The organism is Enterococcus sp. DIV0756, from assembly GCF_051710745.1.
Lineage (GTDB): Bacteria > Bacillota > Bacilli > Lactobacillales > Enterococcaceae > Enterococcus_A.
The window spans coordinates 1,210,862-1,267,168 of sequence record NZ_JBIOLF010000002.1 but is presented as its reverse complement, the minus strand read 5'-3'; the positions used below and the strand labels follow the sequence as shown (position 1 = coordinate 1,267,168).

The window sequence follows — 56,307 nt, the reverse complement described above, 5'->3', positions numbered from 1 at the left end:
AAAATCAGACGCCGCACAAAACGCACTTGATTGGATCAAACAGTATCAAGTGTTTGATCGTCAGCAGAAAACACCTTGGCCCCACAAAGGCATCTGTAAATTTGGCGGTTGTATGAGGACTGTTCCCTGTTACATCGGTATTGGAAAGACCGTGAGAGCGCTACTGACATACCAAGAAAAAGTTGATCAGCAAGATGAAAAAGTCAATGCTCTAATTCATCAGGGTGTGGAGTACATGCTGCAGCACAATCTCTATCGTCGATTATCCAATGGCCAGCCGATCAACCCGCATATTACAGAAAGTATGTTTCCGCAAAGCTACGTTCTTTCTTTAACGGACTTAGTGTATATTCTTCAAAAAAGTCAGTGTTCTACAGACCCACGTACCCAAGATTTATTACAGCTAATTCAGCAAAAACAAACCAAAACAGGTGGTTGGAAAATTGAATATATTTACAAATATGCTGGCTATTTGCCGTTCAATAATCGTCGGAAAGACTCCGAATGGTTAACCCATCTCTATTCTTCAATCGAAAAAGCTTGAGAAACGAATAAAATCGTTTCTCAAGCTTTTAGTCTGTTAATACTTATTATCGAAGTATTTGTAGATCTCTTCCCAGCTGCTCATCTTCAGTTCATAAGATTCATTAACATTGTGATGCGCAGCAAAAAGAATTCCTTGACCTTTAAAGGACTTTAAATGACGAGAATGATCGTCTATCAGGTAATCCGCAGAGATGATCGATTTATCGCCACAAAATACATAATGCGTATCTGGAATGAATGGAAAATGTTCCTGCAACCATTCATATTTTGCATTGAAGGAGGTCGGAAAATCCATCGCCGCCGTGGTAATGAACAGTTCATGCTTCTCTGATAATTTTTTCAGCGCTTCTTGGGCCCCTTCAATCACAGGCAGATCAGAAAAATAATCCTTCTCCCGGATCATCGCCCGAATAGCTTCGGCATGTTCAGGGCGAACATCCCGTAAATTTATCCCTTCTAAATCAGCTTTCGTATAACTGGCCTCGTATTTTTCATTGTACTGTCTCAAAAGCTTTGCCGTAAAATCGGCAATAACTTCATCCATATCGATTGCGATTCGAACCATTGCGTATTCCTCCTATATGAACCTTTTATCATGCTATTTTCTAAAAGTATCATATCATAATTTGACCTAATAAACGAAAACGTAAAAAAGTTTGGAAAACTACCCTTTCAAACAGTTTCCCAAACTTTTCTTTTAGATCACACAATATCCCAAATTCCTAGAGCCTATCCAAAATATCTTTAATATACTGAGGCTCCACACCAACTCGCTCCGCTGTTTCTTCAACCGTCAAGCCAGAATCAATGAAGCGTTTAACCACCATCGTAATTTTTTCGGCTACTTCAATAATGTGCTTATCTAAGTCATAAAAACGTACTGCTCGTTGCCCCCAGCTATGCTCAATGACCGGATGAAGGTAAATAATATCCTTCCGATCCTCCAACGTTTTAACAAAGCTGTCCATGTCTTCGCTTTCAAAATACAACTCACTGGCATTATTCTCGAGAATAATGTCTGATTCCTGCTTATAAATAAAGTCTGCCCAACTACCTGTCGTCTGTAAAGATACTCCGCCGGTGAGCTGAACATGTACGCCAGCATCCACCATCACTTTCAAACCAAAAACAGAAAGATAAAATGCCTTCGCCTTTTCAATATCCTTCACTGCAATCAGCGTTCCTTGACAGTCCATAATCTTCCTCCTAAACTTCTTTAATAAAAAACAGTTCCATCGGCTGTTGATATTCAGGAACTGAAAGTAATAGGATTCCCGCATCTTGATAACCTAATTTGCGGTAAAAATGCTGTGCGCTCTCATCCTCCTGCGTCGATGTCATCAACATTTTATAGCCTAACTGCCGCATTTCATTTTCCCAAAACTCCATCAAAGCTTTTCCGAATCCTAGCCCCTGATACTTCTCGGCCACATGAAGCATCGTACAAAATGGATGCTCATCCCAAAATAGATTATATCGTAACAGCCCTACCGCTCTATCCTCTACGAATAGAACATATCCCTGTTGATCCCTAACCTTTTGGACGAATTGCTTTTCTGACAGATAGTGGTCCAGCTTAAACCAAAAGGCCCTGTCAGATTCTTGAACGTAACGAATCTTCATGAACATCTGCCCTTCTTTATTTTCCTTCAGTATAACATTTCAATAGTGAAAAAAGAGCTGCTAACCTTGACTATCTGATTATTCTTCAATCACTTGAGCTCTTTCTATCTGGTATAATTAAACGAAAAACAATAAGCGTTTTAAAAACGTAAAGGAGTGGCTAAAATGCTTGGAAAAGCAGCAAAAGTGGGGACTGGTTTGTTAGTTGGCGAGATGGATGCGATGGTTCGTTTCTACCGTGATACTTTGGGCTTTGCGACTGAATGGGATGGCGGTGACTTCGCAGAATTTACTACCGCTAGCGGTGCGTTGTCTTTATTTATGTACAGTAGAAAAGAATTTGTCAAAGCCATCGATGAAACCTATTTTCCTCCGAAAGGAATCAATCAGACTTTTGAACTCGCTCTTTGGTTGCCTAGCTACGCTGATATGGATGCAGAGTATGAGCGTCTCTCAAAGTTAGGGCTTACCTTTCCTACTGGCGAACCGATTACCTACCCATTCGGTATCCGCAACTTCTATGTACTTGATCCAGAAGGCAATCTGATAGAAATCGGCAGCACAAATAAAATTTAAAGCCGAATAAAGTAAAAGGGATTCCAGATCTTCATAGGGCGAATGGCAAAGCCCCGCAATGATAACCCACCTCCGATCAATCGATTTAATTGATCGGAGGTTTTTTTGAGAGATATTTCTCAACCGCAGCTGCTGCATCCGAGCTTTTCATACTGAGCTGCAACTTCTTTTGAATAACTAAACACTGTTTTTGGATTTCATCATCGCTCAAAATCCCAAAAGCTTCAGCTGACAGCTCTTTCGCTGATACTCGTAAGAAATTCAACCGTTTTCCGATTTTTAAGGCCGTAACCTGAGCGGCATTAATCGGCTGATCATTCAATACAGGTAAAACAAGCATTGGTACGCCATAGGTCATCGCCTCACAAACGCTATTCATACCGCCGTGAGTGATGAACAAAGCGCTTTTTTTCAACACCTCTAATTGAGGAACAAAGGGATAGGCATAAATGTTCGCCGGCAATTTGCCTAATGTCTGCGGATCGACTTTTCCAGTGGAAAGGATCACCGAAACGGCTTTATTTTTGAAGGCTGCGATACATTTTCGATAAAATCTCTTGCTGCTGATGATCGTTCCTAGAGAAATATAAATGATCGGGCCGGTCATTTGATCAAAAGGAATAGAAACATCACTTGGCTGATGTGAAACAACCGCTGGCGATACAAAGATAAAACGCTGATCAAAGGTCGAGCGCATAGGCTGAAAAAAATCGGGCAAGTAAACAATATTAAGTTCTGGCACATCATTTATGACAGAATCAACCATTTTTAATTCTTCCATCTTCATTGCTCGTGCGGCGGAAGAATTCATTAGCTGTTTACCAATCAATCGGCTTGAAAGCAGGAACATTTTTGACGAGCCAGATAAGCTCTGAAAGGCTTCATGGTTCCAGGCTGGTTGCGAAAATTGGCGAATACTGGGAATCCCTAGACGATCTGCTAGTCGCTTGGCTGGAAAAAACAGCATCTCATAAATCAAGAGATCATAGTTTTTTCCGACAGCCATCACTGTTTGAAAAGCAGCTAGAAAACACCTGCGTTTCTTTTGCTGCTCAGACAAACCGACTGGGTAGTCAGGATAAGGAATAAAGTTCGCTCCGGTTTTCTCAATTTTATCGCGCCACTCTGGTGCGTGAATATAACCGACTTCATGTCCGCGTTCCACCAAACACTTGGTCAACGGCAGTGTTGGATTCGTATGTCCCGCGTACGGTAGATTGACCATCAAAATTTTTGACATAGAGCTTTTCCTCCTATTCTCTTAAAATTGTCGAGTCGGATGAACGATTTTTTTCTAATCTTCTAGATGCAGAAATTTTCAGTTCCACATTCCGATCATAATCCAAAGCGAAAACACAAGAATAAATCACATTCAAAAGATAATTGATCGCCGCATCTGTAGAAAAAGTGGATATTTTTGAATACAGTTTTTCCCGTGTACATAATCTCAGGACCACATCTGCTTGACGCGAGGTGGAATTCTCGCCAATGCTGGTGATGGTGATCAGCGGGATTCTTTTTTCCGTCAACAACTCGGTGACTCGCAGAAGGCTCTCATTTTCACCTGAATAAGTAATGATTAGCGCGCAGGAATCGGATTTTGCCAGAAAAGCATTAAAGAAGATTTCATCGTGAAGTGCATGGATCTGTACGGTTTTCCCAATGCGACTCATTTGATGGGAAAATTCTTGGGCAACCAGCAGATTGTTGCTAGCGGCAAAAAGATGAACGGAAGAAGTCTTCGAAATGATGTTTACTACTTTGCGCAAATCATCATGAGTAATTAGAGAAAGCGTATCCTCTATCGATTCCATTTCTAAGCGAGCAATTTTATTGGCGATCGACAGCAGCGAATCTTTTTCAGTGAACGGATAATTCGCATCAATACAAGAAATCTTTCTGTCTAAATAGTCCAGCTCCTTGATGTAGGCAGTTTTAAAAGCTGTCCAGCCGGAATAATTCAACTTTTTTGCGATTCGGACAAGCGTGGATTTCGAGGAATACGTCGCAGCCGCAATCTCGGCAGTCGTTTGATGTTGAATATTGCGCTGTTGTTCAACTAAATATTTGATTACAGGTTGCTCACTATTGGTAAAGGGGTACGTTTCTAGCTTTTCTTGTAAAAGGATTGTCATTCCCTCCTTCTTCTGTGAAACAGCATTTCAAAATTGTTTACATAGATTTGCTCATTTTTGGAACGCTGTTTCCGTTTGTTCCAGATGTATTTAAAGTCATTGTATCAGCTGCTATGATGAATTCAAAGAACACAGATAGCTTTATTGTTCGCAGTCGGCTTCAAAACTCAGTAGAATGTTGAGCAAATAAAATTTTCTCCTGCGTTTTGATTGACTTCCAGTGGACTCGAGGTATTATGGTAAATTCGTGGTGAAATTGTCTGACACAAATTTTTCATTCCATCGGAAAGGATGAACGAAAATGGCCAAACTAAATAAGCTGACGATCCTTAAAGAAAAAAGCAGCAATAGTATTACCGATAGACTCGTCTCGCGATTGAACGAACGCATAGAAAAAGAAGGTCTCGCCATCCAAGTGGAGGTCGTGACCTTTGACGAAGAAGTGATTCAAGAGCTGTCTGGGGATATTCTGCTACTAAGTCTCCCGCTCATGCATCAACTTCAATACTTAAATCGCTTAAAACTAAGATTTTATTTTGTTTCATTTATCGATCCCTACGCCTATGCACAGTTAGATGAGCGAAGATTGTTGAAACAGCTGCAAATGATCGAACAAATGGATGCCGAAAAAATAGTCAAATTCCAACCTCGAAACGGCTGGACCTATCCCGATTATTTCTTAGCTTTGAATCAGATGAAACAAGAACAATCTGCGAGTTAGAAAAAAATCCTTTCAATCAGCATCCGTTGATTGAAGGGATTTTTAATTAGAAACTATAGTGCCTCGATTGGTAAATTCATACCCTTCCAGCCTTCAAGCGCTCCTGCTAATTCATACGCTTCAAATCCGTTTGATAGAAGGATTAACAGAGCGGTTTTTCCTAAAGTTGTACCGCTTGTCCAATCGTAAACTACATAAGTTTTTTCCTTATCTAATTCGGCTAAATGATTAGCTAAATCTTTAGCAGGCATGGCGATTGCGCCTTTGATTTGATCCTTTTTGACCTGTGCAGGCGCATTGCGAACATCTAAAACCACATATTTAGAGTCTTCCTTATCCATATTTTCTAGGACGACGAAGTGGTTGATGTATAAGCTTAAATAGGTTTCCAATAATTCAATTTTCTTTTCATTCATGTTCAATTACTCCATTTCTTTGTTTAAATTGGCAGTTCCCTGCTTGATCTTATCCAATAGATAAAAAAATTGTTCAATTTCATCTTGCTTCAATTGATCCAGCAAGGTTTTCGTCACTTCGAAATTTCTCGGCAGAAATTTCGCTAACAACTTCTCTCCTGCTTCTGTCATCTGGACTTGGACTGCGCGCTTATCTAATGCAGACGGAACTTTACGAATCAGCTGATCCCGCTCCATATTATTGACCAGTTTGGTGATCGTTGCTCTAGAGGCTCCCAGTTTTTCTGCCAATTCCGATGGCATCAGCGAATGTTTTTCGGCGCGCTCCAAAAACATCAAAATAATGAATTTTGATTCTGAAAGTCCATACTGCTCCAAAACGGCATCATAAGCCTTTTGCATTTCACGATACGTCCACTGAAAATCCAAAAACAATGAAGCAATGATCGAATCCGATTGTTTCGCATATTGATCAATCGTTAATTGAATCCGTTGATTATCTGGACGATCATTGAAAGTAAAATTCTCCATAAGCATCTCCTTGAAATATAATTAGCCGGCTAACTAAATTAAGTATATCGCTTTTTCCGCAAATGTAAAAAACTCAGTTTCATTTATTTTCGTTTTCCTATTGACTTACAGTGCACTCGAAGTACTAAGCTGAATCTATACAAAAGAAAAAGGAGTGTTTTCAATGGACCTATCTTTGCATCACCCACAAACCGAAGAAGATTCTTTAAGAAAAACTTTTACTATTAACTCTATCAATAGTGCGAAGGAACATTTCCTTTCAAATAATGTCCAGCTTATTTTACAGTTGACGACTGTTTATCTGACAAGTAATCAACATACTGCGATCACTGACCGACTAACTGAAGCGTTACTTCGCGAGCTGATGGACACGACTTTAAAGGTACGGCTTAATCAGGTAAGCCAATTAGACCCCCTGTCCGTTTTGGATATGGTCGGATACTCACCTCAATTACGATCTGTTCACAACGCCCCTCTTCAAAAAATGACGCATGAGCTTAGTCAGTCTTTGGGTCTTTCTAAAACAGCCGCTTTAAGCATCGCTTGGCCAACTTGGGCACGCTCTATTTATCGGGATCAGCTTGATCGTTTTGCCTTATTCGCTGAGAATGTCCTAGCTGTCGATCCCAGCAGCTGTCAAAAAGAAACGGCTTTGAAGGGAATTCATGCAATGGAACATTTTTTCCATGCACTCCACTCACCAACGTCTCTCGAAGATTTGGACATTTGCCCAACGGATGTTGAATTTGACAGGCTAATACAAAAAATCGCGAATCCAGAAATTCAAGCGCTTCTGAAATGTTGGCGCTCGTAATTGGTGCTCATCTGGTAAAATAAGAAAAGAACGACTCAAGTAGGAGGATAAAGATGGGCTACAAAATCAGTGATATTTCAAAAAAGACCGGACTCAGTACCTATACGCTACGATTTTATGATCAAAAGGGATTGTTGCCATTTGTGGCTCGCGATAAAAATGGTCGCCGCCACTTTAAAGAGGAGGATTTGGCATTTCTATCAATTATCACTTGTTTAAAAAATACCGGGATGCAATTAAGCGAGATCAAAAAATTTGTCGAATGGTCAATGGATGGCGATCCAACCTATGAAAAACGACTTGATTTTTTTACTGAGCATAAAAAAGAAGTTGAGAAACAATTGGCACAAACCCAAGCCTATTTGGATAAGATCGACCGTAAAATTGATAAATATACCCAACAACATGAAACAGCAGTAAAGAAAACTTTTGAATAATACAAGCGAGATTTCGGCTCTTCCTATTTCAAAGGAGTCGAAATCTCGTTTGTCATTTGTAGTGCCCTTTTTAGTTTGCTCTTGATTCTATCATCAGATATTTAAACCAATGATGATTTTGCTATTTCTTGATATAGCTCAAATCATTAACTGATTCTATCCTCCATTTGCCACCTTTGTAAACATCTTTAGAAATACTCGCATTTTCAAGACCAGATGCCAGATTCTTCTCCGCAGCTTTGGCAACGATATCCTCGATGCTCTCGGTTATTTCAATACCTACTGGAGTCAGGGAATCTCTCTCCATCACAGGCAGCAGAGATTATCCGATCTTCTAAAACAAATGCGCCCTTGCTCATCAATTTTCACCTGAAAACCTCATAGTGTATCAACCAACCAAAAAATCCATGACAGATCCTGTACTCTCTCCCTTACAACCAACAAGCAAATTAATCATTTTGTCTTTTCATTTGATAATTAGTTTTAAATCAGATATAATTTCCAAATAGAAACTATTCGAGGTGATCATCATGTCCGATTTAGAATCTGCGTTGATCCAGTTGCAATGTGAGCTGGTTGCTGAACGAAATCTAGTCAATCCCAACGGACTTTCCTGGCTGCAATACGATATTTTGAATTTGCTGCGGCAAAAAGGGCCTGCCTCCCCTTCCCAATTGTCCGAACAGTTGCACATTCGTCCGTCAAAGTTTTCCAAGGCCATTAAGGAATTAAAGCAAAAAAACTACGTTGCACAAGCAATCAGTCAAGAAGATGGACGGGGGTTATTAACCAGCCTGACTGAAACAGGTCTGGAATTTCTTCGAACGATTGACGCTGGTCACACATTCCTCAGCAAAACTGCCGCTCAGAATTTCTCTTCAAAAGAACAGCAGCTTTTTACCCAATTAGCAAATAAACTGATCCTTGCTCTTGAAGAAGAAAGGATGCGAAGGTAATGACGAAGACGATAACGATTCACGGTGCTAGAAGTAATAACCTGAAAAATATCTCTGTCGCTATCCCAAAAGGAAAAATCACGGTCGTGACGGGTCTGTCTGGCTCAGGAAAGTCTTCTTTGGTTTTCGATACGTTGGCCGCCGAGTCTCAACGCCTACTGAACGAAACCTACTCAAGCTATATTCAGCAGATGCTTCCCCACTATGAACGCCCACTCGTAGATAAAATAGAAAATCTTCCGGTCTCGATCGTGATCGATCAGAAAAAGATCGGCGGAAATATCCGCTCTACGGTAGGCACGGTTTCGGATATTTACACTTCTTTACGCCTGCTCTATTCACGGATTGCTCAGCCCTTCATCGGCTACTCGATGACCTATTCATTTAATCATCCGGCAGGTATGTGCCCTAATTGTCAGGGAACTGGCGAAAGCCTGACCTTTGATCTTCATCAGTTGATCGATTTTGATCGTTCGCTCGCAGAAGGTGCCATCCTCTTTCCTACCTTTCAACCCGGTGGCTGGCGCTTGACGCGTTATACGGAATCCGGATATTTCGACAATCAGAAGAAGATTAGGGACTACTCTCAAGCTGAACTGGATAAGCTGCTCTATGATAAGGGCAGCCGCCCGGAAAACCCAACGGAAAAATTCCCAAAAACCGGTCTCTATACCGGTATCATCGAACGCATTCAAAAGACAGTGATCGAAAAAGGCGCGAAGCACTATCAAAAAGACAGTGCGCGTGTGACTACTACGATCCCCTGTCCAGAATGCCAAGGCTCGCGCGTCAATCCCCTCGTGCGCTCAGCGAAGATCAACGATTTATCCATCGCGGATTGTGTTAACATGCCGATCCAAGATTTACTTGCCTTTTTAGATACGATCACCAATAGGCAAGTAGAAACGATTTTAATTGATCTGAAGAATCGATTGAGAACAATGATAGCTGTGGGCTTAGACTATTTAACACTTGGAAGAACCACCAGTACTCTTTCCGGTGGCGAATCCCAAAGACTAAAAATGACGAAGCACCTAAATAGTTCACTCGCCAATGTGTTATATATTTTCGATGAACCCAGTGTTGGTCTACATCCTGAAGATATTATTGGAATTAACAAGATTTTTTCACGTTTAAAAGAAAAAGGTAATACTGTCGTCTTGGTCGATCATGATCCAGATATTATCAAGCTAGCCGATTTCATTATTGATTTAGGGCCTGGCGCAGGTGCAAGAGGCGGTCAAATTACCTATCAAGGAAGCTACGCCGACTTTTTAACTAGCGACACATTGACTGCAAAATCTTTAAATGAACCTCACCAGCTTAACTTGCAAGAGAAAGAGTATTCAGCGTTTTATACCTTGGAAAATGTCAGTGCCTTCAACATTAAGAAACAATCAGTCCGGCTTCCTAAAGGTGCATTAACGGTAGTTTCTGGTTTAGCAGGCTCTGGCAAAAGTACCTTGATTCGAAAACTTTTTATGGAAAAATATCCAGAAGCAATTGCTTTCGATCAGACGCCTATCCGTGGAAGCAATCGTTCAAATTTATTGACTTACCTTGGAATGCTTGATGTTATCCGGCAAAAATATGCCAAAATTTCGGGAAAACCAGCTTCTCTATTTACCTTCAACGGCGCCGGTGCTTGTCCTGAATGCAAGGGCAAAGGGTATATCAACTATGACTTAGCTTACATGGGGGATGTTCGACAAGAATGCGAAAAATGTCATGGAAAGAGATATAATGAAGAAGCGTTGTCCTATAGCTGGAAGGGCTTTAGGATTAATGAACTTTTTCAACTGACGGTCGCGCAAGCCCATCAACTACTCGCTCTTCCAGAAATCAGGAATAAGCTAATGGTCTTAATTGAAGCAAATTTGGCCTATCTTACCTTAGGACAAAGTCTAGATACTTTATCAGGTGGGGAACGACAACGTTTAAAACTCGCATCGATGCTACTGCATAAGGATTCGCTAGACTCAGCAATTTTTATCTTGGACGAACCTAGTACTGGCTTGCATGAAAGTGATATTAAAAGTTTACTCAAGCTGTTAGACAAGTTAAAAGAAAATGGCAAGACCCTGATCGTCTTGGAACATAATTTATCGATGATTAGTCAAGCAGATTGGGTTATTGATCTGGGACCACATGGAGGCATGAACGGCGGTGAAATTCTGTTTCAGGGCTATTTATCAGCGCTTTTAAAGTGTAAGAAATCTTATACCGCCAAGCATTTAAAAAAATTTATTGAAAACTAAAAACAAGCGATGATTGAACTCACTCAACCATCGCTTGTTTTATTTTTCTAATGAGTAGTAGATTATGTGGATATTCTTAGTACCTTCGATTACTAGCTCCCTCTGATTCTCGACTGGATAATAATTCGCAGTCAAAACTTTCTCCCCTTGGTTAATAAAAATTTCGCAGGTCGATTGGTCTATGAAAATAGAGAGCTTCACCGCTTCACCCAGAGCTATCAGACTTTCTCGGATTTCCCCGAAGGCTGGATTCAACGGATAGTGAGTTTTACTGCGATTCAACTGAATCATTCCTTTTTCAGTATCGTAGCTCAAAGTTAACGCATAGCTGCTTGTCTTATCTGAAAACAGCTGAATCTGACCACGACAATTTTCAGGAATTGTTAGCTGTAGTTCATAACAATTATTGGTCGACTTTCGCAGCTGTTTCGTCGGTTCTAAAACAAAATCTTCTCTGGCTTTTCTTAATAGTTTCGTCTCACAAACAGGATATTGATAAAGCTTTCCCTTTTTTAGGGTAAGCTCTTTGACTAAACTCAAACTGTGTGCCCAGCCCTCATCAAATGTGGGATAGTCCATTTCCGGTAATCCGATCCAGCCGACACTTAAGCAGCGACCATCAGGCGCCATGATTGCTTGAGTGGCATAGAGGTCAAAGCCCTCGTCTAATAATTGCTGCTGAGTGGAATTCTTCAGGTAATTTCCTTCTATTAGATAGTCCTCTGCCAAAACGTAAGTGTTCGGATAAACATTTTGATATTCGAGTACACTCTTATCTAAGCCCTGTGGACATAGCAGCAGGACTACCTTGCCATTAATGAAAAGCAAATTAGGACATTCCACCATAAAGCCAAGATTTTGATTAAGCTCTAGTGGTCCGAGGTAAGTCCAATCGACTAAGTTTTTACTTCGATAAACGAGTACGTGTCCTCGTTCATCGATTGTTTTTCCCCCGATCACCATGAGATATACATCTCTGTAACGGATGATTTGCGGGTCGCGAAAATGTGCGGTGTAGCCGCTTGGTGGTTCTGGGATCATCGGTATTTCTACTTTATCAATAGTTCCTTCGCGGTTCATCCAAGCGCTCAATTGATAGCTATGCCGCTCCCAAGCCTCATCTCTGACATTTCCGGTATAGGCTAAAAAGAGTTTCTCCTCTACTGGCAACGCACTTCCGGAATAAACACCATGAGAATCATAGTCAGAATCCGGTTCTAACGCGAGCCCTTCCGATTCCCAGTGAATCAAGTCCTTTGAGCTGATGTGGAACCAGGATTTTAGACCGTGAGTGGCGCCAAAGGGAAACGACTGATAAAATAAATGCCATTTCCCATTAAAATAGCTGAATCCATTGGGATCATTTAGTAATCCGGTTTCTGGTTGAATGTGATAGTTTAATCGCCAACACGAAGCGACAACCTTTGTTTTTAATTCCTTCACCTGTTCGTCTGACCATTCATGATACGGGCGATAGCGGTTTTCTTGGGTCCATTCCATCGCCTTCACCTATGATCCTAAAATCGGCGAGACATAATCCTGATTGTATTCCAAGCCTGAGATCGCCTCTTTTGAATCAGTGATGATCACCATGACAGTTGCGTCTTTGCCTTTGGCTTCGATCAAGTCTAGATCAATCGTGCCAATGACCTGTCCTTGTTGCAGCGATTGTCCTTCCTTAATCTTCAAGCTGAAAGGTTCCCCATTTAGCTCTACCGTATCGATGCCTAAATGCAGCAGGAGCTCCAAACCGTCATCCGTTACGATGCCAATCGCATGTTTTGTAGGAGCAATCATTTTCACCACACCAGATATTGGGGCTTTGATTGTGCCGTTACTTGGCAATACAGCAAAACCTTCGCCCATCATTTTGCTGGCAAAAACCTGATCGTTTACCTCCGAAATCGGAATAATTTCGCCTTCAATCGGTGAGTAGACTTTATCAGTTGTCTTTTTTCCTTGTGCTTTTGCAGAAATAGTGTTCGTTTCTTTTTTGATCACGAAGAAGTTCGTTAAAGCAAAAGCCAGAATGAAGGTTCCGATGCCTACTATTACATACGTGATGACTTGATACGGCTCATAGATATACATCAACGGAGACAACAGAACTGCTAATCCATAGCTATTGGCTTGAATTCCTAACAAGGAAAGCACCATGCCGCCGACTGCGGAACTTCCTAACATGACTAAGATCGCTTTCATTCCTGTCCGCATCACCACACCGAACAATGCCGGTTCACTGACACCCAAGAGTTGCGTGACTGTGGCCGAAATTCCAGCCGTTTTCACAGAAGCATTACGCGTTCTTAACGCAATTGCCAAACAAACTGCCGCATTGGCAAAACCATACATCGCACAAACGGTGATTAAAGGATTAAAGCCCGTGGTGGCGATCAAGGAGGTTTCGATCATGATGAACATATGATGCATCCCTGTCATGACCGCAATCGGATATAAGAAACCAATGATCAGGCCGCCAAGCCCCAATGGCAAGTGCAGGAACATTTCGATGACTTTTATCGCTTGTCCTTCAAACGCATGTACAATCGGACCTAATACGAACAAGGCAACAAAGACAGACACAAGGATTACGACAAACGGTGTAAAAATCAAATCCATCGCATTGGGCATGATTTTCCGTAATTTCTTCTCAAGCGTGGCCCCGATCATCCCAGTGATCAGCGCAGTCAGGATTGAACCTTGGTAACCGACTAACGGAATTATTCCGAAAGCCATAATTGGTTCAGCGGTTCCACCTGCTACTGCATAAGCATTTGGTAGAGCCGGAGAAACCAGCATCAACCCGATCAAAAAGCCGATGATTGGTAATCCGCCTAATTTCTTAAACGCAGACCAGCAGATAAAAGCGGTTAAAAAGCCGAAAGCCGTATCGGTTAAAACCGTCACTGACGCACTCAACCATTCGGGAATACTATTCGGCGTCAGTCCCATTGCACGAAGAACGGTTTCATTGAAGAGCACGCCCTTTAGCCCTAAGAAGAGACCTGTCGCTCCCAGAATCGGGATGATTGGAACAAAGATATCGGCAATATTCCGAACAGCTCGTTGCAACGGCGAAGCTTCGTCTTTTGCCATCTGATCCTTTGATACTTCATTGAAAGCGTAGGTTTTTTGCAGCGCAGCATAGACCTTATTGACAATCCCTGTACCTAAAATAATTTGATATTGGCCCGCATTATAGAAAACTCCTTTGACCTCTTCCGCCTGCTCTACTTGACTGTCATCAATGGCTTTACGATCCTTTACTTGCAGGCGTAGTCGGGTCGCGCAGTGCGTCGCGGAGACGATATTATCTTCTCCTACGACTGCGACAAGTTTTTCAGCGATTTCTTGATAGTTTGTTTTAGTCATGATTACCACCCTTTCTGATTACAACGGCTTGGTAAGGTTTTAAGATTTGTGCGTCATGTTGTTTTGTCAATTCATGATAATTGTTCAATAGTACTTCACCTGCGGCCTCGATTTTCTGCTCTTGATTGCTTAGATTGACAAAAATCTGAAGCGTTTCTTCTCCTGATCGCTCGTAACCAATAACAGCATCGGCGGTTTCCAATGGAGTAAATTGGCCATAGATCAATGTATTACGATAGACTGAACGGTTTCGCAATTGAATCATTTGTTGATAAAAGGAAAAGATTGACTCGGGGCGCTGTACCTGATCCGCCGCATTCACTTCGGTTTGATCGCCGGTCAGCTTCAACCACGCGTTGTTCGATGGACTAAAGCCAGCATTTTCTGAAGCGTCCCACTGAAACGGCGTACGCGTATTATCTCTAGAACGATGATTCACAAAATTCATGGCCTCCTCTTCGGAAAAACCCTCCATAATCGAACGATGGTAATTATCGATACTAGACACATCGTTGAAATCATCGATTGTTGTTCGTTGAAAATTCTTCATTCCGATTTCCTGTCCTTGATAGATAAAAGGGGTGCCTCGCAGAAAGAAAAACAAGGTCGCCAAAGCTTTTGCCCCAATCTCATTTTGATACGTTTCATCAGTAATGTATTTTGATAATGAACGGGGCTGGTCATGGTTTTCTAAAAAGTTTGCTCCCCATCCACTATTTTGAATCGCTGTTTGACTTTTGAACAATAATTCCTTCAAATCCTGCGGCTGCCAGTTGGTCTGACGGAACCATTCACTGCCGTTTTCCACATCAATATCCGCATAATGGAAATCAAAGATCATATTGAAATAGCCGTCCTTACCAATATATTGATCATATTGATCATAAGGGACACCCGGCGCTTCACCGACACTGACACAGTCATATTTTTGAAAAGTTTCACGATTTAATTCTGCTAGGAATTTTTCAATTCCAGGACGATTTCTTGTTTTGTGTTTTACGCTGCCTAAGCCATCGCTGCCGTCTGGTTCGACATTGCCATAATCCTGATCTTTTTTAATAAATGTAATAGAATCGATCCGAAAACCTGCGATTCCCTGCTCTAACCACCAATTGATCATTTCATAGATTTCTTGTCTCAGCGCCGGATTTTCCCAGTTTAAGTCCGGTTGCTTCTTATCAAAAGTATGGAAATAATACATATCGGTTTCATTTGGCACTGGCTCCCAAACACTGCCGCCGAAGATCGATCGCCAATTATTCGGCGGATTCCCCGCCTCACCTGACTTGAAAATATAGTAGTTGCGATAAGGACTTTCAGTATCTGCCAAAGCGGCTTGGAACCATGCGTGCTCATCAGAAGAATGATTCACAACCAAATCAAGGATTATCTTGATGCCTTTGGCTTTTGCTGCTTCGATCAGCTCAGTCAGATCCTCCATCGTACCGAATTCTGCTTGTATACCTTTATAATCGGCTATATCGTACCCATTATCAACCATTGGCGAGGTAAAAATTGGACAAATCCATAGCATCGTCACTCCCAGTTCCGCTAGATAGTCCAGCTTCTGGGTGATTCCCTTAATGTCACCAATCCCATCGCCGTCACAATCGTAAAAGCTTTTAGGATACACCTGATAAACGACTTCCTCTTTCCAAAAATTCTGTTCCTCCTCCAATAACTGTTTTTCCTTTAAAATCATTTCCATAATAAGTTCTCCTTTTGTGGTATCGATACCACATTTCTTTTAAGAAAAATCCGCTTAAGCAGATTTTCGTTTAATCAATTGTAGTTCTAACTCAGAAGTATCTAGTTGATAATCCTTTTCTTCCATTCGAGCAATCAACCAATTCGTTGACTCTCGCCCTAACGCTTCAACTGGCTGTGCGATAGTCGTTAACGGAACCGCCAACATACTCGTAAACGGCTGATTATCAAAGCCCATAATCGCTAAGTCCTCGGGTATTTTCTTGCCAGCTGCTAAATAGCTTTCCAATATACCGCTAGCAACTTCATCACTGCTGGTAAATACCGCATCAGGCCGATTTTCCTGCGGCAGCGAGAGCAGCTTGTCGGCTACCTGCCTGCCATCGTCGATCGTATGCACTTGCTTAAAGATCCAATCAATTTTCATTGGCAGCCGGTGCGTATTCAGCGCCCGTTCAAACCCTTCAGTTCGAGAATTTCCGTGTCCGCCGCGGGTCAACGTCCCACCTGTGCAATAGGCGATTTTCTGATAGCCCTGATTGATCAAGTATTCAGTCGCGTCAAAGCTCGCCGCTTCTTGGTTCGTAAAGACTTGCGGCAAATCCGATCCCGGAATTTGTTCATTACATAGAACGATCGGACCGTATTCACGATAGGCTTCAACAATTTTCGGATCCCCTTCGATCGAGCACATAATCAAACCAGCGATGACCTGCTGCTTCAGCATCTCCAACATATTGGTCTCCGCCTTCTTATCGTCGTAGGTCTGCATGACCAAAACGTTATAGCCATGGGATCTGGCATTCTTTTCAATCGCGTCAACTAAGTGTGAAAAGAATGGATTGGCGATCCGTGAAACTAAGATCCCGATCATCGTTCCTTTTTTTGAGCGTAGTTGAGTAGCTACCGAGCTGGGCGTATAATCCAATTCTGCCATCGCCGCTTGAATCCGTTTGCGTTTATCCTCAGAGATATAGGGATGGTGATTCAAATAGCGAGAAACGGTTGAGACGGATAAGCCTGCTTTTTTTGCGACATCTTTAATTGTTGCCAATATTTCACCGCCTTATGATATCGATTTCATATACAGCATACGATGATTCCCATGCTTTGTCAACATGAATTTGTTAAGAAACAAGATAGATGACTGTCTTTCCTTATATGTTTATGGTATTCATTGACTTTACCTAGAATAAAATAACTGCATAAAAGAACCGTTGAAATAATCAACGGTTCTCTGCCATTCGTTCAGCTAGTTCTTTTAAAAATGGTTGATAATCGACTTTTGAAAAATCGGTTACATCAAACTCAATAAGGCTACCTAATTGAAACTTGTTATAATTTCGTGTTTCGATAATCTCTCGAAATGCTTCTTTCGTAATCAAATTATCGGCCTGGCTTCGATCAATCAACTGATCGCCAAAGTGATAATGCGTCATAATATGGCTCAAATGACGATCTGCTTCAACATCACGCAGCTTTCTGCGTTGCCAAAGCACCTCAAAATCGGCGACTAAGCGGATCGTGATTGGTTCATAATCGTATTGTTCGGCCAAAGCGTTCAGTTGCTCCTTTTGCTTATCGCTAAAAGGATATTCAGAAACGACGATTCGTTTTCCTGCATCCATATACAATGCCAACACATTGTAGTAGAAAATCCAAACCTTTTTTTCAAGTTCCGCCTTCTCAGCTAAATTATCAAAGCCGATCTGATCTGCGAAGATTTCTTTGCCCTCATCTGGTGTGATCAGGAAGAAATCACCAAGGACACGCCGCATTTCATCGATCAAGTAGGATTTTCCCGTTGCTGGACTGCCTGCGATCAAAATCAGATACTTTTTCATGTTATTTTTGCATCGCCAAAGGACTGTCAACATTCATGAACAGACCGATTTTATGTTTAACGATTTCCTTGACTGCTTGATTGGCAGGAATGACATTGTGTCGCAGCGATTTGTTTACTTCGGTCTCACTAAAGGATTCCTTCGCTACTTTTGTCCAGTTAACCAACAACTCCGTTCCTACATTGAATTTCCGAATTCCGTTATTGATCAATTCTGGGTAATCTTCCTCTTTTACACCCGTACCGCCATGAATGACTAATGGAATATCAACCACTGCATGGATTTCTTTTAACAATGGAATATTGACCTCTGTTTTAGATTTAAATTGTCCATGATTGGTACCAATAGCGATCGCAAGGGCGTCGATGTCTGTTTGCTTAACAAACTCCACCGCATCTGCTGGTTTCGTATAAACCTTGTCATTTTCAGCAACAGAAATTCCTTCCTCTGTTCCGCCGATCGTTCCCAGCTCCCCTTCGACAGAAACACCGTTGGCATGAGCATACTCTACCACTGCCTTTGTTTTAGCGATGTTTTCTTTAAATGGAAGATGCGAACCATCGTACATGACACTAGAATAGCCTGCGTCAATTGCCGCTTTGATCTCATTAAAATCTCTAGCATGGTCTAGATGCAAGGCTACATCTACCATTTCTGTATTGGCGATCTCTTTTACGACTGCGACCATCACATCATAGCCAATGTACTTTGCGGTATCGATGCTGGTTTGGATGATGATGGGTGAGCCCATCTCTTTTGCTGCGCGAATCATTTCTGGCAGCATTTCCAAATTATGGGTATTAAACGCCCCAATCGTCATGTTCAAGTCTTCGGCTATTTGTGTAACTTCCTTTAGTGTTTTATACATTTTTCCATTACCTTCTTTTCTTTTAATTGGTTATCTGCTGATGGTGACTTTTTTAGCAATTTGACGCATGTCATCCATTTTCCCCATATATTTATCGATGCCTGCGTCATTGCCATTGCGAGCAGCTTCTGCCCGTTTCGCGTTGTAAAGACTCATTAATTTTTTGTAGCCGTCGCCGATCGTTAGTTTGTAGTCTAAACTTTTCTCTAAACGTTCAATCGCTGAATCCACTTGATTCAATTCAGCATCATTCAAACCGAGTTTTTCGTATAATCCAGCTAAGTCACTTACTTCAGCAGAATCTGCTTGCTCCAGCTCAGCTATCTGTGCCATCAACTGCTGATTATCTTTGGTTAAGCGTTCTTTCTCTTCTACTGAAAGTTCGATTTTTTCCTCTATTTTTTCAGGCTTCTTCTTTTTCTTGAAAAGACCAAACATGACACATCCTCCTTAAAACATTTTTAGGATCGGACTAAGAATCCATGCATACAACAACGCCGCGGCGACTGTATCCACATCCGTTGCTGTCGCGTTGACAAAACCCATTTGATTGAAGATCGTTACTAAAAGTGCTGGTAATAACGTGATAAAGAACCCATGTACGATCCCACCGATGATCGCTCCACGCCGTCCGCCGGCTGCATTTCCGAAAATCCCTGCAGTTCCTCCCGCAAAGAAATTGGTCAGCATCCCTGGCAGAATCATCGCCAAACCAAATGTTGGTAAAACAAACATCGCGATAATCGTTCCGATCGTTGTCGTGATGAAGCCTAAGATCACGGCATTCGGTGAATAAGGGAAGAAGACCGGACAATCCAATGCAGGGATCGCATTTGGTACCAATTTCATCGCGATTCCGCGGAAGGCTGGAACGATTTCACCTAATAGCAAACGAACACCCGATAGTAAGACATAGACACCCACGACAAATTGAATTGCTTGTAAGAAAGCAAACATCAAGTAATGCTGTGAGCCATGATCACCGACACCTGAACCAGCAAAAGCAGCAGTGATGATGTATAACGGAACCATCACGACCATTACTGACAAATAGGTGTCTTGTAAAAATTCAAAGGATTTCGGCAAATTAATATCTTCGATGGATTTCTTGTTTTCACCGCGTTCACCGAAGATGTAGGCGACACCCGCTTCAAACATATAACCGATCGTACAGAAATGTCCCAACGCGATATCGTTCGATCCAGTGATTTTACGAATAATCGGTTGAGCGATCGCCGGCATCGCTACCGCAAAGATCGCTCCAACGATACTGCCAACAACGATCAGAACAAGCCCTCTTAAGCCGGCAAAGTAACCAAAAACAGTTGTCATGGTAGCCATCCAAAGAATTGCTTGGCCTGTTAAGAAAATGTATTTCCATTTCGTAAAGCGGGCAATCAAAATATTAACAATAAAAATACCTAGAAACGTCAAAGCAATATCGCGCCCCAAGCCTAATTCATTCATTGCTTGTCCGTTAATCGCTTCGATCGAAGGAATGATTCCCTGCATATGGAAGCCCGCAGTAAAAATTTCGCCAAAATAGGTCAAGCTGCCGACAATAATGCTGGAACCTGCACTCAGTACCTGAAAGCCAAGTAACGTCTTCAACGTTCCTGAAATTACCTGACCTGCAGATTTCTTCTGCAAACACAGCCCCAGCATCGCGATCAAGGCAATCGTGATTGATGCCTGTGTTAAAATATTCTCGATGATAAAATTAACTACTCCCATTTGTTTCGCTCCTTATTCATAATATTGAATTCATTTTTCAAAAACCGAAAAATGAGTTCGATTTTCATGCCGTATGTCATTCTGCTAATCTTGCTAAAGCAAGAAGCAGAACTGGTATCCTTTAAATTTTTTACAGCGCTCCTTTGGCTTCTAAAATCGGTAACAGTTTTTCTTCGATTTCTGGTTTTGACACGATATTTTTTAGGTAAACGATGGCGGTTTGTTCTTCATTGATCGAAAACTTTTCGAATTGCGACTTGAAATTTTGGGCGGTGATAATAATGTCGGAGCGTGATGACGCTGCTGTCGAAATGTCGACATGATCTAATTTTGCGTCAACACCGTGTGCATTCAACACATCCTCTGCTGCCATCTGAGCAGCAAAACTGCTTCCTAAGCCTGCTCCACATACGAATAAAATTGATACTTGTTTTGCCATTTTTTTCTCTCCATTCTGATTTTTATCTATCGAACTATGCATAATTCCTTAACTAAATAAGATTTCCTTGAAGCGCTCTATGTCTCTCTCGCCGCTCAGGCGATTGACCTTCTCTTCATCGTTGATCAGCGCAATCAAGCTCTTCATAATATTTAAGTGTGAATACGAATCAACCGCCGCTAGACAAAAAATGATTTTTACCGGATCATTTTCTTCATTGCCAAATGCGATCGGCTCCTCAAGCGTCGCCACACTAATCCCTAACTGATTGACTCCGTCCTCTGGTCGTGCATGGGCCAAAGCGATATATTTACCAATCACGATATAAGGACCGTATTCTTTCACCGAGTTGATCATCGCAGTCACATAGTTGGGGTCGATCACTTGATCGTTTACTAAAGGTTCGGAGACTCGGCGGATCGATTCCTCCCAAGTCGCGACCTTCTCATTCAATAAGATATTGCTATCCTTCAATACATCTTCTAACATCGGCTGAATCTCCTTCTTGTTTATCGATAAATGATTCTGATCAAATAATGTTTCTAATTCCTTATAGATATTGCCGGTAATTTCCCCGCCGCTTCGTTGAATAATCTCCGTCACTCCATAAAATAATTTTGTGGAATCATCATAATTGACTAAACGCCTCAGCTTTTCATTCTCATGTAAAAAGCCCGTAATCCGCTTTTTGCTTTCTTCTTTGATGATCGGTTCTAATTCCAACACCGGCTTCTGCAAATAATGAATGCTTACCGTACTAAAAACCAAATCGACATCCAATTTTCCAATCAAATCCAGTTCCCGTGAACTTAACACGGCTAAAACTTCGATATTGAACAGCTCCTTGAGGTTCTCCGACAGCAGCTTGCCTGTCGCAACTCCGTGATTGCATATCACCACAGCCTTATAAACGTAATGCAGGTCTTGATTGATAGAACTGACTGAAGTCGAAAAATGAATGGTCAAAAAAGCGACTTCATCTTCGCTTAGAGTTTTCTTTGTTACCTTCTCTATCGCCGGAGTAAACCGACAGATTGCCGAATAGATATTGCCATAATTCTTTTTAATCGTTTCTCTCAACGGATTAACAATTTGGATGTCGCTCTTCACTCGATTTATCAGTCCGACTAAATGCTTGTAAAGTCCCTCTTGTAGCGCTTCCTCTTTTCTCGAAAAAGGGATCTTGGTCTCTTCTTCTACGAACTGCATCAGCTGGATCGATAACAGCTGCGCCTGCACCCATTCGATCGAGTTGTTCATATCCCTTGAGTTAAAAGTATTCAGCATAAACACGATGTACTTGATTTCAACCTCTGGCGGTCTGATACAAAAGGCGTCACAAATCGCCGTTACATAATCGCGAATATCACTTTGTGGCGTATCCGCGCCCTCCCAAGCAGCGCTTGCGATCAGGTCTTCTCGCAAAAAACGACTGAGCCAAACGGCGGTAAACATCAATAGCTGATTGCGATAAATAGCTTCTTCCATTGAGGCCATCGACTGGCTATAAAGCTGATCTAATTTTTCTAACAGCTCCGACGAGATATAGCGAGTGAGCAGCGTTCGATTGATCGACGGCTCCTGTTCTTCTTGAGGAGAAACAACACCGACTGAATTATTGATGATGTCATAGATCATCGTGCGAATTGAACGCTCGGCTCCCTGTAGAACGATTCCCTGCTTCGGCACACTCAAGACCTCGAGCCCGTATTCCGCTAAAATATTTCTAACACGCCGCATGTCCTCATCCAGCGTACTTTTCGATATTTGGTACTCTTCCTCTTTTTGATATAAAAACGTCGCTTTTTTCCCTAAAGAAAAAGAAAGAATTAAATCAAAAATCCGACTTTCTCGATCTAAAAATTGGTCTTCATCTGATGAATCGATCTCTTTAAGCAGTTCTTTTTTCTGCTCCTGAGTCAGTTCCAGCTGGTACCCTTTTTTTCTATGATTTCTAATTTCTGGTAACCTCATTGCGCCTAAAAAATGATTGATTTCGCGAAGCTCATTTCGAATCGTACGAGCACTGGTATGAACTTCCTCTTCCAGTTTTTCGAGACTTACCGGATAGTTTGAGGTTATAAAAATCCGCAATATTTTTTGTGTTCGATCTTTCATTCCTATCTTCCTCTCGTCTAAGGTGAGTATATAACCCTTTATTTTTCTTGATAAGTAGAGATTCTTGCCACTTCTTTTGGCAAAAATGTAAGCGCGGTCATTTGTTGGATGCTATTACTGACTTTTTTATTACCTTATCTTCCGTTATTTTATAAACATTTATTTTCGGAAATTGATTTACTTTTTTATCGTGAGCCTGATTATTTTAATCACACTGAAAAGACGTGAAATCCCCTCTGACCGATTCCTTCCGACAAACAAAAAAGCTTCCAAAAAATGGAGGCTTAAGTTAGACCAATTTTGCTTCTTGCAGAGTGTCTTTTATTATAGCTTATCCTTATTCCAGGATTTCGCTTTTTTACGGATCGCTAAAGAAATTCCTCAGAACACCTTACATTTGCATCGATTTGCTTTAGAATAATAGTAAGAGAAGAGGATGTTCGCGCTAGTTATAGGCTAAGAAAGTGGGGATAGAAATGAAAAAGGTTGAAGAAAATTCGTTGGCGATCGGTATCGCATTAGGGTTGATTTTTGGTTTACTGTTCGATAATTTGGCCATCGGTTTAGCGATCGGTGTGGCTTTGGGAGCCACAGGAATGTTCGCTACGAAAAAGAAGCAAAAATGATTATTCTGGGTTATTTTGACGTATCTTAGAGAAAGGATAAAGGATAGGCGTGAAATTCCCTCTTTTTTATCCTTAATCAAATAAGGAGTATCTCATGATTAGTAAATTCGAAAGCAATCTGACCTATTTATATAAGAGAAGCAAAGCTCTCTTTGTCCTATGTTTATTGTTCTGGGGATATTTAGGAAATCACATGCGAACTTTTATCGGACTTGACTCTTATTTTTCACTCAGAGGCACCTTGCTATTTGCTGTCGAGCTGATCGTACTATTCGGTTTGATTTCCGTGCTGCCTGCTTTTTTTAAGGAAAATAAGGTGAATAAAAAATGAGTAAACGGATCGGTTTGGGAAATATTCTTGCGTTTTTTATCTCCTATCAACGCTGGCACAGTATTTTTTGGGCGCTATTTCATGGCTGGTGCGGCTGGTGGTATGTTCTTTACTATGGACTTTTTCACTGGGGACGTGAAGCTTGATTAGTTAACGCAGAATTATAGACTCACAATGGAAAGTTAAGGCGCAATAAACAAAAAAATAAGGGGGCAGTTTATTTAAGCGGCTCCTTGTTTTTCGAAAATTCCTCTTACCTCTCTTTTAAATAGTCATTGATCGATTTGCATTGTTGTGATCGTAGAAAACACAGACTCGCTGATTTTCCTATTAAGGAAAAGGTGGTTTTGTCTTGAATAGTATTCGCGGTCAGATGCTTGACTAGTTTATCTAGCTAAAAAAAGAGTAATTTTAACTGTTTGTATCTCTTCCTACTCACACTGTCAGATGGAAAGAGTATTAAACGATCACTGTTTTTTTCAAAATAATAAAGAGCGACTGGAGATGCCCGAATGAAAGTGACAAATTCAATGATCGCAAAAGATTTACGTTTTATGGGGAAAATTTATAAAAAACTGCTAACTTACCCTATTTTAAGTAATCCTCAACCGGATAATCAAAAAAGTAAAAAGAATCGAAGAAACAAAGATAGTATCTACTGCTCTCGTCCAGATGGTTCAATGATGAGAGTGCTGGTAAAACAGCCTAAAAAACAACTTTCCGAAAAACTTCCTGGTGTTTTATGGATCCATGGCGGCGGTTATTTCTCGGGTTCCCCTGAACAACTCAACGTTACTATGTGTAAAACGATCAAAGAAAAGTGTGTGATCGTCTCACCAGAGTATACATTATCATTAGAAGCACCCTTTCCTGCGGCTTTGGAGGATTGCTACTTAGCACTGAAGTGGATGAAAGAGCATGCTGAAGAGCTAGGCATTAGAGAGGATCAACTTTTTGTTGGCGGTGAAAGTGCTGGCGGCGGACTCACAGCTGCATTGTGTCTTTACGCGCGAGACAAAGAGGAAGTGAATATCGCCTTTCAGATGCCACTATATCCCATGATTGATTGTCGGATAAACAGCACATCAATGAAGGACAATGATGCGCCAGTCTGGAACGAAAGCGACTCCCTGAATGCCTGGAATCTCTATTTAGCGAACCAGAAAGATCGAATATCCCCCTACGCTTCTGCCGCATTGACCGATGATTACCAGGGAATGCCTCCAGCAATCACTTTTGTCGGAACGATCGAACCTTTTTATTGTGAAACGATCGCTTATATGGAAAACCTGAAAAAAAGCGGTATATTCGCTAAATATGCGACTTTCGACGGCTGTTATCATGGATTTGATACGCTTGTTCCTTGGTCTAAAGAGGCCAAGGAAGCGAAACAATTCTTTGTTGCTGAATTTGATTATGCCTGCAAAACCTTTTTTGCCCCACAAAATCAGTAATCATCTCTCATCTTTTTGTCAAAAACGAGCAGGAAACTTTTGAAAGGTTTGCTGCTCGTTGATATTCCTTAGGCAAAAATCTCCTTCGCCATCGCAAAAGCGCTCCACGCTTTCGGCCAACCGGCATAAAAAGCCAAATGAGTGATCAATGCGCTGATTTCTGTTTTCGTCACACCATTTTCCTTAGCAATCTTCAAATGTGCTTCTAGCTGCGGTGCTCCCATTGCTAATAATGCCGAGCAAGTAATGAGGCTGCGGTCATGAGCCGAAAGCTCCTCTTCCTTTGCCCAGACTTCGCCGAATAAGACATCATCGTTCAATGCGGCAAATTGCGGCGCGAATTCACCTAGTTGTTCTCTTCCTGCTGTTTGTTTTTTCATTATCCTCTCTCCTTACTTTTCTAATTTTTCATACCATTCATCGCTGACAGGCTCCAGCCATTCCGGTGTGCCGGCAGTGATGGCGATGTGTTCGAACCAGCTATCTTTTGCGGCTCCATGCCAATGCTTCACTCCGTCATGGGTGACGACCACGTCTCCAGCATGCAAGAATTGCGCGACTTTCCCCTCTTCCTGATACCAGCCCTCGCCGCCTGTGACCAGCAGTAATTGGAAGCCATCGAGATGGATGTGCCAGTTGTTGCGACAGCCCGGTTCAAAAGTAACGTTGGCTACACCCACATTGATCGCCGGATCAGCAACTAATGATTGGAGATAACTTTGCCCGATAAAATAGTGAGCAAAAGCCTCATTTTTGTCACCAATTGGAAAGATGACACCATTTTGTATTTCTTCATGTTTTGTCATTCGATTATTCCTCCTACGCCTTATTTGAATACGCCAGCAGCCAATTTTTCACAGCTGCATCTGAACGCGCCACTTTAGAACCGCGAACAGCTAAACCTGTTTTGATCTCAGCCTTTGGACAAGCTGCTTGAAGATCTTGAATACTTGAACCAAAAGCACTGCCTTCATGAGTACAGAAAGGATAGATTACTTTATTCGTCCAATCATGATCTGCTAAGAAAGTAGCAATGACCTGCGGATATGTGCCCCACCAGTTTGGAAAACCAAGAAAAACCGTGTCAACTTGTTCTAAATCGACCGACAACGCCTCATATTCCACTCGTGCGGAAGCCTTTTTTTCCTTTTCTGCTTGTTGAACCGCCTCGTCATAATTATCAGAATAAGAGAGCTTTGGCGATAACTGAAGAGCTGCTACATCAACCTGATGACTGATTTTTTCTGCTAAAACGGCCGTATTACCGACTGAAATCATTTGTTTTCTGCCATTGATATAATTTTCTCCTGGTCTTGAAAAATAAATTACTACTGCTGTCATCATTTACCACCTCGATTGAATAAGCTTTATTGGATTTACATGTCGGATAACCTTAAATAAAAAAAGTCATATCCTGAACATCTTCAGAATACGACTCCTTATCTACTATGTCTAATGCCTATATACTCATAGTACTATAGCTAAAAAGCATGTTTAAAACGATTGATTAACTCTTGGACTGGCGGTGTTTGAAGACGTTTTTTCCAGACCAGCACGCAATGTGTCTTCACGGAAGGAGCCAATGGGATAAAGACGGATTCCGTCAATTTCCGATCAGAGATAGCCCCTTCAATTGCTAGCGCCGCGCCCACCTGATGATCCACTAAAGGTAAAATGTTAAAAATCAAATTATAATGTCCAATAATATTCAGCAGATCCATTGAGATACCTGACCAGTCAGATAATAGCCGTTGTACTTCTGAACGACCAGAACAAAAGATTGGCAACCCCTTGATATCCTCAGGCTGCAGCTCGTTCTTATTAGCAATGAATAATTCTTTTGAAACGAGAAAGCCCCATTTCTCTTCTCGAGGCAATGTCAATGTCTCGACCTCATTCAATGTTACCGGCTCGATCAAGACAGCCAGATCCAAGATCCCCTTTTCTAACCGATCAGAGATATCATCACTGGTTCCGGTGACTAAATTGAACCGAACCTGCGGATAATCACTGATCAATTCCTCCAGCAGCATTGCCACCGTATCCGAGTTGTCCGCCTCGACGCAGCCGATCGTGATCGTCCCGCTTAGCTGCTCCTTTCGTTGTGCAGAAAACGCCTGCTCCAGCTTATCATCCAACGCCAGAATTTCTTCAGCTCGTTCCTTCAAAAAATACCCGTCCTGAGTCAAACTCAACCGATTCTTTTCTCGATGGAAAAGCGGTGTTTCGATCTGCTCTTCCAACTCCTTGATTTGGCGGCTCAAGGTCGGTTGCGTAATGTTCAACATCCGTGCCGCCCGTGAGATATTGCCCTCCTGTGCCACTGCCCAGAAATAACGTAATAATCTGATTTCCATTTGATAGCCTCACTGTCTTTTCTTTTACTATAGCAGAAATTTTCTCTTTTAAAAGAAGCAACGAGTGGCTACGTCGCTCTAAAGGATTCCTTTTTCATAAAACGATAAAAAACGTTCTCTTTTCACCATGCCAATCATCCTCAGAATGCAGAAACGGCAAAAGCACCGGCGAAACATTCGCCGGTGCCGTGTCTATTTTTGTTCTTTTGCTTCAACAATCTCAGCAACGAGCTCATCGATTGCCGGGTCTTGCAGGTAATTTTTTAATGTAACGATTTTCATCGTTGGATGGGCCTTTCGCGTGCGTTCCTCCAAGTCTCGATGAACGACCACCATGTCACTGTCTGTTGGAACATCCTCAATTCGATAATTCTTTACTTCGATATCCGTGATGCCGGCCTTTTGCAGCTTTTTCTTAAAGGTCGTGGCCCCCATCGCACTGCTGCCCATTCCAGCATCACAGGCAAAGGATACTTTGTTCAAGTTCGCTACGAACGTACTTGTTGTTTTTGTTTTCTCGTTAGATAATAATTCTTTTCCTTCTGATTTCATAGATTTTGATTTTTGGACAGATTCTTCAAAGCTCGCATCGTCATCTGGTGTTTTATCTGCTTTTAAGATTACAGAAGTTACTAAGAAAGAAACGGCTGTTGCGATAACAACTCCGGCAATTACTCCAAAGAAATTCCCTTTTGGTGTCAAGGCCAAGTAGGAGAAGATCGAGCCGGGACTCGGACCAGCAACTAGGCCTACGTTAAATAATTGGAAGGTCAGTGTTCCCGCCATGCCTCCTGCAATCATCGCTAAGATTGTAACGGGTTTCATTAGAACATATGGGAAATACATTTCATGAATCCCGCCTAAGAAATGAATAATGATCGCACCTGGCGCTGTTCGTTTCGCTACTTTTTTGCCAAAGAATGAGTAAGCCAATAACAAGCCTAGCCCAGGTCCAGGGTTTGAGGCCACCATGAAGTAGATCGATTTGCCGGCTTCTAGAGTCTGCTGCATCCCCAATGGGTAATATACGCCTTGGTCGATCACGTTGTTTAGAAACAGGACTTTTGCCGGTTCATTGATCAATGAAAGTAACGGTAAGAAACCCGTTGAAACTAGCGCTTCGATCGCATTGGTGACAAATTGATTGGCTGATTGAATCGTTGGGCCAACTACTAAATAAGACAAGCACATAAGTACAAAACCAATGATACCGATTGAGAAGTTATTGACCACCATTTCAAAACCAGCTGGGATTTTTCCATCCAAGAAATTATCGGTCTTTTTCATGACCCAACCGCCTAACGGTCCCATGATCATTGCGCCCATAAACATGGGGATGTCTGCCCCAATAATCAAACCAATCGTTCCGATCGTTCCTAATACCGCGCCGCGCTGTCCGCCGATCATGCGCCCGCCAGTGTATGCTAACAATAATGGCAATAAGTAACTGACTGTTGGACCGACCAGCTCATTTAACGCTTCGTTTGGGAACCAGCCCGTTGGAATAAATAAGGCTGTCGCGATTCCCCAAGCGATAAACGCACCAATGTTTGGCAACACCATATTCGTCAAGAATCCGCCAAATGCCTGAACTCTTGCCCGCATCGATACTTGTTTTCCTTCATTCGTTACATCCATTTCCTTCACTCCTTTATCAAAGCTAACAACTCTTCTTCCGTACCAACATCAAATAATTTCTGATATAATTCCTCATCACTTAACAACTCGCCCAAGCTAGCAATTAGATCCAAATGGCCATCTGGCGAATCAGACGAAAGTATGAAGAAAACTTTGACTGGTTCATCACCAGGAAACATGACTGGCTCTTTCACATGAAGGAACGTCATCCCGACACCGTTGCTTCCGAATTCCGGACGCGCATGAGGCATAGCGATCTGAGGCAAAAGAATAATATAATTTCCATTATCTTCAACATTTTGAATCATTGCCTGCGCATAGGAATCTTCTATGATCCCTTGTTCTACCAGCGGTTTTGCACCTATTCGAATGGCCTCTTGCCATGATTCAACTGAATCTATGAACATCGTATTCCCTGTTAGTTGTTCTTTTAACATCTTTACCTCCTACTGCTGTGTCTTATAAGCAACAATAACTTCCTTGAGCAAAGCGCCATTTACATCCGAAATCTTTTTGATTGTTGCTTCTAAACCATCTTCAACAATTGATGCCTGCAAGCTTTCTGCTTCTGCATCATCGGCGTTATGATAATGATAACCTGCCGCAATAATTTTCACACCTGTCTCATGAGGCAAACCGAGGGCATCGAGTTTTACCACCGGAGCGACTAACCGATCATTCGGTCCTAATTTTCTGATGGGCGAACCGCCCACGCGAGCGATTTCATCGGAAAGCTTTGGATTGCTCTGCCGCTTAAGTGTTTTATCAATAAAGCACTGTAAGGCTGCTGGTTCAAATTGATATTCTTCTACAAAATAAGCCTGGTTCTCTGCTAAAAATTGCTTCACGTCAGTCAAAATCTCTGGATCACGGATCGCCTCTTGAATCGTTTGATAGCCCTTTAATGCGCCAAGATACGCAATCGCCGCATGAGCAGCATTGACGATAAATAGTTTACGTTCAATATAGGGCTGCATCTCTTCAATCAAAACCACGTTTTTTAATTCGAAAGGAGTTGTCGGGTCTAATTGTTGGCGATTGATCACCCATTCGTAATAGGGCTCAACAACAGCAATTGCCTTACCCTCAACGATTTTCCCGAGGGATTGCCGATCGATCGCTGTGTTAACAAAATAGGCATAGTGATCAAAAACGGCTAACTCCTGATCTGTCAGTTCCTCATATACTGCTTTTTTTAAACGATCACTCGCATTGATACTATTTTCGTTCGCTAAAATATTAATACTGCGTTTTTTCTCGAAACGTTGGCTCAAGCCCTTCGCAATCGTCGGTGCAATTTTTGCCAAATTGTTCGCCCCAACCGAAGTGGTCAGGATATCCGCTTTTTCGATCGCCGTAATGACCTTTTCTGTCTCAGTCAAACTGTTCAAAGCGCTGACCTGATCAACAAAATCCGTGGTTTCATTCTCATCGATGATTTCAATCATATATCCGCCATCCTGATTCAATTGCCTGATCAAGTCAGCATTTGTATCAACAAAGCAAATCTCAAAGTCATTTTGATGTAAGAGCTGCCCAATAAATCCACGTCCGATATTGCCTGCGCCAAAATGTAATGCTTTCATTTTGTTCACCTACTCCAAATTTGCGTGATACTGCCATAAGCTATGCATATCGATATTTTTTTCCTCCACCATCATCAAGGCGATGCTGTCACCTAACAAGAGCAGGCATTGTTCAAACAGGCTCGTCATCGGCTGGACCGAAGGAATTTCTCCCGGCAAAGCCAATTTCGTTTGAACAGGAATTCTTACAAAAATATCGGTGTATTCCTTCATTGAACTGTTGGCATTCGATCCGATGTGCGCTACCGTCGCGTCAAAGGTCTTCGCCTTTTTTGCGATCGCCAACGGAAACGAGCTTTCTCCGCTGCCAGAGCCAACGATCAACAAGTCCCTCTCCGTGATCGCCGGTTCAGTAATTTGTCCAACAACCACTGTTTGGACACCTAAATGCGCCAAGCGTTTTGCGATCCCTTCTAATGAAAGAAGGACGCGGCCGACACCGACAAAAAATACTCGGTCTGCGTTTTCAATTGCGGCTACTAGCTGCTCTACATCCTCAACAGCGATATTATCTAAAGTCGCAGAGATTTCCTTTGCGATTTTCTGTTCCACACTTTTAAATCCCATCAGTTTCCCTCCTACTTTATAAACACTGTTTTTTCCAGTGCTTCAGTTAATAATTGACGATTTTTTGCCAACGTGTTTCCAGCGATGAATAGGCTAGTACTGCCTAAAACTAGGTTGGTTGCACCAGCAGCGAGTAAATCTGGAATTGTTGCCAGAGAGACCCGGCCATCCACCTGAATATCCAGCGTTAATCCCTGAGTGTCGACTAACTGCCGCAAATCTGAAATTTTCTTCAGAGCATAGGGAATTTGTTTTTCCGCTTTGTTCGTCGCAAATCCAGGATTGATTAGCATCAAACATACGCGATCAATTTCGGGCAAGATATAATCTAAAACATTTAAAGGTGTCGCGGGATTCAAAGCAACGCCAACTGTCGTTCCAGCATTCTTGATTAACTGAATGTAGCGATCAACATGCAGACTCGTCTCGTGATGAAAGGTAATCCCTTCAACACCGATCTTCAGCATCTCATTGATAAAAAATTCATTGTCATTCGACATGATATGCACATCAAAATTCATCGAAGTGATTTCCCGCATTCGTTTGATCGTTTCGATTCCTAATGGCATGCTGGGACTAAAGGAACCGTCTATGACATCGATATGCAGTGTGTCCATCCCAATTGCCTCTAGTTCATTGATACTCTTTTGTAAATTCACTAAATCCCCGCACATGATCGATGGCGATAAAATGATCTTGCTCTTCATAAGCTTCCTCCTACTTTCCAAGCACTGATCTTCTCCGGAAAAAATCAGTATGATTCGAATGCCGTACATCCTTCGTTTACAAACTCATTGTAACCGCTTAACAATTACAAGTCAACACAAACATGCAAATTATTTAATTTTATCTGCATGTTTGTGCACGTTAATCGAAATTAATCGAAATGAAATTGACACAAAAACGCATACATGGCATGATTAATAAGAAGAAACAAGAAGGAGTGCGCACGATGTTGAAGGAAGAACGTCATCAAAAAATAGTTGATCTATTAAATATTGAACAAAAAGTCATCGCCAGTGACTTAAGCCAACGTTTCAATGTCTCTGAGGATACGATTCGCCGAGACTTGAAGGAACTGGATGGTCAAGGCTTATTAAAAAGAGTCCACAGCGGAGCTCTTAGAGTAGGACCGCCGATTACTGATTTTTCTTATCGAGAAAATGAACACAATGAACGGAAAAAAGCATTGGCACGCAAGGCTCTGCCTTTTATCAAAGAGGATTCCGTGATTATTATTGATGGAAGTACCACCAATTTAGCTCTGGTAAAAGAGATTCCGGTGGACTTTCGCGCAACTATCATCACGAACAGCCCAGCGATTTCGGTTGAGCTGGCGCAACGAGCCAACATTGAAGTCATCAATATTGGCGGCATTTTCTATAAGCAATCAATGATCAATCTCGGGGTCGAAACCTATAAGGCTTTACAAAAAATCCGAGCAGATCTATATATTATGGGAATTTATAATATTGATATCGAAGCAGGCACCAGCGTTCCAACTGTGCAAGAAGCTGAAATAAAAGCGCAAATGACCGAAGTATCTACAGAAATTTTGGGCATGATCACCAATGATAAGTTCGGTACCATTAGTAACGCGATCGTTGGTCCCGTTGATGACCTAAGTTTCCTGATTTCTGAGGATATTCCTGATAAAGTACGGAAGGAATATAGTAAGAAGAAATTGCTTTTGATCGACTAAATAAAATACCCATGGATCAGAAGCGCTGCTCAGGCTTCCTATCCATGGGTATTTGTTTTTTATACTTCGACTCCTATTTCAAAGGTCTCTTTGATAAAGGTCATGACCGGTTCATTTCGTTCTTGGCTGGCATAATAATCCATCCCGTGCTTTCCGCCTTCAACAATATTGACGGTACATGAGACGCCTTTCACCTGCAAAGCTTTCGCAAATGTGTGGGTGAAATCAATAGGAATCTCATCATCTAATGTTCCATGATTCAAAAAGAACGCTGGTTCATCACCAGTGATAGCTGGCAATGGATTCGCCATTTTCAGTTTTTCTAACAACTCATTCCCTTGCGCGCCAAAAGTAAGTTCATCCATAAAAAAACCATCAACCTGAGATAATTTGCCTGCTTTTGCTTGCCGAAAATGCAGTTCATGCAGATCAATCGGTGCGTAGAAGCTGATGACTCCCACGATTGAATAATTCTCGGTCCGATGGTGCTTGATCCCTAACTGGCAGGCGAGTAACGCACCGTGGGTCTCACCCCAAAGAATCATTTTATCCTTATCGATCTTATATTGATCGGCATGCTGTCCTAAAAAGGTTAATCCCTTTAAACAATCCTCTAAAAAGGCTGGATAGACAGCTTCTGGTGCTAAACGATAATTCAAACCAACCACCGCATAGCCCAGCTGCAAAGCATTCAGCACATTGGCTGTATGTCGGCGCTTATCACTCTTTACATAACCGCCGCCGTGAATAAAGATGATCACCGGATATTTTTCTTGCTTGATCGTCGGCAAGTAGATATCTAGTTTATTCTTATCCGACTTCGTATCATAAGCCACATCAAGCGTTGCTATGCCATAGCCTTCTAGTTCGTAAATATTTTCGTCATTTTTTTGAAAATCAATAAATTCCATAATCCCTCCTAACTGCCACTCTATAAATCGGCGGTGAATTCCTGCGTAAATTTTTTATAGCGTTCGATCGTTTGATCACACCAAGCGTCAAATTCTGGTTCTTCCACCTTCATTTCCGGATGTGCCTCCATGTACTCAATATAGCGGCGCAATCCTTCTTCAAGCCCAACTTCGCAGGTAAAATCTGGATTGATCCCCTTCAATTTTTCAATCGAGAAGATATTCGACCAGCGCTTATCTCCTTGAATAGAGCCCATGAAATCGTAGGTTTTCGAGGCTTTTAAAAGATCGGTGCCAATATAAACTGGACGATAATCGACGTTTAAAAGTTTTGCTAAAGTTTGATAGACCATGTCCCAAGTATGGGATTCTGGATTCATCACTTGATAGGTTTCACCCAAGGTTTGCTCATTGCCAACGATTGGACAGAAGCCTTTGGCAAAATCCGAGGCATAGGTACTGGCCCAGACAGATTGCCCATCACCGTGAATAATCACTTCTTTATTCCGCAGCATGCGGCTGACCACGCTCCAACAGCCCTTCCCCTTCACACTTAATGGAATCCGATGATTGGAATACGTTTGCGTTGGTCGCACGATCGTAATAGGAAAATTATCGTTTTTTTCTGCTTGCAAAAAGACATCTTCAGCCGCTGATTTTGCCGCTCCGTAATCTGAATAGTAATTGCCTTTTTCAGTTTCTTCATCGATCAAACAAGTATACTCATGATTCAGCACACATACTGTACTGATGTAAATAAACTGCTTCGTTTTCCCTTTGAAGATCGCTACATTGTTTTTCGCGTCTTGCTCATTCCAGACAATGAAGTTAATCACACTGTCATAGGCAGCATCTTTAAAAAGCTCCCGCATCTTCTCTGTTTCGGTAATATCGCCTCGCAGCTTCTTCACGTTTCCGGGCAAACCAACGTTATTCTTTCCACGATTCAAAACGGTCACATCATAATTCTTTTCCGCTAACATTTCTGTGATCGGCGAAGAAATCGTGCCTGTTCCGCCAATAATCAATATTTTTTTCACGAACCCATCGTCACCTCTGCTTCCTCATCTACAGCAAAATGGATGCCTGCTTGTTTGCGACATTCTTCTAAGACTGTCATGGTTATGACGCTTTTCTTCATATAGGAATAAGTCGCTTCATAATCTTTTGTTTCAATTAGTTGTTCGATCACACTGAATTCATTTTCCATTGGATTATCGATCACATCATCAGCAAATATTGTCGTCGCCTCTTTATTGATCAGACTGACATTTTTAGCCGTTCCAGCCATCGAATCAATGTGAAAATAGCCTTTTTCCCCTTGAATTTGGCAGCCAGCTTTACTATCCGAATCCTTCGCACCGCAACAGACCACTTTAAACGTCGGATACTCTAGAATCGCCACCCCTGAAGTATCGATACCATTGAAACCAATATTCGCGAAATAGTGAACCTTTTCCGGCTTGCCGAATAGCCCAACCACAAAATGGATATTGTAGACATTAATGTCATATAAACTGCCGCCAGATAATGCTGGATTAAAAGCTGGTAAGACATTTCCCTGTTTGTAGGAGCTGTAGCGGCTGGAATACTGCGAATAGTTGCATTGGATCAGCTTGATCTCACCGATTTCTTCCAGCTTCTCTTGAATTTTGCGATAATTTTTCAAATAGCGCAGCATGACTGCCTCAAACAAGAATAAATCTTTCGCTTTTGCTAATTCAACGAGTTCAATAGCCTGTTGAGCATTCGACGTAAACGGCTTCTCACAAATCACATGCTTCCCTGCTTCAAGCGCTTTTTTCGCATACTCATAATGAGCGCTATTGATCACTCCAACGTAGACAACTTCAAAAGCTGCATCTTTCAAAAAAGCATCTAAGTCTGAATAAAGATTTTCTATTTGATATTTTTCCTTTAAAGACTCTGCGGTATGTTCATCCCCTGCTCGGTACCACAAGGCTTCACACGAGACTGTTTTCATTTGATTGATCACTGACAGCGCCGAATGAACGATCATGCCTGAACCTAAAATTCCTACCTTCATGTTTTACACCTTCCCGAATTGAATCCCTTATTCCTTAAAGCTGTTCTCGATTGCTTCGATGATTTTATTGGCTGATTTAATCATGGCTGTTGAGCTGACATTGAAAATATTCGATGCCGCAAAACGATCCCGTTCTCTGATTGGGATATCCGTCGTTAATAACACCGCATCGGCTGCGTTGATCTCTTCTTCAGTCAATCTGTTTTCGATCCCGATAGCCCCTTGTGTCTCAACTTTGATCTCGTGTCCATGTTCCTTTGCGGCTTTTTCAATCGATTCGGCTGCCATAAAGGTGTGGGCGACGCCTGCCGCACATGCGGTGACTGATAAAATTTTCATTAGATGATTCCTCCTGTCACTTCTGAAATAATACCTAATAATTCTTCTTCATCTTCAACATTGACTAGCCGTTCTTTAAATTCCTCATAGATCAAATGACGCGCCAATTGCGATAAGATCTTTAGATGCAAATTGCCAGAGTCATTAGGAACGGCGATCTGAAAGATGATTTTGACCGGTTTTTCCTCGCCCCAAGCGATCGGTTCCTTTAAACGCACAAAGGCTAAGCTCGCTTCTTTGACCGTATCTGTTCTAGCATGGGGCATGCCGATGCCATCGCCTAAATTGGTAGAGACTTCGGCTTCCCGTTCCTTGACTGCTTGGATATAGCCGTCCAGACTGTGAAGCCGATCTTTTTCATTTAATAATTCGGCGACTGTTTCGATCACCTCTTCCTTGGTCTGATACTCTGCATCTAATTGAATCAACTCTTTATTGATTAGCATATGATCCCTCCGTTTAGAAATCGAGATTAGTCTCGTTTCCCTTCTTCGTGACGATCGCTTCTTTGTCTTCAGAATCGTCTTTTGTCGACGGTGCGTGTTTGGTCGCGATAATAAACGCCGTTCCCGATACAGCGCCGATCGCGATAGCAGCTACATAAGCCAAAACATTAGTACAGCCCGCAAAGTTTGGGATACCTGCCCAATTGACGATCGTCCCTGCACCAAACAGGATTGTACAAACCGTACCGACGACTGAACCGATGATACAGCCGGCATAAACCTTCATATCTGCTAAAGCCAATGGGATCGCCCCTTCAGTAATCCCGAAGCACCCTAAGAACAGTGCCGCTCTTCCCGCTTCTCTTTCTTCTGGCGTGAAAATCTTTGGTCGAACAAAAGCGGATAACGAACAGACAAACGGTGCCACAACATTCGACGTACAAGCGGCTAACATCAAACGCTGTGCGATCATCACCGGCATTCCCGTTGCCGGATCAATCGTAGACAGCATGGCGAGAAATACCGCCCCTTGCGCCTTCGAACCAAAGAGTCCTAAGTCAAACGAACCGATCACACCGATCGCAAGACCTAACAGAATCATATTACTCGTCCCTAACCCTTCAACCAGTTGCGTCAGCCAGGCAATCAGTGCAACGACGGCACCGCCGATCAAGTAATTCATCAGCAATGCACCCAATAAAGTCGCGATACTTGGAATCACTATAATACTCAGCAGTGATCTGAAGTTTTTTTGGACGTTGATTTTTTTCAAATAAAGTACAACAATTCCACAAAAGATCCCGGCAATCACGCCGCCTAAAAATCCAGCTTCAATATCCTGTGCCATTTGACCAACGATGAACCCGGGTCCCAATGCTGGCTTGTCAGCGATCGAATAAGCAATGTACGCCCCGATTACCGCTGGCATTAAGTTTAGTCCCGTTTTCCCTAAGGTAAATAAGAATGCTGGAAATGAGCCAACATTTTCCCAAACGGTCGTTCCACCAAAAGCCACTCCTAATCCCGTCATAATTCCCCCAACGACTACAACTGGAATCAGATAAGAGACACCCGCCAACAAATGTTTCTTCAAATCCTTGAACACACCAATTAGTTCCTTCATTTTTCTTTCCCTCCATTTTTGTTTTGAGCAAGACTTGATTGTGTTGTATACCCTCATAGTAAGGTGGTAAAATTGTTATGTAAAGCGGATTCAAAAAGTTGACAATTTGTTCCGAGAAAGCGTTTTCTTTCACGCTTTTTATTGGAATATTTTTGCACTATTCCTTACAATCGCTTTTATTTTTTGCTTGTAACTATTTCATGGAAGGAGGAAATCCAATGAATATTCTCAGATTCTTAGAAGAAAAAGACGGATTTAATTCTTCCGAAGAACATATCGCTGACTATATTCTGAAAAATAAAGAAGATGTACTGCATATGTCGATTCAAGAGTTATCTACTAATACCTACTCCTCGACTTCTGCAATCGTTCGCTTATGCCGGAAAATCGGCACCAGCGGCTACAAGGATTTCAAGATCGAGCTCTCTGCTGAACTGCAAAAATCCTATGAAGAAATCTCGGATGTTAATCCCGATCAGCCCTTCACCAGTGAGGATTCGCAAAAGGAAATCGCCAAAAAAATCGGTCAGTTAATGAGTGATACAATCTATCAGACCGGTGAATTATTAACCACCGAAGTTTTAAAAAAAGCGGTGGAGATCATCAAATCTGGAAAGAAAATCGCGATCTTTGCGATTGGTGAGAATTATTCCAAAGCTTTGAACCTGCAAAATATGCTGATGCGAATGGGGGAGTTCGTTTATCTGACGCCGCTAGTCGTTGAAAATCCGCAATTAGCCTACAATTTAGATCATGAAGATTGTGCCATTATTATTTCTTATAGCGGTGAACACAAGGATATCTTGTACTGCACCAAGCTTCTCTACCGCAATCGAGTCAAGATCGTTTCGATCTGCGGACATCCTGATTCGACTTTAGCTAGAATGAGTTCGGTCGTCCTGCCTTTGATGAAAGAAGAAAGTCAGCACATTAAGTACTCGACCTTCTCCTCGCAGGTCGCGATCGAATATGTAATCAACGTGCTCTACTCCTGTCTCTTCAAAGAAGATTATGATACCTACCAAGAAAGGCGCAGCGATACGAATACCTTATTTAAGGATAGGCGGTTTACGGATAAAAAATGATGATGATAAAAGAAAAAGCGTTCAAAACTTTCCCTTTGAAAAGTTTTGAACGTTTTTAGTTTACATTCGGAAAGTTAAATGGCACCTACAACGTGATGCGGCAGATAGGCTTCTTCTAAATAATGAACATCTTTTGCTGTTAATTTCAAATCAAGCGCTGGCAAAGCATCGGTCAAATGACTTTCTTTGGTAGCGCCGATAATCGGTGCCACTACTTGCTCTTTCTGCAATAGCCAAGCCAAAGCAACTTGTGCGCGTTTTACTTGATACTTATCCGCAATCTCCGCTACTCGTTCCACAATGATCTTATCCTGCTCTTCCGTCGAATCATATTTTGATTTCGCCGTTGTATCGGTTAAGAAACGTTTTGTGGTTGCCTCCCAATCACGGGTCAAACGACCAGCCGCCAAGGGGCTGTATGGTGTTACCGCAATTTTTTGATCGCCGCACAACGGCAGCATTTCCCGTTCTTCTTCACGATACAGCAAATTTAAGTGATTCTGCATTGAGACAAACTTCGTCCAGCCATACTTATCCGCCACTGCTTGCGCCTTAGCAAATTGCCAAGCGTACATCGCCGACGCACCGATATAGCGAGCCTTGCCTGATTTCACGATATCATGCAGAGCTTCCATCGTTTCTTCGATCGGCGTATTGTAATCCCAACGATGAATGATGTAGAGATCAACATAATCCATTTGTAGCCGTTCTAAACTCTGATCGATTTGATAAAACAGCGTTTTTCTCGATAATCCTCGACTATTAGGCGCCTGCTTCATTTGGGTATAAGCTTTAGTCGCGACCACGATCTCATCGCGATTGGCAAAATCATTTAACGCTTTGCCAAGAATTTTTTCACTCGCGCCATAGGAGTACACATTCGCTGTGTCGAAAAAGTTGATGCCTAGATCTAGAGCTTTCTTGATCACCGGCCGGCTCTCTTCTTCTTCCAATACCCACTCATGAAACCCGCTATTAGGATCGCCAAAGCCCATCGTTCCTAAACACAGCTGCGAAACATCCATACCTGTATTGCCAAATTTTACATAATCCATGCTTTTCCCTCCAATTTTTGCTAAGATAACTTCTTTACCTTACACTATGAAGTTCACTTCAAGGCAAGCTTTTTATTTTTGTTAGCGAAAAGACAGAATAAAGTCTCTTTCAGTTATTTTAAACTAGATTAATCGTAATTTTTCACATGCATGATAGATGCCTTCATTCCAGACCTCTTTAGTCACCCAATTGGCTTTTTCCTTCAATACTTTAGTCGCGTTTCCCATTGCAACAGCCGTTCCGACAAATTCAAACATCTCTACATCATTTTCCTCATCGCCGAAAGCGAAGGTCTGATCGACTGGCGTACCTGTCTCTTGTAAAAAATGGGCGATCCCAGATGCTTTTGAAATTTCTTTGGGTAGTAAATCATAATAGCTGTATCCAGATTTCACGATTTTAATGTCACTTAGTTCAGCCTTCATGGGAAAAATCTGTTTGATTGGTTGTTCCGTATTCACCAGCACCTGCATGACCTGCTGCGGAATCTCATTTTCCATCAGGGCTCGAACTGCTTCCTCTTCAACTGTCTCCATTGATGAGACGAGTCCAACAGTTGTATCATATAGGATTTGTGCCCCTTGCTGGCTAGAATATTTATGGATGAAATTGATCACTTCTTGCTGGATAAAGTTTTGAAAAACACTTTTATTGCCTATCACGACTTCTTGTCCATTCGAAGTGATCAGATCACTAATACCTAGTGATTCAGCTAGTGGTAGAATAGCCTGCTTCGGTCTGCCAGTAGCGATCACTGGCATGACCCCGTTCTTTTTCAACTTTTTGATAGCCACCCGAGTAGATTCGGGAATACTCGCTAAGATGTCCCGGCTTTTCTCCCACATTATGGGATCAACCAGCGTTCCATCGATATCAAAGAAAATAATTTTCTGACTTGCCATTTCATTCCTCCTAAAAGCTTACTCTGTCGATCGCAGCTTATGGAATAAGATAATCGACACTAAAATAAAACTAATACAATTTGCAAACAAAACCGCAAGATCACTCCGGATAAAGCCATGAATCGCCCACAAGCCGATTCCGATTACTTGCATTAAACACATTAAGGTCGATAACCCCTTCGTTTCTTTGGTCTGCATCACTTTAATAACCTGAGGCAAAAAAGCCATTGTGGTAAGACATGCTGCTACGATTCCGATCAAATGATTTTCCTCCTCTTCATTTTATCCTATGTAACGCTTCATAAAAAAGCCAAAAGAAGAAGATCGTCATCTTCTCCTCTGGATAAATTATTCGCTTACCGTTATTTTTTGTTCACTGTTATTTTTGTTTAATTGATACAGGTCAATGATCTCCTTCGCTAAATCAGTGAAGGAGATCGAAGTCATCAAGTGGTCCTGACTATGAACTGCCAGCAAAGTGACTTCCATGTGATTGCCGCTAGCTTCTTCCGTCAATAAGCCTGTCTGTGCATGATGGGCTTCGACTAATGATTTTTCAGCTGCTTCAATTTTTTCCCGCGCTTCTTCAAAATCCGCTGTTTTCGCTGCCTGAATAGCTTCCATCGCATCACTTTTCGCATTGCCGCTATAGAGAATCAAATTCATGATCGTCGTTAAGTTCTGTTCATCCATTGGATACCCTCCTATCCCATTAATTTTTCTGCTTGGCCTAGGACTTTTTCACCATTCATCATGCCGTAATCAGTCATATTAATGACTTCGCAAGGCACATTTTTATCACTTAGCTTTTGCTTCATTTGTTTTTCCATAAAGCGAACTTGCGGTCCTAATAATAGAACATTGATATCTTCTCCCGCTAAAACACCGTCAATTTCTGATGCTGAGATTGCAAATATTTTTCGCTCCAGCCCTTGATCTGCAGCTGCTTTTTCCATTTTTGTCACTAATAAACTGGTACTCATCCCTGCTGAACAGACCAATAGAATTGTCTTTTGACTCATTTTTATCCCTCCAAAATCTCTCCGTTAGATTCAATTACCTTTTTATACCAATCAAACGAATCCTTCTTATAACGCTTCATCGTTCCATTGCCTTCATTGTCGCGATCAACATAGATCGTGCCATAGCGTTTTTTCATTTCGCCGGTGGTGAAGGAAACTAGATCGATGATCCCCCATGGTGTATAGCCAAGCAGTTCGACGCCATCGTAGTCAACGGCTTTTTCCAAGGCTTCGATATGTGCCTTAAGGTAAGCGATCCGTGCTTCATCATGAACTGAACCATCTTCTTCTAAGACATCGATCGCTCCGAAACCATTTTCTACGATAAATAACGGCAATTGATACCGATCATAGAGACGATTCAGTGAATAACGCAGACCTTCTGGATCAATCGCCCAATCCCAGTCGCTGACCTCCAAATAAGGATTTTTGACGGAATTGGCTAAGCCGCCATTCACGATATCCGTTGCTTGATTTTTAGCACCAGCCTGCACGACTGTTGACATATAATAACTGAAGCCAACGTAATCGACTGTGCCTTTTTGCAGAATCTCCTGATCTTCTGGAGCAATATCCAACGTGAAGCCGTTTCTTTCCAATTCCTTCAAGGCATAGCGCGGGTATTTTCCCCGAACATGCACATCGGCGAAGAAGAATCGTTCATGCATCGCTTCTTCGGCCGCCATGATATCTTCCGGTTTACAGGAATACGGATAGATTGGAACATGGGAAATCATGCAGCCGATTTGAAAATCAGGATTGATCTTCTTGCCGGCGCTCACTGCTTTGGCGCTGGCAACTAGCTCATGATGGGCAACCTGATACATGACTTCACGAGCATTTTCATTTTCTGCCACCGTTACTCCCGAATTCGTCCATAAAAATAACGGATTATTGGTATCCATTTGATTGTTGATCTCGTTAAAGGTCATCCAATAGTTGACTTTGCCGTTATAGCGTTCAAAAATGGTTTTGGCAAATTTTTCAAAGAAATCAATCACTTTCCTGCTTCTAAACCCGCCATACTCTTTGGCTAGATGCAGTGGCATCTCAAAATGAGACAGCGTAATCACTGGTTCAATGCCATTTTTGATTAACTCATCAAAGACGTTGTCATAGAATGCTAGACCTGCTTCATTCGGTTCTGCTTCGTCACCTTTTGGAAAAATCCGTGCCCAAGCAATCGATGTCCGCAGACATTTCAGCCCCATCTCTGCAAATAATGCGATATCTTCTTTGTAACGATGATAAAAATCAATCGCCTCATGATTGGGATAAAACACATCGTCCTTGATCTCATTCATAATCACGCGTGGTTTTCCGTGAGCACCTGCGGTCATGACGTCGATCACGCTTGGACCTTTACCGTCACTATTCCAGCCGCCTTCAAATTGGTGGGCGGCTAATGCGCCGCCCCATAAAAAATCTTTTTGTACCATTTGACCTCTCCTTTACACTTCCTGTTGTACTCTGTCAGCTTTGACCCAAGATGATATCGGCATCGGACAATGCCGCGTCGACGATCTCCATGACTGTTTTACTATGCTCCAGCCGTTCTTTAACGAAAGCCATTTCCTTACGCGTAATGACCTGGTTGAACAGCTTAAATTCTTCATACATCCGATGCTGATGAACCTTTTGATCCGTCAGTTGTGTCTCCTCTGACCGTCTTTCGATCATATAGCTATCCAAAACATTGGTCGGTCCATTCACAATAATCGATCCATCCGTCCCTTGGATCGTCGAACGAATCGTTGCCGTGGAATCTTTCGCACCAATACAAACTGCTTGCGTTTCACCATAATCAAGGATCAACATACCCGACGTATCGATCCCGCGTTCAACATTGGCATTGTATTGGACCTTTAAAGGTTTGCCCAATAGCCCAACAATAAAATGGATATTGTAAATATTGATATCCATCAAAGCCCCGCCACCCATTTTAGGATTAAAGGCTGGCAAAATCGTTCCTTCTTTAAACGCATCGTAGCGTGAAGAATACTGTGAATAGTTGCATTCAACGATTTTCAGCTTGCCAATCTTCGTGATTTCCTCTTTGATCCCGCGATAATTCGCCAAGTATTGGTTTGTGATTGCTTCAATCAAGACGAGATTTTTGGTCAAGGCAATTTTTTCTAGCTCTAATAATTCGCTCTTCTTCATGGTGAATGGCTTTTCACAGATTACATGCTTGCCATACTTCAACGCTTTTTTAGCAAACACATAGTGAAGAAAATTCGGCAAAGCAACATAAACGGTGTCAAAAGCATCACTTTGCAGACATTGTTCAACATCGGTATAAATCGTTTCAATTCCATAATCGATCTTCATTTGTTTCATCGTTGGTATATCGGCATCCGTTCCCAGAATCGCCTTCAGTTCAATCTCCGACAGATCCTTGGTGATCGTTAAAAAGTCATGAACGATCATGCCGGCACCAAAAATGGCTAATTTCATTTGTCTTCCTCTTTTCCTTAAATCGAGTTACCTTGTGACACTTGTTGATTATTCAATACTCGCTCCAATACATTGATGATTATCTGATGATCAGCTAAATGATCCAAGCCTGAGACACAGATCGCACCTTTCAACTCTCCTTGTACAATGATCGGAAAGCCGCCGCCGCATATGGCATGTGTCGGATCGTCCACCCATTTAGCAAATTCTTCATGTGATCCACTTAACAAGAAAGGATATAGTGAGCTGTGTCGACTTTCCAAAACCGTCTTCACCTTTCGATCCAGCCAAGGACTTGTTTTTCTTCCGTTCATCAAATAATGGACCACCGTTTTATCCTCGTAATACACACGGATCCCGACCGGCTTATCAAAATTTCTTTTGACCTCATCGATGATTTCAAGCGTGATCGCTAAAGCCAATTCATGATCGAATCCTTCAAATTGCAATTGTTTCTCTTGTCTAACTAGTTCTTCTATCGTCATTTCTAGGCATTTTCAGCGATTTCATCAATCATTACGCTGCTTTCTTTTTCCAATGCTTCATTTTTCTGTTCAGTTTCATAAGCCATCTTGTCCGCTGTTTTGAAGAATGGGAAATAGATCGCTGCTGAAACAAAGATCTGAACGATATTAAGGACCGCGCCTTTCCAGCCACACACCAAGAATCCGGCAATCACTGGCGGTGTTGTCCACGGAATATTGACCCCATTTGTTAACGGCACCAGTCCGGTACTCATGGAGAAGTACGTCATCAATGTCATCACGATCGGTGTAAGAATGAACGGAATGATCATGATCGGATTCAATACGATCGGGATACCAAACGTGATCGTTTCATTGATCGTGAAAATCTCTGGAATGATCGATAGTTTTCCGATTGCTTTGAACTGTTTCGATTTTGCCAAGAAAAGCAGCAATAAACATAGACCAAATGTTGCACCAGAACCGCCGATTTTAATGAAGTTTTGGTAGAATTGATAGTTGACGATATTAGGAATCGCACTGCCGCTTGCGACCGCTGCCGCGTTTTCTGCTGTTAAAGATAACCAGATCGGTGTCATTACACTACCGACGATATTTGCGCCATGAATCCCAAATGCCCATAACAAACCTTCAATCAACATGATCAAAATGGTTGCTGGTAACGAGGCTCCGAGTAAGGTCAACGGTGTTTGCAGGTTAGTAAAGATGAAATCCTGCACACTGCCGAAGCTGGTTAAAGCAAAACCGATCCGTACAAAGTTGAAGACAACGATCACTAAAAGAATCGGAATCAAGGTAGAGAAAGATTTCGAAACATTCGTAGGCACTGAATCAGGCATTTTGATTTTCCAGCCTTTGCGTTCTGCTAAACGTAAGATCTCAACTGCTAGAATACTGATGATCATCCCAACAAATAGACCAGCCGCACCTAGATTGTTTAACGGAATACCCACACCTAGATCCGCATTGCCGAATTCCTGTAATGGTGTTACCACAAAGAAACCAGCCAGTGCCGCAAAGATCGCACCAATTTTGTCTAATTTATAAATGCCGGCTAATTCACTGGCTATCCCAATAACGACATAGAGTGTCATCATACTCATTGAGATGTCATTTGGTACCGTAAAATACTGCTGCCAATTCTCACCCAACGCATTTTGCATAAAATCGGCATAGGCTGGGATCGGCAAATTCGCAAATAAGACAAAGAACGAGCCAATGATCAATAAGGGCATGGCTGCCATGAAGCTGTTCTTCACGGCAGTTAAGTAGCGATTGTTGTCTAGTTTGATTGCGATCGGAGCCATCTTGCTTTCAAATACTTCCATCATACGGTTCATTTTTTATTCCTCCTACTAAGTTAAATAAGTACCTTACCTTCAATTTGTTTGATTCCCGTTTCCAACATTTCGATCTGCAATAATGTTTCTTCATCTTTGACGATCTTTTCTTTGCCATTGATGATCGATTCATACAGACCTTCATACACACGACTGTAATCCCCGACTTCAGACACGACTTTTTCCTCATGATAAACGCCTTCATCGTCCATATAAGTCAATGTCCCGTAATGCTCTGGCAGATCTATCCCAAAGTCTTTATTTTCCGGCATATGGAAAAGCTTTAAATGTTCCTCTTGCCGATCCTTCGTTTCCTTAACAAAGACACCCTTTTTGCCATAAACGATAAAACTTGGACGCTCCTTTAGGCGGAAATAACTCGACTTTACCGAAACCTTGATTCGTCCATAGAATAGATCCAGATCAAAATAATCATTCATCCGATCATCCCCTAGAAGCTGACGGACTTCGTAATGGATATCGTCTGGTTCACCAAAATAAGAAATCACTTGATCCAGCGTGTGACAAGCATGACCATACAGATAACTCGTGTTCAAAGAAAACTCCTTCACACTTTCTGGAATCTCAGGTCGGAAATAATCATAGTGCATTTCCACTTCGATCAAATCTCCTAGTACGCCACTCTCAATGACTTTCTGAACGGTCAAGAAGTCTGAATCAAAACGGCGATTTTGGTAGCATTGCACCAGCAAGCCCTTTTCTTTTGCCAGATCAAATAGTTCCTTCGCTTCCGCTGATGTTTCGGCAAATGGTTTTTCGATCAAGGCATTCTTCCCATGTTCCAACACTTCCTTACCCAGCTTGTAGTGCAGACTGCTAGGTGTTGACACGACAACTAGTTGAATCTCCGGATCACCATAGATATCGTTGACATCGGTCGTGTAATGCACCCCTTCGATTTTTTTCCAGGTATTTTCTTCAACTGGCGAATAAATTGTTTTGACGTTGATCTTATCCACTAGTTTGGTCGAAAACGGTAAATGATAGCGATTGGCACTTTTGCCGTTTCCAATGTAAGCAATAGTTAGCATGAATAAATCCCTCCAAATTTCTTTTGATATGTCTAAGTATAGATAGGTCTCCGGAGTTGGAAAGGTTTTCAACAGAAACGGGTAGTTTTTTTCACTCATTCACCCTTTCACAAGTAAATCTTGAAAATTTTTACCAGAATCGTTCTCAAATTGATGTTTTTTATCAACGAAATGCAAATTGTTATACAAACAAAGAGCTTTTCTATCTCCAAATCGTGAGATAGAAAAGCTCTTTGTTTGTTCAATAGTCTCTTCATTCCTTTAAAATGTCTGAATCTGAAAATCGTTCGTCTTCAATACTTCTTGAAGCAGAGATTCTAAGCGCGACATTGCGATCGTAATCCAAGGCAAAAACACAAGAATAAATGATATTCAATAGATAGTTGATTGCTGCATCTGTGGAGAAATTAGCTATTTTAGAATATAGCTTTTCCCGCGTACACAATCGCAGGATCGCATCTGCTTTTCTGGTGGTCGAATTTTCTCCAACACTGGTTATCGCAATCATAGGGATTTCCTTTTTTGACAAGATTTCTGCGACTCGGTTGAGACTGCCCGTTTCCCCAGAATAAGTAACCATCAAGGCACAAGAGCCTGGTTTCGCCAGATAGGCATTGAAAAAGATTTCTCCTTGTAATGAGTGAATTTGGACCTCCTTTTGTATGCGACTCATCTGAAGTGAGAATTCTTGAACAACCAAGAGATTACTGCTGGCCGCAAAAATATGGATTTTTTCAGCATTAGAAATGATATCAACCACCTTCCGCAACTCATCATGAGTGATTAACGACAATGTGTCTTCAATTGACTCTGTTTCTAAATGAGCAACTTTACTGGCGATTGACATGATCGAATCCCGCTTCGTGAATGGATAGTTCGCATCTACACTAGAGATGCTTTTATCTAAATAATCTAATTCACTGATAAACGCCTTTTTCAAAGCTGTCCATCCAGAATAATTCATTTTTTTCGCGATTCTAACTAGAGTAGACTTCGATGAGAAGGTTGCGGCGGCAATCTCAGTCGTCGTTTTATTTTCAATGCCACGTTGCTGCTCCAACAAATAATCCACTACATGTCGTTCACTGGCTGTAAAAGCGTGATTCTCCAATTTTTCTTGTAAAAGCATCTTGATTCCCCCCGTTTCTTTTTTGGAACAATTTTCCAAAAAGACAAGTTCATTAACTCCGTTTTCAGGAACAGTGTTTTCGTTTGTTTCAAAAGCATTCAATCTCATTTTATCAATTGCTACTATGTTTTCAAGGAGCTAATCCGGAAAGTTCCAAATCAATGAGGAGAAATTGCCATGATGAAAGAAAGAAAGCTGACCGTCATCAAAGAAAATAAGCAGAATACGATCACCGATACACTGATGCAGCGCCTTAATGAGTTACTAGAAATGGAACGAATTCCGTTTCAAACCGAAATCGTTCCATTCAATGAAGAGATCATTAACGATCTATCAGGTGACATCCTATTGCTAAGTTTCCCGCTTATGCGAGAACTGCCACATCTAAATCGTTTAAAAAGAAAATTCTTCTTCGTTTCTTTTATTGACCCCTATGCCTATTCTCAAATCGATGAAAAAAGACTCTTGAAACAAGTTCAACAGATTGACCGTTTTGAAACCACAGAAATTAGCGCCTTTCACCCTAAAAATCACTGGACCTACCCTGATTATTTTCTAGCGATGACCCAAATGAATAAATGATTGGCAAATACTTAATAGAATGAGGAGAAGATTATTTTGAAAGAGATCGAAAAAATGAATGCCGGATTGACTTATAATTTCTTTGATAAAGAAATTGTCGCACTCAAAGAAAACGCCTTAAAAAAATGTAGACAATTCAATCAATTATCCCCGACAGACAATAAACAACAAGCAATGTTGATCAAGCAGCTATTTGGCTCAACTGGAAACAATGTTTATGTGCAGCCAAATTTTAATTGTGATGTCGGAAGCAATATTCACGTGGGAGAAGATTTCTTGACCAATTATAATGTCACAATCCTAGATATCGCACAAGTCACGATCGGAGATTACTGTATGATCGGACCGAACACACTGATTAGCACTGTGGGCCATCCCTTAGCCGGAGAGAATCGCCGAAAAAAATGGGCGGAGGCAAGTCCAATCACAATTGGCGATGATGTTTGGATTGGAGGGAATTGTACCATATTGCCAGGCGTCTCCATTGGGAACAATGTCGTGATTGCTGCTGGAGCCGTGGTTACAAAAGATATCGAAAGTAATTGTATCGCGGGTGGTGTCCCGGCTAAAATAATTAGAAAAATCCTGTAATCCAGAATTATCTGCAGCAAATTAGTATTCAATTCATCGCTGATTCAAGAGGTTTGATTTGATGATAGTTTATATGCGATCTCAATCAATGGAAGACTGATTGAGGCCGACTCATAAGTATTAAACGTCAAGAAATAAAAAGGAAATTCCGATAATTATTTCTCAAATTTTTGTGAACTTTTGGCTTATTTCCGCAGGCGCTACTTATGAGTCACCGGTTATTCGCGAATAGGAGCTGACGGTGCTAGATGTACCTTGTATTTACGAATCTAGCAGACGTCAGTGAGTCAATTACGCTTCCATTTGTATAGAATCTCAGAGTATATCTTGGATAATCAAGAAAAAGTAGCAAAAAAAACCTTACAAAAAAACTTTCTGAAATGGTATATTCTTCTCATTCACCATCGTATGCTTAGCCCAAAACTAGGATTTTCCGGATATACCGATAAAAAGTATATCCATCTTAATTTTGACCTCCTGTTAACGAAAAAACTATTTTTCAGTATCCAGCATCCGATTCATGAACCACTCGACTTGTTGTGGTGCGTCATGATCAAAGAAAGCTGATTCCTTCATATCTAAAGCAGCGATCTTTTCGATATCTTCTTTGGATAATTCAAAATCAAAAATGTCGATATTTTCTGCCATGCGTTCGGGGCGAACGGATTTTGCCAAAGCGACGATTCCCCGCTGCATCAACCAACGAAGAACGACTTGTCCAACAGATTTGCCATATTGTTCGCCGATTTCCGCTAAAACAGGATTGGTAAATAAATCATGGTGTCCCTCTGCAAAAGGTGCCCAGGCTTCGATTTGCACACCATATTTTTCATGCCATTCTTGATCTTCCATTCGTTGATTCCATGGATTGACTTCGATTTGGTTGATTTGCGGCTTCACGTCATTCAAGCCGACAAACTCGATCATCTTAGCGGACTTGAAATTTGAGATACCGATAGCGCGTAATTTTCCAGCTTTTTGAGCCGAGACCATTGCTCGCCATGCCCCATAAACATCGCCATACGGTTGATGAATTAGATAAAGATCCAAATAATCCAATCCCATTACATTAAGTGATTGTTCGATCGTCTTAGCTGCGTTGTCTTCTGGTGCTTGCAGGATGAACAATTTCGATGTCACAAAGAGTTCCTCACGAGTAACGAGACCTTCATCGACCGCGCGTTTGATCCCTTCGCCTGTTTCCTTCTCGTTTCCATAAACAGAAGCAGTGTCGATCAAACGATATCCGACTTTGATTGCTTGATATACGGCTTCTGCTGTTTCAGCCAGCGGAATTTGATAAACACCAAATCCTAGTTGTGGCATTTCGACACCATTGTTCAATTTAATTGTTTGCATGTTGACTTCCTCCTTAAATATTGATTACATGATCTATCCTAAACCTTGAAGTGGACTCCATAGCAAGGGAAAAGTTTTTATTTTTTTCGTTCCCATAACTTTTCAACTTTATCTGGCGTCATTTCTCCAGCCTTAAACTTCGCAATGTGATCGTCATAGGTTTTAATTTTATATGCCAGCATCTCTCTAACATCTTGTATCTCCGCCATTTTCTGATCCAGCTCTTCTAATTGATCAGCCAAAATTTGTTTCTGAGCCTCTTCCACATTTTAGGTTTCTCTTAATTGCGCCAAGTTAGAAAACTCAATCAAGGACTCGACAGACAAGCCCGCATTACGCAAGCTTTTCGCTAAATAAATCCAATTTAAATCATTGGTCGTATACTCTCGATACCCACTGGAATTGCGATGAACGGGAGTGATGACGCCCACACGCTCATAATAGCGTAGTGTATCCGTTGTTAGATCAAACATTTCAGCTGCTTTTTTGATATTCATTTCGTTTAACCTCCTCATCTTTAAAGCTATCATAAACTATGGAGTACACTCAAAGGTAAGTTTTTTTGTTGAAGCTATGTTATATTTTTAAGCTAGAGCATTTCGATCAAGTAATGTTCTCCAAAATTCTTTTGACGGGAAAAATTTTTTATAAAAATGGGCACTTTTTTCACTCATCCACCATTTTACAGGTAAATTCTGAAAGTTTTTACCAGAATGGGACCCAAAGCTGAATTTCTCTTCTGCTTATATTGGAAGTAAGTTATGATTATTATGAGGTGATTTGAATGCTTTTAATTGATAAATTGCGATTGCAACAAGGGTTGACCAATACTGAGAAACGGATCGCAGACTACATACTAGATAATTTGACCACTGCCCCGTCACTAAATGTGGATGAACTGGCAAAAAATACCTACACTTCCCATTCATCCGTTAGTCGCTTAGCTAGGAAAATGGGCTATGATGGATTCCGTGATTTTCGGATCGCGCTCTCAGAAATCGCCCATAGCGAACTCTACCGATTAAACGATGTCGATGCTAATTTCCCCTTTCATCCAAATGATACCGCTACCGAGATCGCCAAAAAAATTTCTGATTTAACCATTGATACAGTGAAACGAACCTATGCACAATTAACTGATGAAGCCTTAGAAGAAGCCGCGCGGTTGTTAACGAAAGCAGAACGGATTTTTCTATTTGCTACGGGCGACTCACAAATTCGTGCCCGCAGCTTTCAAAATAAACTGGTGAAGATCAATAAATTCTTGATCATTGCGGATGAATACGGTGATGGCGACTGGAATGCCGCCAATTTAACGAAAAAAGATTGTGCGATCTTCATTACCTATCGTGCTAAAGTGCCGCAGTATGAACGGATGCTGAAGCTCTTTTTAAATGAAAATGTTCCATCGATCTTATTGACCGGAAATGGCAACTCGAACTTGACCGCCCTAGCGACACAACCGATCGTCTTTAATCATGATGAATTAGACTTTTTGAAGGTCAGCACCTTTTCATCGCAGGTCGCCTTTGAATATATTTTGAATACCTTGTTCTCGATTATTTACGCCAAGGAGTATCAAAAGAACTTGGTCAATTTGAAAAAGAAGCACGACATCATGGAAACTGGAATATTGGCGAACCCTGAGATAAATTGAAAAGTCAAAGGAAATAGAGGAGGATTTTTATGATCAACTGGGGAATTATTGGCGCGGGCAATATTGCCAATCGCTTTGCGGAAAGCTTAACGAATTTTACGGAGGCGCAACTATATGGGGTTGCTTGTCGTACGATGGAAAAGGCTGCGGCCTTTCAAAGCAACCACCCTTGTGAGAAGATTTTTGATGATTATCAACTGCTGCTGGATGATCCCAAAATCGATTTAGTTTATATCGCTTTGCCTCATTTATATCATCACGAGTGGATCATCAAGGCCTTAGAAGCGGGCAAAAGTGTTTTATGTGAAAAGCCTGCGACTATGAATGCTGCCGAAATGAAGGATGTTGCCGAAACTGCGCAAAAACAGCAAGTTTTATTTATGGAAGCCATGAAAAGCCGCTTTGTTCCTGCCTATCGTGTCGCTCATGAGTTGATTACAGCTGGAGAAATCGGTGAAATCAGGCAGGTCACGACCTCGCTTTGTCGGGAAATGCCCGAAGATCAGACCCATTATCATTACATGCCCAAACAAGGCGGTGCGCTGCTGGATATGGGAATCTATAATCTGTCATTGATTGAGGATTTCAGTCCTGCTGACCTAAAAGTAGCTGCGGTTGACTACAAACTGCATGAAAATCAAATCGATCTGTATGTTAAGGCTTCATTGGTTCATGACCAGTTCGAAGCAATCATCGAAACCGGTTTTGATCGAACGACAGAAACTGTCGCTGTTATTACCGGAACAACAGGCACCATTACAATGCCGAATTTCCATCGAGCAGCGAGTTTTACGCTGACGACAGAAAGCGAAACGAAAGATTTCGATCTGCCTTACGATCATGATGATTTCTATTCGGAAATTGAAGCAATGCACACTTCTTATAATAGAAAAGAAATTGAAAATCCGGTCATGACGCTGAAAAACAGTCTTCGCTGTGCGGAACTGATTGATCGGATCAAAGAGAGTATCAACTAATTCGCTCCAAATATAAAAAGCCGAATGACCATTTACTTTCTTTTCGGAAAGTGAAATAGTCATTCGGCTTTACACTTGTTAAGTATTATTCAAAAATGCTCTACGATCAATTAGCGCTTGAAACTAATTGTTTCCTCACTAGTTCTCCATTGGATGCGATCACTTGTTTATACCATTCAAAAGATTTTTTCTTAGTTCGCTTCATTGTACCATTACCCTGATCATCACGATCGACATAGACAAAGCCGTAACGCTTGCTCATTTGCCCGGTGCTAGCCGCAATCAGGTCAATGCAGCCCCAGGTGGTGTAGCCCATGAGTTCGACGCCATCGATTTCCACTGCATCCATAAAAGCTTGCACATGCTTCTCCAAATAATCGATCCGATAGTCATCGGCCACATAGCCATTTTCATCAGGAATATCGACGGCTCCCAGACCATTTTCCACGATAAAGAGCGGTTTTTGGTAGCGATCATACAGCTGATTCAAGGAATTTCGCAAGCCTAATGGATCGATCTGCCAGCCCCATTCTGTTGAGGGTAAATGATCATTTTTTATTGAAGCGAAAATGTTTCCCGTTGCCTGTTGGTAATCTTCTGGATGTGCACTGACAGTTCGAGAACAATAATAAGAAAAGGTCACAAAATCAACTGGCGAAGCTGCCAAAATTTCTTGATCCTCTGGCTCCATGTGAATGGTCAGACCTTCGCGTTCAAATTTTTTTAACGCATAGTTTGGATACTTCCCTCTGGCTTGCACGTCGATAAAGAAATAGCCTTCACGATCGCGTTTGATCGCTTCTTGATAATCTTCTGGCCGACAGGTGTATGGATAATGACTGCCGCCGGCTAACATGCAACCTACTTTATTTTCAGGATCAACTTCATGAGCAATTTTCGTTGCCAAGGCGCTGGCGACCAATTGATGATGTGCCGCTTGATACTTAATCTTTTCCTTATTTTCACCTTCCTTAAAAACAATCCCGCCGCCCACAAAAGGTTGATGAAGCAAAATATTGATCTCATTAATAGTCAGCCAATACTTCACTAAGCCCTTATAACGAGTCAAAACGGTGTTCGCATAACGGGTGTAAAATTCAATTAATTTCCGACTTCTCCAGCCGCCGTATTCCTTAACAAGGTGAAGCGGGATATCGAAATGCGTGATGGTAACTAGCGGTTCGATTTTATGCTTCTTTAATTCATGAAAAATATCCTCATAGAATTTCAAGCCGGCTTCATTCGGTTCCAAATCATCGCCATTTGGAAAAATCCGCGACCAAGAAAGCGACATGCGATAAACCTTGAAACCCATTTCCGCAAAAAGTTGGATATCCTCCATGTAATGATGGTACATATCGACCGCTTCTTTGGCAGGATAATAATAGCCTTCCTGCCACTCCAGCATTTCTAAATCACCGGATGCGACTTTTTTTCGATCTTCGCCATAAGGCAGAACATCGATATTCGCTAATTTTCTGCCGCCTTCTAAAACGCCGCCTTCAGTTTGATTTGCGGCAGTCGCACCGCCCCATAAAAAATCTTTATCTAAAGCCATATTGATTTCCCTCCAATTTCTATACTCTGACGGCTAGAATATCTTGATCACAATCAGTTTGTCCTACAATGATCGTTTCGATCGATGAATATTGTGGTGTGTTGGTCACAACGATCGGTACTTGCGTTTCATAGCCGGCCGCTTGAATTTTTTCTAAGTCGAAGGTCAAGATTGGCTGTCCTTTTTTGACCACTTCATTCAATTGAACGAGTGCTTCAAAATATTGTCCCTTTAATTCAACTGTATTCAAGCCCACATGGATCAGAATCTCTACGCCAGATTCGGACACCAGACCAATCGCATGCTTGGTTGGAAAAATGGCCGCAATTTTACCATCAAAAGGTGCGACGACTGTTCCTTCGATTGGTTCGATGGCAAAGCCTTTGCCTAATGCCTCGGAAGCAAATGCTTCGTCATGGACTTCCCTCAATGGGATGACTTGACCTTTAATCGGACTGATCATCAAGGTATCTTCCAGAATAACTTCCTTCATTTCTGGAATCGTATCCTCCTTTTCAAACTTGAAGCTTAAAATATACGTCAACACTGCAGTCGATACCGCCGAAATGATCAGCGCGAATACGATATTCCAGAAAAAGCGCATCGTATCATCACCAATATAAAGCAAAATCGCAGGAAGTCCTGATGATCCAGTCGCAAAACGATGCGTATTGGTCAAACCGGCATAGAGACCGCCTAATCCACCACCAATCATGGCAGAAATTAAAGGATATTTTTTCGGTAGGTTCACACCATATAATGTCGGTTCAGTAATCCCCATATACGCAGTGATCGAACCTGAAGTCGCCAGCTGGCGCAGCTTTTTATCCTTA

General features: G+C 41.7%; 62 protein-coding genes and 1 pseudogene (2 of these 63 only partly in view). 16 read left to right on the top strand and 47 right to left on the bottom strand.

Going from position 1 to position 56,307, the window contains the following annotated elements; translation table 11 throughout:
• Positions 1-544 carry the 3' portion of a hypothetical protein gene (locus tag IGI44_RS22435; protein WP_438790130.1) on the top strand. The gene continues 320 nt to the left of window position 1, outside the view, so 544 of the gene's 864 nt are visible here — the last part of the coding sequence; the start codon falls outside the window, past its left edge; the stop codon is at positions 542-544.
• A gap of 36 nt (positions 545-580) precedes the next feature.
• On the opposite strand, the gene IGI44_RS22430 is transcribed toward IGI44_RS22435, so the two are convergent.
• From IGI44_RS22430 to IGI44_RS22420, 3 genes are all read right to left on the bottom strand, one after another.
• Positions 581-1,111, bottom strand: a complete 531-nt coding sequence (locus IGI44_RS22430; protein ID WP_438790129.1) for a 5' nucleotidase, NT5C type — start codon at positions 1,109-1,111, stop codon at positions 581-583.
• A 157-nt stretch (positions 1,112-1,268) separates the two neighbouring features.
• Positions 1,269-1,742 carry a VOC family protein gene (locus IGI44_RS22425; protein WP_438790128.1) on the bottom strand — a complete coding sequence of 158 codons (474 nt, stop codon included), beginning with the start codon at positions 1,740-1,742 and terminating at the stop codon, positions 1,269-1,271.
• Positions 1,743-1,752: 10 nt separating this feature from the next.
• Entirely contained in the window at positions 1,753-2,169 is a 417-nt protein-coding gene (locus IGI44_RS22420) for a GNAT family N-acetyltransferase (RefSeq protein ID WP_438790127.1), read from the bottom strand.
• Between the two features lie 165 nt (positions 2,170-2,334).
• On the opposite strand from IGI44_RS22420, the gene IGI44_RS22415 reads away from it, so the two are divergent.
• Complete coding sequence (locus IGI44_RS22415; protein ID WP_438790126.1) at positions 2,335-2,745, top strand: VOC family protein; 411 nt, start codon at positions 2,335-2,337, stop codon at positions 2,743-2,745.
• Between the two features lie 85 nt (positions 2,746-2,830).
• Here the strand turns inward: IGI44_RS22415 and IGI44_RS22410 are convergent, their stop codons facing one another.
• Entirely contained in the window at positions 2,831-3,985 is a 1,155-nt protein-coding gene (locus tag IGI44_RS22410) for a nucleotide disphospho-sugar-binding domain-containing protein (protein ID WP_438790125.1), read from the bottom strand.
• A gap of 13 nt (positions 3,986-3,998) precedes the next feature.
• Positions 3,999-4,880: a MurR/RpiR family transcriptional regulator gene (locus tag IGI44_RS22405; RefSeq protein WP_438790124.1), complete on the bottom strand. Its 882-nt coding sequence runs from the start codon at positions 4,878-4,880 to the stop codon at positions 3,999-4,001.
• 301 nt (positions 4,881-5,181) lie between these two features.
• Between IGI44_RS22405 and IGI44_RS22400 the strand changes: the two genes are divergently transcribed.
• The gene (locus tag IGI44_RS22400) at positions 5,182-5,601 is read left to right on the top strand and encodes a hypothetical protein (RefSeq protein ID WP_253296075.1); all 420 of its coding nucleotides are present in this window, start codon (positions 5,182-5,184) and stop codon (positions 5,599-5,601) included.
• 53 nt (positions 5,602-5,654) lie between these two features.
• Here the strand turns inward: IGI44_RS22400 and IGI44_RS22395 are convergent, their stop codons facing one another.
• Both IGI44_RS22395 and IGI44_RS22390 read right to left on the bottom strand, forming a co-directional pair.
• On the bottom strand, positions 5,655-6,017 hold the full coding sequence (locus IGI44_RS22395; protein ID WP_438790123.1) for a rhodanese-like domain-containing protein: 363 nt from the start codon (positions 6,015-6,017) through the stop codon (positions 5,655-5,657).
• A 6-nt stretch (positions 6,018-6,023) separates the two neighbouring features.
• Positions 6,024-6,548, bottom strand: a complete 525-nt coding sequence (locus IGI44_RS22390) for a MarR family winged helix-turn-helix transcriptional regulator (RefSeq protein ID WP_438790122.1) — start codon at positions 6,546-6,548, stop codon at positions 6,024-6,026.
• Positions 6,549-6,711: 163 nt separating this feature from the next.
• Between IGI44_RS22390 and IGI44_RS22385 the strand changes: the two genes are divergently transcribed.
• From IGI44_RS22385 to IGI44_RS22370, 4 genes are all read left to right on the top strand, one after another.
• Positions 6,712-7,362 (top strand): hypothetical protein, encoded by a 651-nt coding sequence (locus IGI44_RS22385; protein ID WP_438790121.1) that lies wholly within the window; start codon positions 6,712-6,714, stop codon positions 7,360-7,362.
• 53 nt (positions 7,363-7,415) lie between these two features.
• Entirely contained in the window at positions 7,416-7,799 is a 384-nt protein-coding gene (locus IGI44_RS22380) for a MerR family transcriptional regulator (RefSeq protein WP_438790120.1), read from the top strand.
• 530 nt (positions 7,800-8,329) lie between these two features.
• On the top strand, positions 8,330-8,755 hold the full coding sequence (locus tag IGI44_RS22375; RefSeq protein WP_438790119.1) for a MarR family winged helix-turn-helix transcriptional regulator: 426 nt from the start codon (positions 8,330-8,332) through the stop codon (positions 8,753-8,755).
• Positions 8,755-11,013, top strand: a complete 2,259-nt coding sequence (locus IGI44_RS22370; RefSeq protein WP_438790118.1) for an ATP-binding cassette domain-containing protein — start codon at positions 8,755-8,757, stop codon at positions 11,011-11,013. Before IGI44_RS22375 ends, IGI44_RS22370 begins: the two co-directional genes overlap by 1 nt.
• A gap of 39 nt (positions 11,014-11,052) precedes the next feature.
• Here the strand turns inward: IGI44_RS22370 and IGI44_RS22365 are convergent, their stop codons facing one another.
• The 10 genes from IGI44_RS22365 to IGI44_RS22320 form a co-directional block, all read right to left on the bottom strand.
• Positions 11,053-12,513, bottom strand: coding sequence for a sucrose-6-phosphate hydrolase (locus tag IGI44_RS22365; protein WP_438790117.1), 1,461 nt, complete (start codon positions 12,511-12,513; stop codon positions 11,053-11,055).
• A 9-nt stretch (positions 12,514-12,522) separates the two neighbouring features.
• On the bottom strand, positions 12,523-14,385 hold the full coding sequence (locus tag IGI44_RS22360) for a glucose PTS transporter subunit IIA (protein ID WP_438790116.1): 1,863 nt from the start codon (positions 14,383-14,385) through the stop codon (positions 12,523-12,525).
• Positions 14,378-16,093, bottom strand: coding sequence for an alpha-glucosidase (locus tag IGI44_RS22355; protein ID WP_438790115.1), 1,716 nt, complete (start codon positions 16,091-16,093; stop codon positions 14,378-14,380). Before IGI44_RS22355 ends, IGI44_RS22360 begins: the two co-directional genes overlap by 8 nt.
• Positions 16,094-16,147: 54 nt before the next feature.
• Positions 16,148-17,146, bottom strand: a complete 999-nt coding sequence (locus IGI44_RS22350) for a LacI family DNA-binding transcriptional regulator (protein WP_438790114.1) — start codon at positions 17,144-17,146, stop codon at positions 16,148-16,150.
• A gap of 172 nt (positions 17,147-17,318) precedes the next feature.
• Positions 17,319-17,936: an AAA family ATPase gene (locus tag IGI44_RS22345; RefSeq protein ID WP_438790113.1), complete on the bottom strand. Its 618-nt coding sequence runs from the start codon at positions 17,934-17,936 to the stop codon at positions 17,319-17,321.
• Between the two features lies 1 nt (position 17,937).
• Positions 17,938-18,804: a class II fructose-bisphosphate aldolase gene (locus IGI44_RS22340; protein ID WP_438790112.1), complete on the bottom strand. Its 867-nt coding sequence runs from the start codon at positions 18,802-18,804 to the stop codon at positions 17,938-17,940.
• A gap of 30 nt (positions 18,805-18,834) precedes the next feature.
• Positions 18,835-19,242, bottom strand: coding sequence for a tetratricopeptide repeat protein (locus tag IGI44_RS22335; protein WP_438790111.1), 408 nt, complete (start codon positions 19,240-19,242; stop codon positions 18,835-18,837).
• A gap of 12 nt (positions 19,243-19,254) precedes the next feature.
• Positions 19,255-20,538 (bottom strand): PTS sugar transporter subunit IIC, encoded by a 1,284-nt coding sequence (locus tag IGI44_RS22330; protein ID WP_438790110.1) that lies wholly within the window; start codon positions 20,536-20,538, stop codon positions 19,255-19,257.
• A gap of 130 nt (positions 20,539-20,668) precedes the next feature.
• Positions 20,669-20,977 (bottom strand): PTS sugar transporter subunit IIB, encoded by a 309-nt coding sequence (locus tag IGI44_RS22325; RefSeq protein ID WP_438790109.1) that lies wholly within the window; start codon positions 20,975-20,977, stop codon positions 20,669-20,671.
• A gap of 48 nt (positions 20,978-21,025) precedes the next feature.
• A complete protein-coding gene (locus IGI44_RS22320; RefSeq protein ID WP_438790108.1) occupies positions 21,026-23,095 on the bottom strand; it encodes a BglG family transcription antiterminator in 2,070 nt (689 codons plus the stop codon).
• A gap of 476 nt (positions 23,096-23,571) precedes the next feature.
• Between IGI44_RS22320 and IGI44_RS22315 the strand changes: the two genes are divergently transcribed.
• The 3 genes from IGI44_RS22315 (at position 23,572) to IGI44_RS22305 (ending at position 25,506) form a co-directional block, all read left to right on the top strand.
• Positions 23,572-23,721: a hypothetical protein gene (locus IGI44_RS22315; protein ID WP_438790107.1), complete on the top strand. Its 150-nt coding sequence runs from the start codon at positions 23,572-23,574 to the stop codon at positions 23,719-23,721.
• 327 nt (positions 23,722-24,048) lie between these two features.
• A complete protein-coding gene (locus tag IGI44_RS22310) occupies positions 24,049-24,198 on the top strand; it encodes a hypothetical protein (protein ID WP_438790106.1) in 150 nt (49 codons plus the stop codon).
• 366 nt (positions 24,199-24,564) lie between these two features.
• On the top strand, positions 24,565-25,506 hold the full coding sequence (locus IGI44_RS22305) for an alpha/beta hydrolase (RefSeq protein ID WP_438790105.1): 942 nt from the start codon (positions 24,565-24,567) through the stop codon (positions 25,504-25,506).
• A gap of 68 nt (positions 25,507-25,574) precedes the next feature.
• Here IGI44_RS22305 and IGI44_RS22300 read toward each other — a convergent pair whose 3' ends face one another.
• From IGI44_RS22300 to IGI44_RS22260, 9 genes are all read right to left on the bottom strand, one after another.
• On the bottom strand, positions 25,575-25,886 hold the full coding sequence (locus IGI44_RS22300) for a carboxymuconolactone decarboxylase family protein (RefSeq protein WP_438790104.1): 312 nt from the start codon (positions 25,884-25,886) through the stop codon (positions 25,575-25,577).
• A gap of 12 nt (positions 25,887-25,898) precedes the next feature.
• Positions 25,899-26,312 carry a cupin domain-containing protein gene (locus tag IGI44_RS22295; RefSeq protein WP_438790103.1) on the bottom strand — a complete coding sequence of 138 codons (414 nt, stop codon included), beginning with the start codon at positions 26,310-26,312 and terminating at the stop codon, positions 25,899-25,901.
• A 13-nt stretch (positions 26,313-26,325) separates the two neighbouring features.
• On the bottom strand, positions 26,326-26,847 hold the full coding sequence (locus IGI44_RS22290) for a flavodoxin (RefSeq protein WP_438790102.1): 522 nt from the start codon (positions 26,845-26,847) through the stop codon (positions 26,326-26,328).
• Positions 26,848-26,987: 140 nt separating this feature from the next.
• A complete protein-coding gene (locus tag IGI44_RS22285) occupies positions 26,988-27,863 on the bottom strand; it encodes a LysR family transcriptional regulator (RefSeq protein WP_438790101.1) in 876 nt (291 codons plus the stop codon).
• Between the two features lie 192 nt (positions 27,864-28,055).
• Positions 28,056-29,501, bottom strand: coding sequence for a PTS mannitol transporter subunit IICB (locus IGI44_RS22280; protein ID WP_438790100.1), 1,446 nt, complete (start codon positions 29,499-29,501; stop codon positions 28,056-28,058).
• A gap of 5 nt (positions 29,502-29,506) precedes the next feature.
• Positions 29,507-29,938 carry a PTS sugar transporter subunit IIA gene (locus IGI44_RS22275; protein ID WP_438790099.1) on the bottom strand — a complete coding sequence of 144 codons (432 nt, stop codon included), beginning with the start codon at positions 29,936-29,938 and terminating at the stop codon, positions 29,507-29,509.
• A gap of 9 nt (positions 29,939-29,947) precedes the next feature.
• Positions 29,948-31,087, bottom strand: a complete 1,140-nt coding sequence (locus tag IGI44_RS22270; protein WP_438790098.1) for a mannitol-1-phosphate 5-dehydrogenase — start codon at positions 31,085-31,087, stop codon at positions 29,948-29,950.
• Between the two features lie 9 nt (positions 31,088-31,096).
• On the bottom strand, positions 31,097-31,654 hold the full coding sequence (hxlB, locus tag IGI44_RS22265; RefSeq protein ID WP_438790097.1) for a 6-phospho-3-hexuloisomerase: 558 nt from the start codon (positions 31,652-31,654) through the stop codon (positions 31,097-31,099).
• Positions 31,655-31,665: 11 nt separating this feature from the next.
• Positions 31,666-32,361 (bottom strand): ribulose-phosphate 3-epimerase, encoded by a 696-nt coding sequence (locus IGI44_RS22260; protein ID WP_438790096.1) that lies wholly within the window; start codon positions 32,359-32,361, stop codon positions 31,666-31,668.
• 245 nt (positions 32,362-32,606) lie between these two features.
• Here IGI44_RS22260 and IGI44_RS22255 point away from each other — a divergent pair, with 245 nt between their 5' ends.
• Positions 32,607-33,356 carry a DeoR/GlpR family DNA-binding transcription regulator gene (locus tag IGI44_RS22255; protein WP_438790095.1) on the top strand — a complete coding sequence of 250 codons (750 nt, stop codon included), beginning with the start codon at positions 32,607-32,609 and terminating at the stop codon, positions 33,354-33,356.
• Between the two features lie 59 nt (positions 33,357-33,415).
• On the opposite strand, the gene IGI44_RS22250 is transcribed toward IGI44_RS22255, so the two are convergent.
• Genes IGI44_RS22250 through IGI44_RS22225 form a run of 6 tightly spaced genes read right to left on the bottom strand, consistent with a single transcriptional unit; the run spans position 33,416 to position 38,222 of the window.
• Positions 33,416-34,267: an alpha/beta hydrolase gene (locus IGI44_RS22250; RefSeq protein WP_438790094.1), complete on the bottom strand. Its 852-nt coding sequence runs from the start codon at positions 34,265-34,267 to the stop codon at positions 33,416-33,418.
• A gap of 20 nt (positions 34,268-34,287) precedes the next feature.
• A complete protein-coding gene (locus IGI44_RS22245; protein ID WP_438790093.1) occupies positions 34,288-35,307 on the bottom strand; it encodes an NAD-dependent epimerase/dehydratase family protein in 1,020 nt (339 codons plus the stop codon).
• Positions 35,304-36,314 carry a Gfo/Idh/MocA family protein gene (locus tag IGI44_RS22240; RefSeq protein WP_438790092.1) on the bottom strand — a complete coding sequence of 337 codons (1,011 nt, stop codon included), beginning with the start codon at positions 36,312-36,314 and terminating at the stop codon, positions 35,304-35,306. The genes IGI44_RS22245 and IGI44_RS22240 overlap by 4 nt, the downstream gene beginning before the upstream one ends.
• Positions 36,315-36,341: 27 nt before the next feature.
• Positions 36,342-36,653, bottom strand: a complete 312-nt coding sequence (locus IGI44_RS22235; RefSeq protein ID WP_438790091.1) for a PTS fructose transporter subunit IIB — start codon at positions 36,651-36,653, stop codon at positions 36,342-36,344.
• The gene (locus IGI44_RS22230) at positions 36,653-37,099 is read right to left on the bottom strand and encodes a PTS sugar transporter subunit IIA (protein WP_438790090.1); all 447 of its coding nucleotides are present in this window, start codon (positions 37,097-37,099) and stop codon (positions 36,653-36,655) included. Before IGI44_RS22230 ends, IGI44_RS22235 begins: the two co-directional genes overlap by 1 nt.
• Before the next feature lie 13 nt (positions 37,100-37,112).
• Positions 37,113-38,222 carry a PTS fructose transporter subunit IIC gene (locus IGI44_RS22225; RefSeq protein WP_438790089.1) on the bottom strand — a complete coding sequence of 370 codons (1,110 nt, stop codon included), beginning with the start codon at positions 38,220-38,222 and terminating at the stop codon, positions 37,113-37,115.
• A gap of 218 nt (positions 38,223-38,440) precedes the next feature.
• On the opposite strand from IGI44_RS22225, the gene IGI44_RS22220 reads away from it, so the two are divergent.
• A complete protein-coding gene (locus IGI44_RS22220; protein ID WP_438790088.1) occupies positions 38,441-39,307 on the top strand; it encodes a MurR/RpiR family transcriptional regulator in 867 nt (288 codons plus the stop codon).
• 74 nt (positions 39,308-39,381) lie between these two features.
• Here IGI44_RS22220 and IGI44_RS22215 read toward each other — a convergent pair whose 3' ends face one another.
• From IGI44_RS22215 to IGI44_RS22165, 11 genes are all read right to left on the bottom strand, one after another.
• The gene (locus tag IGI44_RS22215; protein ID WP_438790087.1) at positions 39,382-40,362 is read right to left on the bottom strand and encodes an aldo/keto reductase; all 981 of its coding nucleotides are present in this window, start codon (positions 40,360-40,362) and stop codon (positions 39,382-39,384) included.
• Between the two features lie 123 nt (positions 40,363-40,485).
• On the bottom strand, positions 40,486-41,265 hold the full coding sequence (locus IGI44_RS22210) for a Cof-type HAD-IIB family hydrolase (protein ID WP_438790086.1): 780 nt from the start codon (positions 41,263-41,265) through the stop codon (positions 40,486-40,488).
• Positions 41,266-41,283: 18 nt separating this feature from the next.
• A complete protein-coding gene (locus IGI44_RS22205; RefSeq protein WP_438790085.1) occupies positions 41,284-41,526 on the bottom strand; it encodes a SemiSWEET transporter in 243 nt (80 codons plus the stop codon).
• An 87-nt stretch (positions 41,527-41,613) separates the two neighbouring features.
• The gene (locus IGI44_RS22200; RefSeq protein WP_438790084.1) at positions 41,614-41,958 is read right to left on the bottom strand and encodes a PTS lactose/cellobiose transporter subunit IIA; all 345 of its coding nucleotides are present in this window, start codon (positions 41,956-41,958) and stop codon (positions 41,614-41,616) included.
• An 11-nt stretch (positions 41,959-41,969) separates the two neighbouring features.
• Positions 41,970-42,287, bottom strand: a complete 318-nt coding sequence (locus tag IGI44_RS22195; protein ID WP_438790083.1) for a PTS sugar transporter subunit IIB — start codon at positions 42,285-42,287, stop codon at positions 41,970-41,972.
• Positions 42,288-42,289: 2 nt separating this feature from the next.
• Entirely contained in the window at positions 42,290-43,726 is a 1,437-nt protein-coding gene (locus IGI44_RS22190) for a 6-phospho-beta-glucosidase (RefSeq protein ID WP_438790082.1), read from the bottom strand.
• A 34-nt stretch (positions 43,727-43,760) separates the two neighbouring features.
• Positions 43,761-44,744, bottom strand: coding sequence for a Gfo/Idh/MocA family protein (locus IGI44_RS22185; RefSeq protein ID WP_438790081.1), 984 nt, complete (start codon positions 44,742-44,744; stop codon positions 43,761-43,763).
• A 17-nt stretch (positions 44,745-44,761) separates the two neighbouring features.
• A complete protein-coding gene (locus IGI44_RS22180; protein WP_438790080.1) occupies positions 44,762-45,229 on the bottom strand; it encodes a heme-binding protein in 468 nt (155 codons plus the stop codon).
• A 2-nt stretch (positions 45,230-45,231) separates the two neighbouring features.
• Positions 45,232-46,569 (bottom strand): PTS sugar transporter subunit IIC, encoded by a 1,338-nt coding sequence (locus IGI44_RS22175; RefSeq protein ID WP_438790079.1) that lies wholly within the window; start codon positions 46,567-46,569, stop codon positions 45,232-45,234.
• A 20-nt stretch (positions 46,570-46,589) separates the two neighbouring features.
• Entirely contained in the window at positions 46,590-47,621 is a 1,032-nt protein-coding gene (locus IGI44_RS22170; RefSeq protein WP_438790078.1) for a Gfo/Idh/MocA family oxidoreductase, read from the bottom strand.
• A 253-nt stretch (positions 47,622-47,874) separates the two neighbouring features.
• Positions 47,875-48,750: a MurR/RpiR family transcriptional regulator gene (locus IGI44_RS22165; RefSeq protein WP_438790077.1), complete on the bottom strand. Its 876-nt coding sequence runs from the start codon at positions 48,748-48,750 to the stop codon at positions 47,875-47,877.
• Positions 48,751-48,927: 177 nt separating this feature from the next.
• Here IGI44_RS22165 and IGI44_RS22160 point away from each other — a divergent pair, with 177 nt between their 5' ends.
• Positions 48,928-49,332, top strand: coding sequence for a hypothetical protein (locus IGI44_RS22160; protein WP_438790076.1), 405 nt, complete (start codon positions 48,928-48,930; stop codon positions 49,330-49,332).
• Positions 49,333-49,368: 36 nt separating this feature from the next.
• Complete coding sequence (locus IGI44_RS22155; RefSeq protein ID WP_438790075.1) at positions 49,369-49,923, top strand: sugar O-acetyltransferase; 555 nt, start codon at positions 49,369-49,371, stop codon at positions 49,921-49,923.
• 492 nt (positions 49,924-50,415) lie between these two features.
• On the opposite strand, the gene IGI44_RS22150 is transcribed toward IGI44_RS22155, so the two are convergent.
• Positions 50,416-51,282, bottom strand: coding sequence for an aldo/keto reductase (locus tag IGI44_RS22150; RefSeq protein WP_438790074.1), 867 nt, complete (start codon positions 51,280-51,282; stop codon positions 50,416-50,418).
• 77 nt (positions 51,283-51,359) lie between these two features.
• A pseudogene (locus IGI44_RS22145) lies at positions 51,360-51,779 on the bottom strand (MerR family transcriptional regulator).
• A 287-nt stretch (positions 51,780-52,066) separates the two neighbouring features.
• Here IGI44_RS22145 and IGI44_RS22140 point away from each other — a divergent pair.
• Positions 52,067-52,939, top strand: coding sequence for a MurR/RpiR family transcriptional regulator (locus tag IGI44_RS22140; protein ID WP_438790073.1), 873 nt, complete (start codon positions 52,067-52,069; stop codon positions 52,937-52,939).
• Between the two features lie 29 nt (positions 52,940-52,968).
• Positions 52,969-53,916 carry a Gfo/Idh/MocA family protein gene (locus IGI44_RS22135; protein ID WP_438790072.1) on the top strand — a complete coding sequence of 316 codons (948 nt, stop codon included), beginning with the start codon at positions 52,969-52,971 and terminating at the stop codon, positions 53,914-53,916.
• Between the two features lie 106 nt (positions 53,917-54,022).
• Here the strand turns inward: IGI44_RS22135 and IGI44_RS22130 are convergent, their stop codons facing one another.
• Positions 54,023-55,474: a 6-phospho-beta-glucosidase gene (locus tag IGI44_RS22130; RefSeq protein ID WP_438790071.1), complete on the bottom strand. Its 1,452-nt coding sequence runs from the start codon at positions 55,472-55,474 to the stop codon at positions 54,023-54,025.
• A gap of 19 nt (positions 55,475-55,493) precedes the next feature.
• Positions 55,494-56,307: the 3' end of a beta-glucoside-specific PTS transporter subunit IIABC gene (locus IGI44_RS22125; RefSeq protein WP_438790070.1), read on the bottom strand. 1,034 nt of this gene lie beyond the right edge of the window; 814 of the gene's 1,848 nt are visible here — the last part of the coding sequence; its start codon lies off the right edge, out of view — the gene reads right to left on this strand; it ends in the stop codon at positions 55,494-55,496.

Bases quoted from the DNA above. Each gene is read 5' to 3' on its own strand.
- IGI44_RS22255 (WP_438790095.1), top strand. From the start codon at position 32,607: ATGTTGAAGGAAGAACGTCATCAAAAAATAGTTGATCTATTAAATATT.
- IGI44_RS22345 (WP_438790113.1), bottom strand. From the start codon at position 17,936: ATGAAAAAGTATCTGATTTTGATCGCAGGCAGTCCAGCAACGGGAAAA.
- IGI44_RS22135 (WP_438790072.1), top strand. From the start codon at position 52,969: ATGATCAACTGGGGAATTATTGGCGCGGGCAATATTGCCAATCGCTTT.
- IGI44_RS22140 (WP_438790073.1), top strand. From the start codon at position 52,067: ATGCTTTTAATTGATAAATTGCGATTGCAACAAGGGTTGACCAATACT.
- IGI44_RS22425 (WP_438790128.1), bottom strand. From the start codon at position 1,742: ATGGACTGTCAAGGAACGCTGATTGCAGTGAAGGATATTGAAAAGGCG.
- IGI44_RS22405 (WP_438790124.1), bottom strand. From the start codon at position 4,880: ATGACAATCCTTTTACAAGAAAAGCTAGAAACGTACCCCTTTACCAAT.
- IGI44_RS22180 (WP_438790080.1), bottom strand. From the start codon at position 45,229: ATGACGATAGAAGAACTAGTTAGACAAGAGAAACAATTGCAATTTGAA.
- IGI44_RS22430 (WP_438790129.1), bottom strand. From the start codon at position 1,111: ATGGTTCGAATCGCAATCGATATGGATGAAGTTATTGCCGATTTTACG.
- IGI44_RS22275 (WP_438790099.1), bottom strand. From the start codon at position 29,938: ATGTTAAAAGAACAACTAACAGGGAATACGATGTTCATAGATTCAGTT.
- IGI44_RS22360 (WP_438790116.1), bottom strand. From the start codon at position 14,385: ATGACTAAAACAAACTATCAAGAAATCGCTGAAAAACTTGTCGCAGTC.
- IGI44_RS22325 (WP_438790109.1), bottom strand. From the start codon at position 20,977: ATGGCAAAACAAGTATCAATTTTATTCGTATGTGGAGCAGGCTTAGGA.
- hxlB (WP_438790097.1), bottom strand. From the start codon at position 31,654: ATGGGATTTAAAAGTGTGGAACAGAAAATCGCAAAGGAAATCTCTGCG.
- IGI44_RS22415 (WP_438790126.1), top strand. From the start codon at position 2,335: ATGCTTGGAAAAGCAGCAAAAGTGGGGACTGGTTTGTTAGTTGGCGAG.
- IGI44_RS22130 (WP_438790071.1), bottom strand. From the start codon at position 55,474: ATGGCTTTAGATAAAGATTTTTTATGGGGCGGTGCGACTGCCGCAAAT.
- IGI44_RS22355 (WP_438790115.1), bottom strand. From the start codon at position 16,093: ATGGAAATGATTTTAAAGGAAAAACAGTTATTGGAGGAGGAACAGAAT.
- IGI44_RS22400 (WP_253296075.1), top strand. From the start codon at position 5,182: ATGGCCAAACTAAATAAGCTGACGATCCTTAAAGAAAAAAGCAGCAAT.
- IGI44_RS22305 (WP_438790105.1), top strand. From the start codon at position 24,565: ATGAAAGTGACAAATTCAATGATCGCAAAAGATTTACGTTTTATGGGG.
- IGI44_RS22295 (WP_438790103.1), bottom strand. From the start codon at position 26,312: ATGACAAAACATGAAGAAATACAAAATGGTGTCATCTTTCCAATTGGT.
- IGI44_RS22210 (WP_438790086.1), bottom strand. From the start codon at position 41,265: ATGGCAAGTCAGAAAATTATTTTCTTTGATATCGATGGAACGCTGGTT.
- IGI44_RS22340 (WP_438790112.1), bottom strand. From the start codon at position 18,804: ATGTATAAAACACTAAAGGAAGTTACACAAATAGCCGAAGACTTGAAC.
- IGI44_RS22165 (WP_438790077.1), bottom strand. From the start codon at position 48,750: ATGCTTTTACAAGAAAAATTGGAGAATCACGCTTTTACAGCCAGTGAA.
- IGI44_RS22200 (WP_438790084.1), bottom strand. From the start codon at position 41,958: ATGGATGAACAGAACTTAACGACGATCATGAATTTGATTCTCTATAGC.
- IGI44_RS22260 (WP_438790096.1), bottom strand. From the start codon at position 32,361: ATGAAGAGCAAGATCATTTTATCGCCATCGATCATGTGCGGGGATTTA.
- IGI44_RS22235 (WP_438790091.1), bottom strand. From the start codon at position 36,653: ATGAAAATTTTATCAGTCACCGCATGTGCGGCAGGCGTCGCCCACACC.
- IGI44_RS22335 (WP_438790111.1), bottom strand. From the start codon at position 19,242: ATGTTTGGTCTTTTCAAGAAAAAGAAGAAGCCTGAAAAAATAGAGGAA.
- IGI44_RS22220 (WP_438790088.1), top strand. From the start codon at position 38,441: ATGAATATTCTCAGATTCTTAGAAGAAAAAGACGGATTTAATTCTTCC.
- IGI44_RS22190 (WP_438790082.1), bottom strand. From the start codon at position 43,726: ATGGTACAAAAAGATTTTTTATGGGGCGGCGCATTAGCCGCCCACCAA.
- IGI44_RS22175 (WP_438790079.1), bottom strand. From the start codon at position 46,569: ATGAACCGTATGATGGAAGTATTTGAAAGCAAGATGGCTCCGATCGCA.
- IGI44_RS22365 (WP_438790117.1), bottom strand. From the start codon at position 12,513: ATGGAATGGACCCAAGAAAACCGCTATCGCCCGTATCATGAATGGTCA.
- IGI44_RS22370 (WP_438790118.1), top strand. From the start codon at position 8,755: ATGACGAAGACGATAACGATTCACGGTGCTAGAAGTAATAACCTGAAA.
- IGI44_RS22230 (WP_438790090.1), bottom strand. From the start codon at position 37,099: ATGCTAATCAATAAAGAGTTGATTCAATTAGATGCAGAGTATCAGACC.
- IGI44_RS22320 (WP_438790108.1), bottom strand. From the start codon at position 23,095: ATGAAAGATCGAACACAAAAAATATTGCGGATTTTTATAACCTCAAAC.
- IGI44_RS22310 (WP_438790106.1), top strand. From the start codon at position 24,049: ATGAGTAAACGGATCGGTTTGGGAAATATTCTTGCGTTTTTTATCTCC.
- IGI44_RS22385 (WP_438790121.1), top strand. From the start codon at position 6,712: ATGGACCTATCTTTGCATCACCCACAAACCGAAGAAGATTCTTTAAGA.
- IGI44_RS22330 (WP_438790110.1), bottom strand. From the start codon at position 20,538: ATGGGAGTAGTTAATTTTATCATCGAGAATATTTTAACACAGGCATCA.
- IGI44_RS22250 (WP_438790094.1), bottom strand. From the start codon at position 34,267: ATGGAATTTATTGATTTTCAAAAAAATGACGAAAATATTTACGAACTA.
- IGI44_RS22170 (WP_438790078.1), bottom strand. From the start codon at position 47,621: ATGCTAACTATTGCTTACATTGGAAACGGCAAAAGTGCCAATCGCTAT.
- IGI44_RS22315 (WP_438790107.1), top strand. From the start codon at position 23,572: ATGAAAAAGGTTGAAGAAAATTCGTTGGCGATCGGTATCGCATTAGGG.
- IGI44_RS22380 (WP_438790120.1), top strand. From the start codon at position 7,416: ATGGGCTACAAAATCAGTGATATTTCAAAAAAGACCGGACTCAGTACC.
- IGI44_RS22270 (WP_438790098.1), bottom strand. From the start codon at position 31,087: ATGAAAGCATTACATTTTGGCGCAGGCAATATCGGACGTGGATTTATT.
- IGI44_RS22185 (WP_438790081.1), bottom strand. From the start codon at position 44,744: ATGAAATTAGCCATTTTTGGTGCCGGCATGATCGTTCATGACTTTTTA.
- IGI44_RS22160 (WP_438790076.1), top strand. From the start codon at position 48,928: ATGATGAAAGAAAGAAAGCTGACCGTCATCAAAGAAAATAAGCAGAAT.
- IGI44_RS22215 (WP_438790087.1), bottom strand. From the start codon at position 40,362: ATGGATTATGTAAAATTTGGCAATACAGGTATGGATGTTTCGCAGCTG.
- IGI44_RS22300 (WP_438790104.1), bottom strand. From the start codon at position 25,886: ATGAAAAAACAAACAGCAGGAAGAGAACAACTAGGTGAATTCGCGCCG.
- IGI44_RS22285 (WP_438790101.1), bottom strand. From the start codon at position 27,863: ATGGAAATCAGATTATTACGTTATTTCTGGGCAGTGGCACAGGAGGGC.
- IGI44_RS22375 (WP_438790119.1), top strand. From the start codon at position 8,330: ATGTCCGATTTAGAATCTGCGTTGATCCAGTTGCAATGTGAGCTGGTT.
- IGI44_RS22395 (WP_438790123.1), bottom strand. From the start codon at position 6,017: ATGAATGAAAAGAAAATTGAATTATTGGAAACCTATTTAAGCTTATAC.
- IGI44_RS22195 (WP_438790083.1), bottom strand. From the start codon at position 42,287: ATGAGTCAAAAGACAATTCTATTGGTCTGTTCAGCAGGGATGAGTACC.
- IGI44_RS22240 (WP_438790092.1), bottom strand. From the start codon at position 36,314: ATGAAGGTAGGAATTTTAGGTTCAGGCATGATCGTTCATTCGGCGCTG.
- IGI44_RS22290 (WP_438790102.1), bottom strand. From the start codon at position 26,847: ATGACAGCAGTAGTAATTTATTTTTCAAGACCAGGAGAAAATTATATC.
- IGI44_RS22420 (WP_438790127.1), bottom strand. From the start codon at position 2,169: ATGAAGATTCGTTACGTTCAAGAATCTGACAGGGCCTTTTGGTTTAAG.
- IGI44_RS22150 (WP_438790074.1), bottom strand. From the start codon at position 51,282: ATGCAAACAATTAAATTGAACAATGGTGTCGAAATGCCACAACTAGGA.
- IGI44_RS22280 (WP_438790100.1), bottom strand. From the start codon at position 29,501: ATGGATGTAACGAATGAAGGAAAACAAGTATCGATGCGGGCAAGAGTT.
- IGI44_RS22225 (WP_438790089.1), bottom strand. From the start codon at position 38,222: ATGAAGGAACTAATTGGTGTGTTCAAGGATTTGAAGAAACATTTGTTG.
- IGI44_RS22390 (WP_438790122.1), bottom strand. From the start codon at position 6,548: ATGGAGAATTTTACTTTCAATGATCGTCCAGATAATCAACGGATTCAA.
- IGI44_RS22410 (WP_438790125.1), bottom strand. From the start codon at position 3,985: ATGTCAAAAATTTTGATGGTCAATCTACCGTACGCGGGACATACGAAT.